Here is a 56,995-nt window from a genome sequence, read left to right as displayed (position 1 = left end):
CCACGAAGGCGACGGCTCCGGCGACGGCACTCGCCACACGGGGCCTTCGGCGGATGGCCTCACCCGCGCTGCGGCGGCGCGTGACCGCCGATCTGGCGGCCCGGGGCGCAGGAGTCGCCCGTCTGCGCCCGGTGGGCTGCGGCAGCCGGTACGTCGACATGCCCCCGGTGTCCGGAGTGGCGGCACCCGGAGGCGGAGCGGCAGGGGCGACGGGCCGCGGGGCGGCGGCATGCTGCGGCAGCGGCTCGGGGCGCCCGCGCCAGGCGCCGCTGCGGAACCATTCCGAGGCCTGCTGCGCGCTCGGCCGGTCCTCGGGCTGCTTCGCCAGCAGGCCCAGCAGATACGAATCGAAGGCGGGGGAGATGCCGACCCCCCGCTGTCTCACCGGCACCGGAGGCGTGTCCACGTGCTGGTAGAGCGTCGCGGTCGCGGTGTCCGAGCGGAACGGCGGCTGACCGACCAGGAGTTGGTAGATGACACAGCCGAGGGAGTACATGTCCGACGCGGAGTCGGCAGTGCGGCCCAGCGCCCGCTCCGGAGCCAGATACAGGCTCGTGCCCACGATGTGGCCGGCGGTGGTCAGAGCCGTCGAGGGATCGTCGACGAACTGGGCGATGCCGAAGTCGCCGATCTTCACCGTACCGTCGGCGTCCAGCATCAGGTTGCCGGGTTTGATGTCGCGGTGCACGATGCCCTGCCGGTGCGCGGCCGCCAGGCCCGCAGCCGCCTGGCCCGCGATGTCGGCCACCTGCTCGGGGTGAACCGATTCCTGAGCCTCCAGCAGATCGCCGAGACTCCTGCCCTCGACCAGCTCCATCACCAGATAGAAGCGGTCCTCCCACGAGCCGAAGTCGAACACCGCCACCAGGTGAGGATGGCTCAGACGCGCCGCGGTCTGCGCCTCCAGGCGGAACCGGGCGGTCGAGGAGGCGTCGGCATGGTCCCCGAGCAGCAGCTTCACCGCCACGGCCCGGCCCAGCACTTCGTCCGTGGCGCGCCACACCTCACCCATGCCGCCACGACCGATGGGGGATATCAACCGGTACCGACCAGCTACCAGCACCTGTGCACACCAATCTCGAACTGTGGCCCGCTCCGACTGCCGCAGCGGCGACCTCATCGGGCTCAACGGCTCGGCATGGTACGTGGGGTGTGCGGCATGATCAGGATATCCGTCCGCCGGGCCTCCGGTTGCCGGGGCCGTCGCCACCCCGCTGAATCCGGCCTGATCCGAACTAGCGGCCCTGCCGGAGACGGTCGAGCACGGCCTGTGCGGTGAACTCGTCCTGGCCGCCGGGGAAGAGCAGTTCCGCAGTCGCGAACGCGGCCTCGCCGGAGATCTCTTGGGTGAAGGGAACCGCGATGCAGCGCATTCCCGCCGCGTACGCCGCCTCGACGCCCGGCACGGCGTCCTCCAGCACCACGCAGTCCGCCGGTTCGGCGCCGAGCCGCCGTGCGGCCTCCAGGAACACGTCGGGCTGCGGCTTTCCGTGCGCCACCTCCTCGGCGGACACGTACAGCCGGATGCAGGCGTCGAGCCCGGTGACGGCGAGGGTGGCTCCGATCGCCGCCCGGGACGAACCCGAGGCCACCGCCATCACGACCCCGTCCTCGTGCAGCCGCTCCACCAGGAGCTGCATCTGCGGGAAGACCTTGGTCGAAGCGCCGGCGAGCTCCATGTACAGGGCGTTCTTCTCCGCCAGCAGTTCCTCGAGGGGCGCCTCGATCCCGTACTCCGCGCGCAGGACGGTCAGCGTCTCCAGGGTGCCGATCCCGATGAAGCGGGCGTGCTTCTCCCAGTCGTAGTCGTGCACGCCGTACCGGGAGAGGAGGCGGCGCCCCGCCTCGTAGTAGTTCGGCTCGCTGTCGACGAGTGTGCCGTCGAGATCGAAGATGACCCAAGGGGCCGGGGTGCGCCTGGAACTCATGGCTTCCAGCATGCCGGCCGGTGATCAGCCCGGACTGCCCGCCGCCCGCCCCACCGCTTCGACGAGCGGCAGGACCCGGTGCGCCACCCTCTCGCGCAGGGCCACCTCGGTCCGTGTCCTGACCACGCCGGGGAGCTGGATCAGCTGCTGGATCACGTCCTCGAGATGACCGTTGTCGCGGGCCACGACGCGCGTCAGGAGGTCCCCGCCGCCGGTCGTCGAGAACACCTCGATGATCTCCGGGACCGCTGCGAGCGCGTCCCCCACCTCGTCCAGGTGGCCTTGGGTGACCTCCAGGTGGACGAAGGCGAGCACCGGGTGACCGAGTGCCGCGGGGGAGAGCGACGGTCCCATGCCGGTGATCACGCCGTCCCGCTCCAGACGGTCCAGCCTGGCCTGAAGGGTGCCACGCGCCACTCCCAGGATGCGCGCGTACTCACGGACGCTGGTGCGCGGCTGCTCGATGAGCAGCCGCAGGATTCGGGTGTCGAGGGCGTCCACCGCCATGATCGGCCGTTCTCCTCCTGGCTCGGTGATCCTTCGCCCGACTGTAGCCGTGGTGCGGCCCACGACCGGCGCCTTCTGCGGCCGACCGGGTCCGTTGGCCTACCCATGGCACGCTGTAACAGTCTGAGTCTGTACCAATGGCTCAGCGAATTCGCTTCGATTTGAGCCATGAGGTGCCGGGATGCTCTGATGTACCTGTCGATGGCGCTGCGGATCCCCGTGGCGCCTTTTTCATGCCGGTGCACGGGGCCGGGTTCACAGGGGAGAGGCTTCGTTGCTGAAGAGGATGTTCGCTGCCGCGGATCCGGGACGGCTGCGCCTGCGCAGCGGGGCACGGGCCGTCCTCGGCATCGGGCTGGCGGTCGTGGTGTGCGGGCTGGCCGGCCACTCGCTCGTCGGGGCGATCACCGGCGGTCTCGCCGCACTGCTGGCCCTGTTCACGGTGACCGACCCCACCGTGCGCGGGCAGGCCCTCACAACGGCTCTGCTGCCCGCCGCGGGGCTGCCCGTGCTGGCCCTGGCGGCCCTGCTGCACGACCAGCCTGTGGCGCGCGACGTGGCCTTCCTCGCAGTGATGGGCGCCGGCGTGTACGCCCGGCGGTGGGGGCCGCGGGGGCACGCCCTCGGTGTGTTCGCCTTCATGTCCTTCTTCGTCACCCAGTTCCTGCACACACTGCCCGCGCAGCTGCCCGAGCTGTACTCCGCGGTCGTCCTCTCCCTGCTGGCCTCGTCCGCCGTACGCTTCGGCTTCTGGTGCTACGAGCGGCGGCTGCCCGCGCCTTCGGTACTCGCCCCGGTGGCCGGGCGGGGGCTGGCCCGCGCGACCACACGCCAGGCGATCCAGGCGACCGCGGGCGGCGCCTTCGCGCTCCTGGTGGGCCAGCTCCTCTCCGAGCAGCGCTGGTACTGGGCCGTCGGCGCCACCTGGTGGGTCTTCGTGAACACCGCGTCCCGTGGCGAGACCCTGGTGCGGGGGTTCCGCCGGGTCCTGGGCACGCTGATCGGTATCCCCGTCGGTCTGATCGTCGTCGTTCCGCTGCACGGTGCCGCCGTGCCCACCGCCGTCGTGGTGGCTGCCGGTGTCTTCGGGATCTTCTACTCGGCGGCGGTCTCGTACACCTGGATGATGTTCTCGGTGACCGTCATGGCGGGTGCGCTCTACGGGGCTCTCGGCGTGCTGGACCCCTCACTGCTCGCGCTGCGGCTCGTGGAGACGGGTGTGGGGGCGCTCGGTGCGATGGCGGCGGTGCTCCTCCTGCTGCCGGTCACCACGCACGCCACGACCGATGCCTGGATCCAGCGGGCCCTGCGCTGCGTGCACGCCTGCACCGCGGAGGCAGCCGCGCGACTCGCGGGTTCGGCGACGGCGGACCCGGCGCCCCGGGTCGCCGAACTGGAAGCCCTCCTGGGGCGCGTACGTCTCTCGCTCGGCCCGCTGGTCCACCCCCTGAGCCCGCTGCGCGCCCGTAAGGCGCGTGCCGGGCAGGTGCTCGCACTGCTCGACGTGTGTGCCCGTGAGGTGCGCGGCCTCGCGTCCGTAGCTGCGGACCCCGAGGCGTCGCACGACGCCCGTCTCGCCGCCGCCTGCTGGCGTGTCGAAGCCTCCGTGGAAGCGCTGACGGCCCCTGGGCGCGGGCGCCGCGAGACGGCTTCCGTCGCCGGCGCCGTGCCGGCTGCCGGGGTCGCCGAACCCGCGCTCGCCCATCTGCACAGCCTGGAGCGGGCGCTCGCCGAACTGGCCGCGCCCCTGCACAGCTCCCCCCGGGCCCCGCTGATCGGTGCTTGAGGCACTGCCGGCCGCCCGCTGATGGGGCCGCTCGGTCGGCACGCGGTACGCACGCGCGGTAGGTGTCCGAGAGGGCTTTCGAGATTGGTCTGGACCACGAAGGGCTGCCTGCTACCGTCGCCCGGGAAGATCGCGACAGACGGCACAGACGGCAAAGGCGGGGTAGCACGATGGGCAGCAGTAGCGCCGGGCGGGCATTCATAGGGTCGTTCACCTCGGCCGGCGGACGCGGTGTCACCGCGCTCGCCGTCGACCCGGACACCGGGGCGCTGACCGTGCTCGCGGCCACGGACGCCGTTCCCGACCCCTCCTTCCTCACGGTCGGCACCGCCTCCGATACGGGTGTCAGGCTTCTGTACGCGGTCAGCGAGACCTCCGACGGGGCCGCCGCCGCATGGGAGATCGGCGACGACGGCCTGCGGCCCGCCGGCCCGGTGCGGTCCGTCGACGGGAGCAGCCCCACACACCTGGCACTCGCCGCCGGCCATCTGGTCACCGCCAACTACGGCTCCGGGAGCGTGACCGCGCTGCCGGTACGGGCCGACGGCTCCCTCGGCCCGGCGGCCTCCGTGCTCCGGCACGAGGGCAGCGGGCCCGACACCGGTCGGCAGGCGGGCCCGCACGCACACCAGGTGCTCGCCGACCCCTCGGGCAACTGGGTGCTGAGCGTGGACCTCGGTACGGACTCCGTGCGCGTCTGCGCCCTCGACCCCCGCACCGGGTCGCTGCGGCTGCACGGCGAGACGGCGATGCGCCCCGGCACCGGGCCGCGGCACATGGCCTTCCATCCGTCGGGGGGACACGCCTACGTGCTGAACGAACTGGAGCCGACGGTCACCGTCTGCCGCTGGGACGCGGACACGGGCCGGCTCGAGCCGCTCGGTGAGACACCTGTGCTGCCCCACGACGTGGATTCCGAACGCGTCACGGCGGGGGACGCGCGCACGTACCCGTCCGAGGTCGTCGTCTCGCACGACGGGCGGTTCCTGTGGACCGCGAACCGCGGCCACGACAGCATCTCCGTACTCACGCTCGACGGGGCCGGCGAGAAGCCGCTCCTGGCCGCGGCCGTGGGCTGCGGCGGGCAATGGCCCCGCGACCTCACACTCGACCCCACCGGGCAGTGGCTGTACGTGGCGAACGAGCACTCCGGGAACGTCAGCTGGTTCGCCGTCGACGCGGAGACGGGCATCCCGGCCCACGCGGGCTCCATCGAGGCTCCCGCCGCGTCCTGCGTCGTCTTCGCCTGAGGCGTGCCGCCGCCCCCGGAGACTCCCCGTGAGTCCCGGGGAAGCGCTCGGGGAACGACAGGCGGCACGGACCGGGGCCATCCGGTCCGTGCCGCCCGATCAGCCCGACGCGCGGGCGCCGATCAGTGCGCCTGGGCGCCCTGCGGCGTCGCAGGCGTGATGCCGAGCGTCGCCGCGTACGTCGAGAGCACGAGCTTGCCGATGGCCGGGTACGCGCCGAGCGGCTCGGCGGTCGCGCAGCCGGCTTCCCTTGCGGCGGCCTCCAGAAGGCCGGGGTCGACCTCCGGGCCCACCAGGTACGGCGCGAGCGCGAGCTGGGCGGAGCCGGAGTTCTGGAGCTGCGCGGCGATCGAGGCGACCGAACCCTCCACATCCAGTGCGGCGGCCATCACCGGAACCGCGAGGCGTGCGGCCAGCAGCATGCCGGTGATCCCGGCTGCCTGCACGGCCTCGTCGCCGCCCACCGTGGCCAGCACGATGCCATCGGCCGCGGTCGCCACGGTGAACAGCCTGGCACGGTCGGCGCGCGCCAGCCCGGCCTCCGAAAGGCGCACGTGGAGTGCCTCGGCGAGGAGCGGGTGCGGGCCCAGCACATCGGTCAGCTCGGTCTGGGTGCCGCTCTCCATGACCGCCTGCCGTATCCGCCGGATCAGGGCGCTGTCCGGCCCCGCGAGCAGCGGCACCACGACGGCGGACGGACCCTGCGGCTCGGAGACCTCACGACCCGCGGCAATGGCCTGCTCGTAGCGCGCGGTGCGCTCGGTGGCGGCATGCGCGAGTACGGAGACGAGCGTGGGGTACTCGGCGTCGTCACCGTCGAGATAGCCGATCTGTGCGTTCAGACCGGGAAGCTCGGAACGGGCGATGCTGATCAATTCTTCGGCGAGGCTGCGCGTGGCCGAGGAAGGGGTACCGGGAACGGCGAGAACGAGCGCGGCAGCGCCCTCAGGTGCGACCACGGGCTCCGGGCGGCGGTGCCGTCCGGACTGGCGAGGTCGCGGCATTCGTACAGGCAGGCCGGAAGCGGGCCCAGTGGGGGTGCTCATGGCGCCGCATGCTACTGGTTTTGGGTGCCCCTCTGTTCGGGGAGGGGGTGGTCGGGCGTTATCTGTCCGGTTATGTCTGTTGAGTGGCATACCGGTCAACTGCCCTGCTCTGTCCGGGCGGTCAGATGCTCGGAATGCTCACGTTACCTCCGGTACGAACAGCAGCGCCGGGTGAACGGGCAGGCGCAGTTCCGACAGGGCGAGGGCCCGCGCGACGGCCAGTGAACCGTGGAGCGGATCGCCTGCGGGGGGCACCACGCGAGCCTGCGGAACCTGTCGCGCCAGCTCCTCGTGCAGCGGACCGGTGAGCGGATCGCCCATCTTGAACAGGCCTCCGGTCAGGGCGACTTCGCAACCGCCGTCCCCGGCGTCCGTGGCCGGCGGACAGACCGCCGCCGCCGCTTCCGCGATATGGACGGCAGCCTGCCGCAGGATGCCGGCCGCGACCTCGTCCTCGGCGGCGCAGGCCGCGACTTCGGGGGCGAAGGACGCGAGCAGCGCCGGACGGTCGCCCCGCGGATAGAGAAGCCCCGGAAGATCGGGAGCAGGGCCGAAAATCTTTCGGAGCCGCGCGAGCAGATTTGGGGAACCCCCGGCCCGCCCGTCGTGGGCCCGCATCGCCGCGTCGAGTCCGGCGCGGCCGATCCAGGCACCGCCGCCGCTGTCACCCAGCAGATGGCCCCAGCCGTCGGCCCTCCGCCACGTCGTGAGATCGGTACCGAGCGCGATCATGCCCGTGCCGCCCGCGACGACAGCGCCCGGTCGCTGCCCGAGCGCGCCCGCGTACGCGGTCACCGCGTCGGCGGCCAGCGCCACCCGCCGCACGCCCAGCGTCTGCGCCAGCGCTGCCGGCAACTCGGCGCGCAACTGCCCGCCGAGCGTCGCCATCCCGGCGGCCCCGACGGTCACAGCGGCGATCGCCGCCCCCGGCCCGGCCTCATCGAGCAGCCTCCGGACAGCCGGCAGAAGCTGCTCCAGCATGTGCCCGGCATCGATACCGGCCGCTCCCGTCCGCACCGGTTCGGCGCAGACCGTGGTGGACACGGGGTGCTCCGCGCCGACGGTCCCCAGCGCCACACGCAGTCCTGACCCGCCGGAGTCCACACCGATGACGAACGGGCCGGGCGGTGCCGCCGTCACGGCAGCTGCCAGTCGACCGGCTGCGCCCCCTGGCGCTGCAGCAGTTCATTGGTCCGGCTGAAGGGACGTGAGCCGAAGAAGCCGCGGTCGGCCGACATGGGGGAGGGGTGCGAGGACTCGATCGCCGGGAAGTCGCCCAGCAGCGGCCGCAGATTGCGGGCGTCACGGCCCCACAACACCGACACGAGCGGTGTACCACGGGCGACCAGTGCCCGGATGGCCTGCTCGGTGACCTCCTCCCAGCCCTTGCCCCGGTGCGCCGCAGGCCGCCTGGGCGCCGTCGTGAGCGCCCTGTTGAGCAGGAGCACCCCCTGCTGCGCCCAGGGCGTCAGATCGCCGTTGGAGGGCCGTGGAAGGCCAAGATCCGAGTGCAGCTCCCGGAAGATGTTCTCCAGACTCCCGGGCACCGGACTCACCTCGGGTGCCACCGCGAAACTCAGGCCGATCGCATGCCCCGGTGTCGGGTACGGATCCTGGCCGACGATCAGGACGCGTACCTCGTCGAAGGGTTGCTGGAACGCTCTCAGCACGTTCGGCCCCGCGGGCAGGTAGGTGCGCCCCGCGGCGATCTCCGCGCGGAGGAAGTCGCCCATAGTGGCGATGCGTTCGGCCACGGGCTCGAGGGCCTGCGCCCACCCCGGCTCAACGATTTCTTTCAACGGTCGTGCTGCCACGGGCCGCACTCTACTGGTGCCCCACCGGTGTGACGACCACACCGGCCGGCTGCGGGTCAGCCGAGCACCACCGCCCGCACGCACAGCACGTCGGGCAGATGCGAGGCGAGCTGCTGCCAGCTGTCCCCGTCGTCCTCGCTCGCGTACACCTCGCCGTTGCGGTTGCCGAAGTAGACGCCCGCAGGGTCCGCGTCGTCCGTACAGAGCGCATCGCGCAGCACCGTGCCGTAGTGGGCGCCGTCCGGAAGGCCCTGCGTCAGCGGCTCCCAGGTCGCTCCCGCGTCGCGCGTACGGAACACCCGGCAGCGGCGGTCGGCGGGGACGCGGTCGGCGTCGGCGTTGATCGGGAAGACGTAGACCGTGTCCGCGCGGTGCGGATGTGCGACAGCGGCGAAGCCGAAGTCCGAAGGCAGACCCGCGCCGATGTCCGTCCAGTTGTCCCCGGAGTCGTCGCTGCGGAAGACCCCCCAGTGGTTCTGCAGGTAGAGCCTGTCTGGGTCGGCCGCGTCACGGGTGACCTTGTGCACGCACTGGCCGAACTCGGGGTCGGGGTCCGGCAGGAAGACCGCGGAGACCCCCTTGTTGGACGGAGCCCACCGCTCGCCGCCGTCCTTCGTCCGGAACACGCCCGCGGTGGAGACGGCGACGGTCACCGCACCGGCGTCCCTCGGGTCGGTCAGGATGGTGTGGAGACCCTCACCGCCCCCGCCGGGCACCCACTTCGACCTCGTAGGGTGCTCCCACAGCGGGCGGACCAGCTCGAAGGACTCGCCGCCGTCCTCGGACCGGAACAGCGCCGCGGGTTCCGTCCCCGCGTACACCACGCCGGGTGCCTCGGGTCCGGCCGGATGCAGCTGCCAGACCCGCTCCAGCGACGCCTCGGTGAACTGGGGGAACTTCACCGCCGGCTGCTTCGGCTCGACCCAGGTGGCGCCCAGGTCGTCGGAGTGGAAGACGGAGGGGCCCCAGTGTGCGCTGTCGCCGCCGACCAGCAGGCGGGGCGCCGGACCACGGGTGTCGATCGCGATCGAGTAGACGGCCTGGGCGTTGAAGTGCGGATCACCGAACTCCCATTCGCCGCCGCGCCGACGGCCGATGAAGAGTCCTTTGCGGGTGCCTACGGTGAGCAGTACATCGGTCATGACAGAGACCTCCCGAAACGCCGTTGTGCCGGATACGGGACAGTCTGCACCGAGCCACTGACAGTGGCCCGGACATACGGCCGCCGCCCCGCCCGGCGAGGTTGCGGCAGGCGCCCTTGACCCCCGGTCGTACGCCGGGTTGGCTGGTGCGGAAAGCGCTTGCCGGACGGGCGCGACACACCGAGGACGGACGTGGGGACGGGGGCGTCGGACCCGGCAGACGACGGCGACACCCGACCGAGGAGCACCTGTGACGACCTTCGAAGGACTGCCGGGCGCTGTGGCGGTGTCCCACCTCAGGGTCTACGACTGGTCCACGGAGGACGGCCTGCGCGGCGGCACCCCGCATCTGCATCTGACCTGTTCCGAGGGCTATGTGGTCGTCGGCGGCAGCGGGTCCGTACAGACCCTCACGGCGTCGGGCTTCCAGGAGACCCCGCTCGCTCCAGGAGCCCTCGTGTGGTTCACCCCGGGCACCATCCACCGGCTGGTCAACGAGGACGGGCTGCGCATCGTGGTCCTCATGCAGAACAGCGGGCTGCCGGAAGCGGGTGATGCCGTGCTCACGTTTCCGCCCCGGGTCCTCGCCGATGCCGGGCTCTACCGTGCGGCAGCCACCCTTCCCGGCGGCAGCGAGGAAGCGCAGGCGTTCGCCGCACGCACCCGCCGCGACCTCGCCGTCCAGGGATTCCTCGCACTGCGCGGCGCCACCGAGGCGGGCGACCCGGGGCCGCTGGCCGCGTTCCACCGCGCCGCCGCGGAGCTCGTGCGCCCTCGGACCGAGGACTGGCGCGCACGCTGGCAGAAGGGAGCGGCGGCCGCGTCCCGGGTGACCGGCCGGCACCTCGACGCCCTGGCACGAGGCGAGGACACGCACCTCCGCGACGCCCGGGTGCACGCAGAACTTCCCTCCGCGCTCGCAAGGTTCGGTATGTGCGGCCGCCTCGACGTCTACCCGGGCTGACCGGGTCCGGCAGTGGCGAGCCCGCGTGCGCGGGTCGGCAGCCGGGTGGTTCTGCCCTCGTCCTCCGTGATGTCCCGGACATGCTGGAAGCCCGATGCGGCTCAGCAGTGCAAGGGGCGCGGTGTTCTCCGCGGCCACCGTGGCGTGCACCTCCGGCAGGCCGAGGGGGCCGAGGCCGCATCCGACGAGGGCGGTGGCCGGCTCGATGCCGATGCCGCGGCCCCGGGCGTCGGGGGTCATCGCGTGGACGATCTCGTTGCCGCCCGACAACGGGGTGGGTTCGATCTCCGCGTGACCCACCCTCCTGCCGTCCTCGTGGACCGCCCACACGTCGAACAGGCCGCGCGCGTACACGTCGGAGAAGATCCTCCCGAACAGGGCCCGGTCCTCGGCCTCGGTGGCGGGCCCGTCACCCCGTCCACCGGGACACCCGCACGTCCCGGAATTGCGCCACGAACCCGTCCTCGTCGGCAGGCGTGTACGCGATCAGCGGCAGGCGCCCGCTGCGCAGCGTGGGAGTCACGAGGCGCGACGGTACGCACGCGCTCCCCGCCCCGCCGACAGGGTTTCGCCCGTTCGTCAGCCGGCCGGTGGGGCCGTGCTGCTGCGGACCACCAGGCTCGTCGCCAGATCGACCCGCGTGGTGGCGGGCTGACGGCCCCGGCCTAGGTCGAGCACCAGCCGGGCGGCGGTCTCGGCCATCTCTATCAGCGGCTGGCGCACGGTGGTGAGCGGCGGCCCGATCCACCGGGTGAGCGGCAGGTCGTCGAATCCGACCACGCTGAGGTCCTCCGGAATCCGCAGCCCCAGCTCGCGCGCGGCCTCGTACACGCCGAGTGCCTGCAGGTCGTTGCCGGCGAAGATCGCGGTGGGAGGGTTCGGCAGCCGCAGCAGCTCCAGGGCAGCCGTGTAGCCGTCCTCGTGGTGGAACTCGCCCTCGCGCACGAGCTCGGGATCCATCGGCAGGCCCGAGGTCTCCAGCGCGGCTCGGTAGCCGTCGATGCGGGCGCGGCTGCACATCATGCGCGTCGGACCGCCGATGACGCCGATCCGGCGGTGTCCCAGACCCGTCAGATGGCGTGTGGCGGCCAGACCGCCCTGCCAGTTGGCCGCGCCGACCGAAGGGATGTCGTCGCCGGGATCGCCCGCCGGGTCGACGACGACGAACGGGATGCTGCGGCTGTTCAGCTGGGCGCGCTGAGCGGCGTCGAGGTCCGAGAGCACCAGGATGACGCCGGCCGGTCGGCGTGCCAGGACGCCGTCCACCCAGGTCTGGCCCGGAGTCAGCCGGCCGGCGCTCTCCGAGAGCACCAGGCTCAGGCCTTCCTCACGGGCGACGTTCTCGACTCCCCGGACGACTTCCATCGCCCAGGCGCTGTCCAGTTCGTGGAAGACCAGGTCGATGAGCTGGGACTGTTGCGAGGCACCGCGCCTGCGGCGGTAGCCGTGGCGCAGCAGCAGTTCCTCCACCCTGGTGCGGGTGCTGGGGGCAACATCGGCTCGCCCGTTCAGCACTTTCGAAACTGTCGGAGCCGAAACTCCGGCCGCTCGGGCGATTTCTGCCAGCGTGGCGGTGCTCTCCGACGACTCGTCGACGGACACCTTCTCCTGTTGGGGCTGGACCTTTGCAGGGCTCATGAACGAATCGTAGCTCCCCGAAGCCCCGAACAGGTGGCCGGGCGGTGTTGGTAAATCCTTGGTCCTGCCCTCTTGACGAGCCCGAAACACGACCGTACGGTTCCGGCAACATTCGAAAGCCAAGCCGAAACATTCGACAGAGGGTGCGGTCATGCGGTCGGGTATTTTCACTCAGGGCACACGTACGACGAGATGGGTCGCAGTCGGTGCGGCGATGGCGATGGCCGGTCTCCTGGCCGGCTGTGGTTCGGGCGACAGCGGCAGCGACGGCGGCGGCACCATCACCGCCTACGTCTACGGCGATGACGCGGTCAAGGTACAGCAGGCCGCGGTCGACACGTTCAACAAGACCTCCGACGTCAAGGTCAAGCTGGTGTCGGTCCCCGGGACCGACTACGTGAACAAGCTCCGCAGCGCCATGGGCTCGCCCAGCGCCCCGGACGTCTTCTTCAACTGGGGCGGCGGTTCCATCAAGCCGTACGTCGACTCCAAGAACCTGGTCGACCTCACCTCGACCGTCAAGAACGACGCCACGCTCAAGGACGGCTTCCTTCCGTCGATCATGACCGCGGGCAGCCTCGACGGGAAGATATACGGGGTGCCGATGCGCGGCATGCAGCCCGTGATGGTCTTCTACAACAAGAGCCTCTTCGCCGAGCACAAGCTCGAGGTCCCCAAGACGTGGGAGGACCTCCAGAAGGCCATCGCCACCTTCAAGGCCGCGGGCATCACCCCCTTCGCCCTGGGCGGCTCCGACAAGTGGCCCGAGCTGATGTGGATGGAGTACCTGCTGGACCGGATCGGCGGACCCGAGGTCTTCCAGAAGATCCAGAACGGCGACACCGACGGCTGGGGCGACCCCGCGGTTCTCAAGACGGCGCAGACCGTCAAGCAGCTGATCGACGACGGCGCGTTCGGCAAGAACTTCAACTCGGTCGACTACGGCAACGGCGGAGCCCCGACCCTGCTCAACAAGGGCAAGGCCGCCATGCACCTCATGGGCTCGTGGGAGTACTCGACCCAGCTGGGCAAGGCACCCGAATTCGCCAAGAAGGACCTCGGCTGGGCCGCGTTCCCGACCGTGGCGGGCGGTGTGGGAGACCCGGCGAACGTGGTGGGCAACCCGACCAACTACTGGTCCGTCAACGCCCGTACCAAACACAAGGACGCCGCCATCGCGTTCCTGAAGACCATGGCGTCGAAGACCTACGCCAAGGCCCTGGTCGACAACGGTGACATCCCCACCACCTCCAACGCGGCCTCGATGCTGAGCACCTCGCCCAACCCCGAGTTCGCCAACGACCAGTACCAGATGGTCCAGAAGGCCCCGAGCTTCACCCTCTCGTGGGACCAGGCACTGGAAGCCCAGTACGCCACCCCGCTGCTCACCGAAATCAGCAAGCTGTTCGCCGGCAAGAGCACTCCGGAACAGTTCGTCGAAGCAATGAAGGCCGCACACTGACGATGTCCCACCACACTCCGCACGCGAAGAGGCGCGGAGACAGGAAGGCGGCCGTCGGCAACGTCGGCCGCCCCCCGGTCGCCTGGGCCCTGCCCGGCATCCTCTTCTTCGCCGTCTTCGCGATCGTCCCCCTGGCGATCGCCGTCTACCTCTCCTTCTGCGAATGGGACGGGCTCAACTCCCCGACCCTGACGGGGCTGGACAACTGGACCCGGTTGTTCAAGGACTCCGAGTTCGGCCAGGCAGCTTGGCTGAGCCTCCTGCTCACCACGATCAGCTGGGCCTTCCAGACCCCTGTGGCACTGCTGCTGGGCGTCTGGGCGGCGGGACGCCAGCGCAGCCGGGCCGTGCTGTCCGCGGTCTTCTTCATTCCGCTGCTGCTCTCCACCACCGCGATCGCCATGCTCTTCCACGCCCTGCTGGACCCCAACTTCGGCGTGATCAAGGAGATCGGCCCCTGGATCGGAATCGATCCCAACATCATGGGATCGTCCACGGGCGCGCTGCTCATGGTGGCGTTCGTCGGCGGCTGGCAGTTCATGCCCTTCCACACGCTGATCTACCAGGGCGGTGCCCGGCAGATCCCGGAGGTCCTCTACCAGGCGGCAGCCATCGACGGCGCCGGCATGGTGCGCCAGTTCTTCCACATCACCCTGCCGCAGCTGCGCCACACCATGACGACCTCGTCGGTGCTGATGATCGTCGGCTCGCTGACCTACTTCGACACCGTGCTCATCATGACCAAGGGCGGTCCCGGCACGGACACGACGATCCTGCCGTACCTGATGTACCGGACCGGCTTCCAGACCTATGACCTGGGCTACGCCGCGGCCATCGCCACCGCACTGGTCGTCGTGGCCACCAGTCTCTCGCTGATCCTGGTCCGCTTCAGCGGCTTCGGATCCATGCGGTCCACCCGGGAAGGTATGTGACGCGATGTCGATCGACACCCGCCCCGTTGCCCCGCAGCGGAACTCGCCGACCCTGAAGCGCCATCAGGCCTCCGCCCGCCGCCGGAAGCTGCTGGGCAACCCGCTGGCCGGACTGGGCTCGCTGGTCTGGCTCGTGATCGTCCTGGTGCCGCTCTACACGCTGGTCTCCGCGTCGCTCATGCGGCAGGACGAGGCGCTGAACGGCGACCCGCTGGCGTTCCCGACGGATCCGACGTTCGACAACTACAACACCGTGCTGAACAGCGGGTTCCTCACACTGCTCGGCAACACCGCGATCGTCGCGGTGTCCACGGTCGCCATCGTGCTGGTGCTGTCCGTCCCGGTGGCGTACGTGGCGGTGCGCACCCGCAGCCGCCTCTCCTCGCTGGCGTTCCGGACGTTCCTGCTCGGTGTGGCGATCCCGGCGCAGGCGGTGATCGTGCCCCTGTACCTGCTGATCGGCAAGATGGGTCTCTACGACACCCTGTACGCGATCATCCTGCCGACTGCCGCGTTCTCCATGCCGGTTGCCGTCCTGGTGCTCAGCGGCACCATGCGGGACGTCTCGGAGGAGATGTACGAGGCGATGTCCCTCGACGGCGCCTCGCCCGTGCGGATGCTGTGGCAGCTGGCGATTCCGCTCTCCAAGGCCGGCATCAGCACGGTGGCGATCTTCTCCGCACTCCAGGCGTGGAACGGCTTCCTGTTCCCCCTGATCCTGACGCAGTCGGAGGAGAACCGGGTGCTGACGCTGGGGCTGTTCAACTTCATGACCCAGTTCGGCGTGAACATCCCGGCCGTGCTGGCAGCGATCGTGCTCTCCGTCGTGCCCATCTTCGCCGTGTACCTCGTGGCCCGGCGTGCGCTGGTCAACGGACTGATGGGGGTGGGCGGCAAGTAGCGACACCTCTGCCGCCCCGCACCACCGCACTCTTGAGAGGAACCCCTGCCGCCATGGCAATCCACCCCCACCCCCAAGTCCGGACAGCCGACCCGGTACCCGAGGCCGACGGCCCCTGGCGCGACCCCTCGCTCACCCCAGAGGTGCGGGTGGCCGACCTCATCACCCGGATGACCCTCGAGGAGAAGGCCGCACAGCTCTACGGAATCTGGGTGGGCGCCGACGCCGAGGGCGACGGGGTCGCACCGCACCAGAACGACATGGTCGACCCGGTCGACTTCGAGGAGCTCACCACCCGCGGACTCGGCCAGCTCACCCGGCCGTTCGGCACCGCCCCGGTGGACCCGGGTGTCGGCGCCGTCGCACTGGCCCGGGCACAGGCCCGGATCACCGAGGCCGGCAGATTCGGCATCCCGGCGCTGGCCCACGAGGAGTGCCTCGCCGGCTTCACCGCATGGGGCGCCACCGCCTATCCCGTGCCGCTGGCCTGGGGCGCGGCCTGGGACCCCGAGCTCGTCGAGGAGATGGCCCGCCAGATCGGCGCCGACATGCGGTCGGTCGGTGTCCACCAGGGGCTCGCCCCCGTCCTGGACGTCGTGCGGGACCTTCGCTGGGGCCGCGTGGAGGAGACCATCGGCGAGGACCCGTACCTGGTCGCGACGATCGGTACGGCCTACGTCCGGGGCCTCGAGTCCGCCGGGATCGTCGCCACGCTGAAGCACTTCGCGGGCTACTCGGCGTCCGCCGGGGCGCGGAACCTCGCGCCGGTCCGCGCGGGCGCCAGGGAGATGGCGGATGTGATCCTTCCACCCTTCGAGATGGCGCTCCGCGAGGGCGGTGCCCGCTCGGTCATGCACTCGTACGCCGAGATCGACGGGGTGCCCGCCGCCGCCGACCCGGCCCTGCTCACCGAGCTGCTCAGGGACACCTGGGGGTTCGGCGGGACCGTCGTCGCCGACTACTTCGGCATCGGGTTCCTGGAGACCCTGCACAAGGTGGCCGCCGGTCGCGCCGATGCCGCCCGGCTCGCGCTCACCGCGGGCGTCGATGTGGAACTGCCCACCGTACGCAGTTACGGTGACGAGCTCATCGCCGCCGTGCGTGAGGGAGTGGTGGCCGAGGAACTGGTGGACCGGGCCCTTCGCCGCGTCCTTCTGCAGAAGTGCGAGCTCGGGCTGCTCGACCCGAAACGGCCGGTCCTGCCCGCCGCGCTCGACGGGGTGGACCCGGACCGGGCACGCGGCACCGTGGACCTCGACCCGCCGCGGAACCGGGCCCTGGCCAGGCTCCTGGCCGAGCGGTCCTGTGTGCTGCTCGCCAACCCCGGCGATGTGCTGCCGCTCGGCGGCACCGGTCGGATCGCGGTCGTGGGGCCGCGCGCCGACGACCCGCTGGCCATGCTCGGCTGCTACTCCTTCCCCAGCCATGTGGGCGTGCTGCATCCCGAGATGCCGATGGGTATCGCCGTTCCGACCGTGCTCGAGTCCTTGCGCGAGGAATTCCCGGGTGCGGGGATCGACTTCGCGGAAGGCTGCGACGTCGACGGGGCGGACGCCTCCGGAATCGCGCAGGCCGTCGAACTGGCCGGTGGCGCCGATGTCTGCGTGGCGGTGCTCGGCGACCGGGCCGGCCTGTTCGGCCGCGGCACCTCGGGCGAGGGCTGCGACGCGGCCGACCTGTCCCTGCCGGGTATCCAGGCCGAGCTGCTTGACGCGCTGCTGGACACGGGAACCCCGGTGGTCCTCGTGCTGCTGACGGGCCGCGCGTACGCGCTCGGCGGCCGGGCTGACCGGCTGGCCGGGTGTGTGCAGGCCTTCTTCCCGGGCGAGGAGGGCGGACCGGCACTGGCGGGCGTGCTTTCGGGGCGGGTCAACCCCTCCGGACGGCTGCCCATCGGTGTCCCCAACGGTCCCGGCGGCCAGCCGTGGACCTACCTGCAGCCGCCGCTCGGCCGGGTCAACGGGGTCAGCAACCTGGACCCGACCCCGCTCCACCCGTTCGGCCACGGACTCTCGTACACCTCCTTCGACTGGGAGGCCGGCGCTCCTGTCCCGGCCGAGCTGCCCACCGACGGCGCCGTCGACCTCGAGCTCACCGTCCGCAACAGCGGCGAACGCGACGGCGCCGAAGTCGTCCAGCTCTACGTCCACGACCCGGTCGCCCAGACCACCCGTCCCGAGTCGCGGCTGATCGGCTATGCCCGCGTGCCGCTCGCCGCGGGGGAGACCCGGCGGGTCCGCTTCCGCTTCCACGCGGACCTGGTGTCCTTCACCGGGACGGGCGGGCGCCGCATAGTCGAGCCCGGCGACATCGAGCTGCGCTTCGCCGCATCCAGCGACCAAGCCGACGTCCGGCACACGGTACGGCTGCGCCTCACCGGGCCCGAACGCACCGTCGATCACCGTCGCCGGCTCGTCTGCACCACGTCGCACGAGCCGGTTGTCCCGGAGAACTGACAGGCCGGTTGTCCCGGGGAACCGACAGGCAGGGGCAGCGGTTCCCTGCCCGCCCGCTCCGCACGCCCGGGGGCGGGCGGAGGTGATGTCGAAACTTTCGAAGGCCGACCCGGAGCCCTCGGCCCGAGTCGAGGGTTCCGGACGGGGCGCCACTACGGAAAGGCATCTGTCATGTCCAAGGCAAACCGCTCGGCGGCCGTCGGCGCCGCCGCTACCGTGCCCCTGACAGCGCCGAGAACATGCTGCGCTTCGACCGACTCGGCCCCGAGACCGCGATGACCGAGGCCGACGTACGGACGCCGCCGCCCGCCGACAGCACGAAGCGCGAGGCGCAGGCCGAGGGCCACGCCGTCCTGCTGCGCGGCTGCCTGCTCCCCCCGCGCTGCAGCGCCTTCACCATGTGGGGCTTCAGCGACACGTACTCCTGGGTTCCTCCCACGTTCCCGGGCGAGGGGGCGGCGAACGTCCTCGACGAGAACAGCACTGCCGAGCCCGCCTTCGGCACGCTGCGTCAGACCCTGACGCTCGCCGCCGGGCGGCACGGAACGCACACATGCTCATAGGTACGGAAGAGGCTACGGAATGACGGAAGACCTCCGGATCACCGGAGTGAGAATCACCCCTGTTGCCTTCCGGGACCCGGCTCTGCTGAACGCGGTCGGTGTGCACGAACCCTTCGCGCTGCGTGCGGTCGTCGAGGTCGACACGGCCGACGGCCTGGTCGGTCTCGGCGAGACCTACGCGGACGAGGGGCATCTGCACCGGCTGCGGGCAGCCGCGGAGGCCGTCACCGGCATGGACGTGTACGCGCTCGGTGCCATGCACCGCAGGGTGGCCGACGTGCTGGCCGGCGACAGCGGAACCGGGGGATCCGGACTCACCGGAATGATCACCACGAGCAGCGCCGTGGACCGGGTGTTCTCCCCGTTCGAGGTGGCCTGCCTGGACATCCAGGGCAAGGCGGCAGGCCGCCCGGTGAGTGACCTTCTCGGCGGTGCGGTACGGGACTCCGTCCCGTTCAGCGCCTACCTCTTCTACAAGTGGGCCGCGCACCCGGGGGCCGAGCCGGACAGCTGGGGCGAGGCACTGGACCCGGACGCGATCGTCTCCCAGGCCCGACGCATGATCACCGAGTACGGATTCTCGGCGGTCAAGCTGAAGGGCGGGGTGCGCCCGCCCGAGGAGGAGGTCCAGGCGATCCTGGCCCTGCGCGAGGCATTTCCCGCGCTGCCGCTGCGGCTCGACCCCAACGCGGCCTGGAGCGTGGCCACTTCGATCGAGGTGGCGCGCCGCCTCGAGGGTGTCCTGGAGTACCTGGAGGATCCGACACCCGATCTCGACGGTATGGCGCGGGTGGCTCGGGAGACATCGATCCCCCTCGCCACCAACATGTGCGTCGTCGCCTTCGAGCACCTTGCGCCCGCCGTCGAGCAGGGATCCGTCCAGGTGGTGCTCTCCGACCACCACTACTGGGGCGGTCTCAACCGTTCCCGCCTGCTGTCCGGGATCTGCGACACCTTCGGCCTGGGTCTGTCGATGCACTCCAACTCGCATCTCGGAATCAGCCTGGCGGCGATGACCCATCTGGCGGCCGCGACACCGAACCTCACCTACGCCTGTGACACCCACTGGCCGTGGAAGACCGAGGAGGTCGTGGTCCCCGGCGCGCTGGCCTTCGCCGACGGCGCCGTGAAGGTCCCCCGGGGGCCGGGACTCGGCATCGAACTCGACCGTGACGCGCTTGCCCGTCTGCACGAGCAGTACATCGCGTGCGGACTGCGCAACCGGGACGACACCGGCTACATGCAGCGGATCGACCCGTACTACGAGAAGAAGACGCCCCGTTGGTGATCCGCCGCGGCCGTCGGCTCCTGGCCGGCCGCGGTGCGATCCGATGCAGATCAAGGAGTTTTCATGGCCCCGCTCGACTGGGCCGCCCTGGGCGGCTATTTCCTGGTGATGCTGCTCATAGGCCTGTGGTCGCACCGCCGCGTAGGCAACGTGAGTGACTACTTCACCGGGGGCGGCCGGATGCCCTGGTGGCTCTCCGGTATCTCCCATCACATGTCCGGGTACAGCGCGGCCGTGTTCGTCGCCTACGCCGCCATCGCGTACAGCTACGGCATCACCGTCTACGTGTGGGCCTTCCTGCCGCTCGCGCTGGGAACAGCCGTGGGCGCCTGGCTGTTCGCACCGCGCTGGCAGCGGCTGAGGCAGCGTTACGCGGTCGCCTCGCCGCTGGAGTACCTGGCCAAGCGGTACAACGTGCCCACACAGCAGGCGCTCGCGTGGAGCGGCGCCCTGCTCAAGGTGTTCGACGTGGCCGCCAAGTGGGCGTCAGTGGCGGTACTGCTCAACGTGTTCACCGGCATGTCGATGACGGTGGGCATCCTGATCACCGGCATCGTCACCCTCCTCTACTGCACCGTGGGCGGACTGTGGGCCGACGCGCTCACCGACTTCGGGCAGTTCATCATCCAGGGGGCTGCCGCGCTCGCCATGCTCTGGGTCGTGCTGGACCGGCTGGGTGACGGCGTGGGGGGCCTCGGAACCATCTGGAACAGGCTGCCGGACGGGCACGGGCAGCCGCTCGTCGGCCCGTACACGGCGACCTTCCTCGGCGCCTACGTCGTCGTGAAGCTCTTCGAGTACAACGGCGGGATGTGGAACCTGGCCCAGCGGTACATGGCCACGGACTCCCCGAAGGCCGCACGCCGTTCCGCAGGGCTCTCGGCGCTCCTGTACGTGGTGTGGCCGGCGGTGCTGCTGTTCCCGCCCGTCGCCGCGGCCGTACTCCTGCCAGGCATCGCCGACCCGGAGAAGGTCTACGCGCTGATGGCGGAGTCGTACCTTCCCGCCGGGCTCGTCGGTCTGACCCTGGCGGGAATGTTCTCCCACACGATGGCGATGGCCTCGTCGGACGCCAACGCGGTCTCCGCGGTCGTCACCCGCGACATCATCCCCGCGGTGGTCCGCCGTGCCAGGGACCTGTCCCCGGCGACCGGACTCCTCGTCGCCCGGGTGTGCACCGTCGTGTTCATCACCATCAGCATGATCGTCGCCATCGAGGCGGACCACTTCGGTGGTGTGCTGGGCATCATCGTCGGACTCGTCGCGGCCGTGATGGGACCCATCTCCATCCCGATGCTGCTGGGGCTGCTGCCGGCCTTCCGCCGGTTCGGGCCCCGCGCGGCCCTGTCCTCCTGGGCGTTGGGGCTCCTGGGCTACGTCCTCGTGAAGTTCGTGCTCGAGAGCACGGACCAGACCCTGGTGATCGTCACCCCGCTGGTCACCTCGCTGGTGGTGTACGTCGCCGTCGGTCTGATCAGCCCGGAGCCCGACGACACCGCCGACGCGATCGTGGCAGCCCTGTCACCCGCTTCCGACGGTGACGGCGAAGCGGTGACAGCCACCGCTGCCCAGCCCGCCGCGGCGTCCGGCGCCATCGACTGACGGTTTCACCCCTCCACCCGAACACACGTCGAGGAACCACACCCGTTCAATTTGTCAAGAGTGTGAACAAAACTGGGAGAGCAGTATGGACCAGCACATCCCGCACCACAGCAGTCGCCGATCGATCCTGGGGGCCGGCCTGGGCCTGACGGCGCTCGCGGCCACACCGCTCGGGTCCCTTATGGGGATCACGGGCGAGGCCGCGGCGACGACACCGATGTCCGGCGGCCCCGCCACCCTCCGGCCCACGGACCCCGGTGCCTACATCTCCTTCACCCCGCGCTCCGGCGCCTTCCCGCTGGTGAGGGCCGGCAGGGCGGCCCCGATCGTGGTCAGCGACAGCGACCACGCGGGCGTCGTGCGGGTGGCCGGTGACCTCCGGGCGGACATCGAGCGCGTCACGGGGGTCCTCCCCGTGCTCGCGCACGACACCGTCCCCAAGGGCAGCCGCGAGATCGTACTCGTGGGAACCCTGGGCCGCAGCCCGCTGATCGACGGCCTCGTCGCCGCGCGCAAGCTCAAGGTCTCCTCCCTCGCGGGAAAGTGGGAGACCAGCCTGCAGGCCGTGGTGGAAAAGCCGCTGCCGGGCGTGGACCGGGCCTTCGTGATCGCGGGCAGCGACCAGCGCGGCACGATCTTCGGCGCGTACGACGTCTCCCGGGGCATCGGCGTCTCGCCCTGGTACTGGTGGGACGACGTCACGCCCGTACACCGTGACGCGCTGTACGCCCTGCCCGGTCTGCACAGCCAGGGCACCCCCGCAGTGAAGTACCGCGGATTCTTCATCAACGACGAGAACCCGGCGCTGGGGACCTGGGCTCCTGCCTTTTTCGGCCCCGGCAAGGCGCCCGGCTTCGAGGGTGGATTCAACGCCGACTTCTACGCCAAGATCTTCGAAGTGATGCTGCGGCTCAAGGCCAACTACCTGTGGCCCGCAGTCTGGGGCCGTGCCTTCGCCGAGGACGACCCGCAGAACCACGCCACAGCGAAGGCGTACGGCGTCGTCATGGGCACCTCGCACGAGGCCCCCATGATGCGGGGCATCGAGGAATGGAACCGGCACGCCGTCGCCGCGGTGCGCGACAGTGCCGGAAACATCACCAAGCCCGGCCACGACCCCTTCGGCGGCACCGGCGAATGGTCCTTCCGCCGCAACGCGGAGGCCATCAAGGCCTACTGGAGGCAGGGCATCCGCCGCATGGCGGACGAGGACTTCGAGGGCGTGGTCACCCTCGGGATGCGGGGCAACGGCGACGTCAGCCTGCCCGACGGCGACGGCATCGAACTGATGACGGAGATCATCGCCACCCAGCGCCGGATCCTCGCCGAGGAACTCGGCTCCGATTCGGACGTTCCGCAGGTGTGGACGCTCTACAAGGAGGTCCAGCGCTACTGGGACCGCGGGCTGCGGGTCCCCGACGACGTCACCGTCGTCCTCACCGACGACAACTGGGCCAACATCCGCAAGCTGCCCGACCTGAAGAACGACGACCGCAGCGGTGGCTACGGCCTCTACTACCACTTCGACTACGTCGGGGTGGGACGCAACTACAAGTGGGTCGACACCGCCTCGCTCCCCAACATGTGGGACCAGCTCCACCAGAGCGCGGCCTACGGCAACCACGGCCTCTGGATCACCAACGTTGGAGACCTCAAGGGCAACGAACTGCCCACCCAGTTCCTCCTGGAGTACGCCTGGAACCCCGACCGCTGGACCCTGGACCGGATCCCGGAGTGGGAAGAGCAGTACGCCCGGCAGAACTTCGGCGAGAAGCAGGCGGAGGACGTGGCCGCCGTCCTGCGGACCTACGCCCAGCTGCAGTCCCGCCGCAAGCCCGAACTGCTCAACCGGAGGATCACCCTCGACCCCGCCAAGGACCCGGCGAAGGACTCGTCCGCCATCGTCTACGACGACCGGGCCACCCCCTTCAGCCTGACCGACTACCGCGAGCTGGAGCGGGTCACGGAGGACTGGCAGCGTCTGGACACCGCGGCGGCACGCATCGGGCGCAAGCTCCCCGCCTCGGCCCAGGACGCCTGGTACCAGTTGGTCGGCTACGAGGTCAGGGCGACCGCCAACCTGTACGCCCTGCGGGAAGCCGAGTTCACCAACCTCCACTACGCGCCCCAGGGCCGGGCCCTCACCAACCAGCTCGCGGCCACCGCCGAGGCCAGGCTCGCCGACGACTTCGCGCTGGCGCGCCGCTTCAACACCGAGGTGGCCGACGGGAAGTGGGAGGGCTTCCAGACCCAGCCGCACATCGGTTACGGCGATGTGGACCGCTACGGCCCCAACGCTCCCTGGCAGCAGCCCGAGCTCGACAACGTGGCGATCGCCGATGAGATCTTCCCCGCCGTGCGCCGCATCGAACTCCCGCGCGCTGCCGACATGGGGGTGGCCATCGACGGCTCGGCAGCATGGTGGCCGGCCGCGGGGCAGGACGGCGCCGAGCCCGTGCTGCCGGTCTTCAGCCCGTACCAGAGCCAGCCGGCGCAGTACGTCGAGGTGTTCAACCGCGGCTCCGAACCCTTCGACTACCGCATCCGCACGGGGGCGCCCTGGCTGGTCGCCGACCGGACGCGGGGGCGGGTGGACGCCCAGACCCGCGTCACCTTCAGGGTCGACTGGTCACGGGCACCCGAGGGCGTCACCCGGGTTCCGGTCACCGTTTCCGGCCCCGGTGGCAGCGAGGTGGTCGTCCAGGCCCTGATCGACCGCCCCCGGGCGCAGCGCGCACAGCTCGCCGGTTTCGTCGAGGCGAACGGTTACGTCTCCATCGAGGCGGACCACTTCCACCGGGCGCTGGGCCGCGACGGCATCTCCTGGCAGCGCATCCCCGGCATCGGCCGCACCGGTTCGGGCATGGAGCCCTTCCCGGTCACGGCCGCACGCCGGACGCCGGGCGGGAAGGGGCCGAGGCTGGAATACCGGGTCAGTCTGTTCACCACCGGGCCGGTCACCGTCTGGGCGTATCTCTCGCCCCGGAACAACGCACGGGCGGCCGACGGGCTCACGTACGCCGTCTCCTTCGACGACGACGCCCCGCAGTCCGTCAACGTCACCGCGGTCACCGGCGCCGACGACGGCACCATGAACCCGCAGTGGGCCCGTAACACCTCGGACAACGTCAACCGCACCAGCACCGCACACCACATCGGCCGGGCCGGCGTACATGTGCTGAAATTCTGGATGGTCGACCCGACGGTGGTGCTGCAGAACCTGGTGGTGGACACCGGCGGCCTCAAGCCCAGCTATCTGGGCCCGCCGGAGAGTCTCCGGCTGAGCTGACCGGAGCGGGACGAGGAGGCGACAGGCATGAGCATCGAGATCGAGGACACCGAGGGACGCGGTGCGGCGCTGGAGGTGACCCCCGGCCCGGCCGAGGGCAACCCCAGGGTCGGGATCCTGATCGCGGGCCCGTCGGACGGCGCCTCCTGGTCCTGCTCCCCGGCCGCGGCCAGGGAACTGGCCGCGGCGCTCGTCGGGGCGGCCGAGGAGGTGGAGAACGCGCGTCTGTCGGATCCGGTCACCGTCAAGGCCGGCGAACTGCTCCGGGGCGACGTACGCGACGGCGACCGGGCCATGACGGTGGAGGGCGTCAGGGTGGACGGGGCGAACGTCCAGGTGACATGGACGTCGGGCGGCGGACGCAGCTGGAGCCAGACGTACGCGGCCGACACCGACATCAGGCTCAGGCGGCGGCTGCGGCCGCGGAAGTGACAGGGAGGACCCGAGTCGGTCGTACGAGAGGCTTCGTAATTCGACGATTCCCGTAGTACGGTGAATCTCGTAGTACGGTGAATCTCGTACAAGGCGTGCTCGGCATGTCCGCCCGCCTGTCCTGCCCGTCGCATCGTCGCATCCAGAGGAAGCGGAGTCTCCCGTGAGCGCACTCTTCGAGCCCTACGTCCTGCGGTCGCTGTCCATTCCCAACCGCATCTGGATGGCCCCGATGTGCCAGTACAGCGCGGAGACGACCGGGCCGGACACGGGCGCGGCGAACGACTGGCACTTCGCCCACTACGCCGCACGTGCGGCGGGCGGCACGGGCCTGATCCTGGTGGAGGCCACGGCCGTCAGCCCGGAGGGCCGGATCAGCCCCGCCGACCTCGGCATCTGGAACGACCGCCAGGCGGACGCCCTGCGCCGCATCACCGACTTCCTCACGCGGCACGGGACCGTTCCCGGCATCCAGCTCGCTCATGCCGGCCGCAAGGCATCGACGGACCGCCCCTGGCGCGGCGGCGGTCCGGTCGAGGCCGGCACCCCGGACGGCGCGGGCTGGCAGCCGGTCGCCCCGAGCCCGGTCGCGTACGACGAGGGCCACCCGGTTCCCGCCGAGCTGACCACCGAGGGCATCCAGCAGGTCGTGGCCCAGTTCGCGGATGCCGCCCGCCGGGCGCTCGCGGCCGGCTTCCGCGTCGCCGAGGTCCATGGCGCACACGGATATCTGATCGGTGAGTTCCTCTCCCCGCACAGCAACCACCGGACCGACGCCTACGGCGGTTCCTTCGAGAACCGCATCCGCTTCGCCCTGGAGGTCGTGGACGCGGTCCGGGCCGTGTGGCCCGAAGAACTCCCGGTGTTCTTCCGCATCTCCGCCACCGACTGGCTGACCGAGAACGCGGACGACGAGCGGGAGGGCTGGACGGCGGACGACACCGTCCGCTTCGCACGCGAACTGCGGGCGCACGGCGTCGACCTGCTGGACGTCTCCACAGGCGGGCTCGCGCCGCGGGCGCAGATCCCCGTGGGGCCGGGCTACCAGGTGCCGTTCGCCGAGCGGGTCCGCACCGAGGCCGGCCTTCCGGTGGCCGCCGTCGGCCTGATCACCGACCCAGTACAAGCCGAGAAGATCCTCTCGGAGGAGCGCGCGGACGCCGTTCTGCTCGGACGGGAACTGCTGCGCGACCCCTACTTCGCCCGCAACGCCTCGCGCGCGCTCGGCGGCGATGTTCCGACGCCCGAGCAGTACCAGCGGGCTGTCTGACACGAGGTGTGCCCGGGTCGGGGGGCCCGGGCCTTTCTCGGTACGCTGATCCGCGATGTTCACTCCACAGGGCCCGACCCTCCGCGAACTGGCCGTTCAGGCGCTTTCGTCGACGATGCGCGGATACGACCTGCTCGCCCCCAAGTTCGACCGGACGCCCTACCGGACCCCGGACCGGGTGCTCGACGCCGTCACCCGGGCGGTGCGCCCCCTCGGGCCCTTCGACAGAGGGCTCGACGTCTGCTGCGGCACCGGAGCGGGTGTCGGCGTACTGAGCGGGCTGTGCCGTGAGCGGGTCACCGGAGTCGACTTCAGCGCCGGAATGCTCGCCGTGGCGCAGGCGGCGCAAGCAGCACGGGCTGCACAGACAAGGGCTGCACGGACAGGGCCCGACGGCGGTCCGGTGGTGGACTGGGTACGTGCCGATGCGCTGGCTCTGCCCTTCGCGCCGGTCTTCGATGTCGCTCTCAGCCTCGGGGCGTTCGGCCACTTCCTGCCGAGGGAGCGCCCCGAACTGTTCAGGCAGGTGTACGCCTCGCTGCGACCGGGTGGCCGGTTCGTCTTCCCGGTCGGTGCGCCGCCCCCGGTGGGTTCGCGTGCCTACTGGTCGCTGCTCGGCTTCGACGCGGCCATGCGCGTGCGCAACGCGCTGTGGCGTCCGCCGTTCGTCATGTACTACCGGACGTTCCGGCTTCCGGATGTGGTGGAGGATCTCGGCCGCACCGGATTCTCCGTGCGGCTGATTCCGCTCACGGCCCTCGGCCGAGGGCCGGACGGCAGTCCCCGCGCCCGTCTGGTGGTCGCCACCCGCCGGTAAAACTACGACAGATCTCGTACAATGGACAGCCCGGACGAAGTGGAGCCACAGTGACGTCGAATGCCGCCCGTGCGCTCGCCCACCCCTCGCGGGACGAGATCCGCCTGGAGGGCGTGCTCCATGCGCTCTCCGACCCGATGCGACTGCGGATCGTGCGCCAACTGGCAGGCGCCGCAGACGAACTGGCCTGCTCCCGTTTCGAGCTTCCGGTCACCAAGTCCACCAGCACGCATCACTTCCGGGTGCTGCGCGAAAGCGGTGTGATCCGGCAGACCTACCGTGGCACCGCCAAGCTGAGCGGCCTGCGGACAGAGGACCTGGACGCCCTCTTCCCGGGCCTGCTCGACAGTGTCCTCGGTGCGGCGGACCGGCAGGCGAAACGTCTCGGAGAGGACTGACCCCACGGCGGGCCGGCTGAGAGAACGCTCGTTGCTGGCGGCGGACGTTCGTCGAGCAAGTCGAGGGCCTGACTGCTCGCTACAGTCGCCGCACGCCTCCCGCTCGGCGGTTTCCGTAGGCTGTCGCCGTCGCTCTCGCGGGTCGGGCCGAAAGCCGTCTTGCTGCTGCTCTGCACATACGTGTGAGCCGCACGACACTGCTGCGGGCGGTCATGGCGTTACCCGATCCCGCCTGGACCGTTCCGAAGGTGCTGAGGCGACCATGGATTCATGGTCGCCTCAGGCCGATAGGAGCGCTCGCCGAAGCCGCGCAGGGCGGTGAGCCCCGGCATAGCGCTCTCCGAGGGCGGGGTACAGTTTTAACGGAACGCGTTCCGCTTACCGTTTTAAACGGAACACATTCCGGAACGTGGGTTGGGTGATCGAAGGAGGAATCCGCATGTCCACCGCTCCCCGCAGGACCAGGAGCGACGCGCTGCAGAACCGCGACCGCCTGCTGGAGATCGCCGCGCGCGCCTTCGCCGAGCAGGGACCGCAGGCCACGCCGGCCGCCATCGCCAAGCAGGCGGGCGTCGGGGTCGGCACGCTCTACCGGCACTTCCCGACCCGAGAGGCCCTCCTCGTCGCCGCCCACAGCCAGCAGATCGCCCGCGTGTGCGAGAAAGCGACCGACCTCGCAGCCCGGTGCACAGCCGCCGAGGCCACCCGGGCATGGCTGGAGCACTTCTTGGATCACGCGATGGCCAACAGCAACATGTGCGCTGCCCTCAACGCTGCCCTCGCTCCCGACGTCGACCCCTACGCCCATACCCACACACTCCTGAACGGTGCCGTCACCACCCTGCTCGACGCTGGTGCCCGGGACGGCACCCTGCGCGCCGACATCACCCCGGGCGATGCCCTGCTCCTGGTGGGCAGTGTCGCCTCTTCGGCGCAGCACAGCACCAAGGAACGGGCCCACCGGCTCGTCGAGCTCCTCATGGACGCGCTGACCAAGAACACAACCGCGACCTGAACCTGCTCCGTCGCACCAGCGGGTCGGCGGATGTGCTCGGGTTCGCAGAACAGAAAGGTATCCACCGTGGCTACAGCCCTCATCATCGGCGCGTCCGGAAAAGTCGGATCGCAGCTGGTCAAGGAACTGGACAAGAATCACGAGGACCTTGAGATCCGCCTCGCGACAAGGCGCACCGACGTTGCCGACCAGTGGCGCGACCAGGGGCGCGAAGCCGTCGTGCTGGACCTGAGCCAGCCCGAGCACTTCGCCGAAGCGCTGGAAGGGGTCGACCGGGTCTTCCTCCTGACCGGCTACACCGCGGACATGCTCTACCAGAGCAAGATGCTCGTCGACGCCGCCGCACAGGCGGGGGTGGAGCACATCGTCCACCTCGGAGTGTTCGGCTCGGGCTGTGACAGGATTCCGCACTACAGCTGGCACGAACTCATCGAGACCTACATCCAGGCCAGCGGCATCGCGTGGACGCACCTGCACCCCAACGTCATCACCGACACGGTGCTGGCCACGGTCGCCGAGACGGGCTCGTTCAATGTTTCCTGGCAGGAGGCAGCGATCGGGTGGGTGTGCGCCGCTGACATTGCCGCGGTCGCCGCTGCGGTGCTACGTGAAGGACCGGACGCACACGGTGGCGAGAACTACTGGCTGAGCACACAAGTAGTCACAGGCCCGCAGGTCGCCGAGATCCTCAGCAAGGTGGTGGGAACCGAGATCACGTGCACTGTGTCGGGCCCTGACGACTTGGCGGCCTACGTGAACTCGATCCCCTCAGCCGCCGATCGCCTATACATGGAGAGCGCCGTCGCGACGATGCGTCAGACCGTGCTCGGCAACATGGGATTCCAAGCCGTTGTCCGCGACGACGTACGCACGGTTCTAGGGCGTCCCGGAACCACGGTGGAGGAATGGGCGCGAGAGAACCTCGGTTCCACGACCTGAGGCCAGGCGATCAGGCGTCAAGCGGGTAGAACACGGGCTGGCCGAGTGTGCCTCCAGCCCAGCGCAAAGCCCGCCGAGAGAACGAGAACCGCGCGTTGGACCGTGTCCTATGTAGGGCTCGCTCTGAACTGGATCCCGACACCACGGCTTCGTGGATCACGACTCTGATCGCATCGCTGTATACCGGCACCGCCACCGACCCCGCCTTCCGTCCCGCTGAGCAACTCCCCACTCTGCGGCTGATCCTGACCCGCTACCTCCGTGCCGACGCGGGCTGAAGAGGTCGCCTTCTTCGTGCCCCCGACCCTTGCTTTCCTCGCAGGGAAACGCCTGGTACTTTCCTGTGAGGAAAGTACGTGAGTCGGGCGAGGGCGGGAAGCCACATGACATTTCACGATGCGCAGGACGCACTGGACGACGTTCGGCGCCGACGCGAGCAGGCCCACGCCGAGCACGTGCGCTACGGACTGTCCTGGCCCTACCTTCTTGCCGGGGCGCTACTCGTGCTCGCGGCGTTCGCCTCCTACGACCTGCCGAATCCCTGGGGCGGGGCGGTGCTTTTCCCATCGCTGTTGCTGGCAGCGGGCACGATCGCGGCCTACCTGCGCAAGGCGCCCGTCCGCATGCCCCTCACCCATAGGGGCGCGCTCTACGGAGTAGCAGCCGGGCTGGGACTCGTGGGATTGTTCCGGTTGTTTTCGGACGTAGCAGGTGCCGTCGGCGTACCGGTCCCGCACGTGGTGGCGGCCGCCGCAGTGTGCGGGGCGGGCGTACTGATCGCGCATAAGTGGGGGGCCACGGTCGTGGCACGTCAGCAGCGTGGACGTGACGAGAGCGAGAGTCGCTGATGGACGATGGCTTCAACGAGTTCCTGCATGTTCCCGCGCGGCTTACGATCGTCGCGCTGCTGGCGCCGACGAGCTGGACGGAGTTCGGGTTCCTGCGAGACGCGATCCCCACCAGCGACTCCGCGCTCTCCAAACAGCTTTCCTCGCTTGCGGCCAAGGGCTACGTCGAGGTCCGCAAGGACAAGCACGTAGGCGGACGCCGCACCCTGATACGGCTCACACCTGAGGGCCGACAGGAGTTCCGGTGCCACGCCGCAGCCCTGGGACGGATCGTCGCAACGGCTCGTTCCCTGCAGGCCGGTGAGCTGGACGGGTGACCACTGAAAACGCGGGTGACGACCAAACGAGACGGAGACAGTGAATGATGCGCTTGAGCCGGGATTCGGGCCGGTTGTACAGCGTGATGCTCACGCTCGCGGCGGCAGTCCTACTTGTCGATCAACTCACCAAGTTCTGGGCGGTCTCCGCGCTCTCCGCCGGCGAGAGCATGACCGTGGTCCCAAGCCTTGTCCGCTTCCGGCTGCTGTACAACGCCGGCGCCGCGTTCTCCATCGGCTCCGGCGCCACATGGCTGTTCGCCCTGGCGGCGGCGGGCGCAGTGGGCGGCGTCCTCTACGCCGCACGCCGACTAGCCTCTCGCGGATGGGCCCTCGCGCTGGGCGCGCTGCTTGGCGGCGCGGTCTCCCACCTGGGTGACAGGCTCTTTCGCCAGCCTGCGTTCGCCCGCGGACATGTCGTGGACTTCATCGACTACGGCGCTTTCGTGGGTAACGTCGCAGACATCGCACTCGTCTGCGGATGCGCTGCACTGGTGCTTCTCTGTCTCCGTGGCGTGCCGCTCGCCAAGACACCAGACGAAGAGCCCACCATCAACGTGTCTGGGGCAAGGTCTGGCTTGACCGGACCTGCCGCCTAACTAGAGCACTTGTACCGACCGGATCATGATCGTTCTCAGCGCCAACGGCTGTACCGGTGTTCCGGTGCCGGTGGCGAGAGTAGCGGCCCGACGGATAAGTTCTACGACCTGGTGACGCCGCCCCTGCCCCCGGGGCATCTGGCGTGGAGGGGCCACAACCCGGACGACGGTGCGGTCTACAAGGTCCAGTGCGACAGCGGGCAGGGCGGCGTCGTGTTTGTTCACCCCCACCGGTAAGGACGGACCGGCCGCTCCGACCATTGACCCGGAGGTCGTGGCGCGGCGGGCGGCGGCCTCGATGCGTCTGGCGGGTCCGAAGGACCGCCACGGCGAAGGTGACGTCGGTGGGGTGGGCGATGGGCGACGGCACCACGGTCACCTGCCGGGGCCCGGGCACCCCGTACACGAAGTCGCGGGGAAAGGCGGTCTCGCCGGACTGCGGGCACCTGTACGAGCGGCCCTCAGCCGAGCAGGCGGGTGGCCGGTATCGGGGCGCCGCGACCGCGGCCTGGACGGTGGCGTGGACGGCCCCCGCGCTTTAACGACGGCGGGACGTTCACCGAGAGTCGGCAGATGGAATTCACCGCGGACGTCCGTGAGGTCCAGGTCGTCAACTCCGACTGACCGGCCCGGCGGCTGACCTGCAACGGTCCCAGGCGTCTTTCACCAGTGGGTGCGGGTGGGCGTTCAGTTGCTCGTGGCGTCGTGGTGCGGTGCTTTGGCTTCCGGGTTGCGTAGGCGGTGCGGCCCGTGGGCCCGGAAGCCAAAGCCTCTTGCTGTCGCTCTCCAGCCGCCAGGCGAGATGGAGGACAGCGGTGGATGCTGTGGCTTCCGGGAGCGAGGGTGGGGGGTGGCTCCCGGAAGCCGCAGTGGGTCGGCGCTCGCCTGCTGGCCGGCGAAAGCTGAGCGCGTAACCACTGTCACTTTGTCCCCTCTGCCGGGTGCCTGTGCGGCGACACGCGGGTGCAGTGGCTGGCTGGGCACACGCGCAGCCCTGCCCGGGCTCGGCGAAGTGGAACGCCACAGGCCTCTGACCTGCCGTGGTGAGTTCTCGTGGTGAGTGCGGCGCGGCGGTGGTGAGTGCGCCCGGCCCGGGCCAACCGGCTGGCCAAGGCGAGCGCGGAGCTGGACAAGCTCGTTGCTTCGGCGGGCGGGCGGCACTACAAGAACCGCGAGAAGATCGCTGCCCGGGTCGGTGTGATCGCCGCCAGGCGCCGCGTGGTCTCAAACCTGCACTGGCACATCACCGAGGACGAGGCCGACGGCCCCCGCCTGCACTGGCACTTCGACCAGGAGACGCTGAAGGCCGAGGCCGCGGTCGACGGTTGGTACGCGCTGCTGGCAGGCATCCCCCGCACCACGGCTGGTCCCACGCAGGTCCTGATCCACTACACAGGCCAGGACACGGTCGAACGGCGCTACCACGACTTCAAGGGCCCGCTCGCGGTCACCCCGGTGTTCGTTCAGCACAATTGCCGCGTCGCAGCCCTGATCCAGGTGATCTGCCTGGCCCTGCTCGTGTTCTGCCTGATCGAGCGTCAGGTCAGACGGGCACTCGGCCCCCAACGAACCATGGTCGGTCTCTATCCGGACAACCGCCGGGTCCGCCCCACCGGACGGATGATCCTCTACCACCTCGGCGAACTCACCTTGCGCATCGGCACCGTCACCGATCCGCCGATGGTGCAGATCACCCGGGGCGTGCAGCTCCATCTCCTTGAACTGCTCGGTATCGAAGCCACCCGCTAGCCATCTAATGTGCCCGCATGACCTCGACAGAGATGTCCTCGCTGGTGCTGCACGGCAGACGCCGTGCCTCCGCCCGGCTGCGGGACGGGGCGGTGGTGCTGGAGATGGACTGCGTGCGGCGCCGGATACCGGTGACGGCGATAGAACGAGTCGACGTTCACGGCACCAGGGGTCGGCGGCTAACCGTCGTACTGACGGGCGACGAGCCCGCGGCGTACCACCTCAGGTGCCGCAGTGCCACCGCCGTGCACGAGTTCGCGCAGGCCGTCCGCCGTGCACTGCCCGTACGGGACGCCGACGAGCCGCGGCCAAACGGGGTGGAGCTGGTGACCGAGAAGCCTCTGGAGCGGGTGGCACCGAACCGGGTCCGTCTGCTCTGGTGGGGCCTCGGGGGCCTGTACCTGCTGGTGCTCGTCCTGCTGCTGGTGAAGGGCGCTTTTAACGGGGTGGCCCCGGTGGTCCTCTGGACGGTGGCCCCCCTCCTGATCGCTGGCGGGGTGGGGGGGCATGCAAGCCGGGTGGCAGGTGTTCCGGGAGCCCTGGGCGTTGCGAACCAGGGGAATCACCGTTGAGGGAGAGCTACAGGGGACCCACTGGCACGAAGGTGGCAAGCTGTATTACTACGCGTACGTCGACAGTCACGGCGTACGGCGTGAGTGCAAGAGCTCGGACGGAGGTGCCGAGCGGGCCGAGATCACGTACGACCCCGTGAACCCCGATACCGCCATGGTTGGTCGCCGTACGACGGGATGGCTCGTGTTGGGTGCGGTACTCATCCTGCTGATGGGCTCTGTCCTGTTGGCCGGTGTCGCGTTCGCGGTGGTCGGGGTGGTGGCGCTGGCCATTTGATCCTGTGCTGGGAGCCCGCAGGAAATGCCCTCCGGACTCTCTCTGTTGTGGGGTGGCGGCCAGATCATCCGAATCAGCGACCTGCGAAGCACGGGACTAGGGCTGTCTTCAAAGGGTTATATCCACATCAGGAGAGACGCGATGGTGAGGGCTGCTTCGTAGGATTCGCGGGTTTTGTCGTAGCGGGTGGCGATGGCGCGGTACTGCTTTAGCGCGTTGAAGCACCGCTCAACGACGTTGCGCTGTTTGTAGCGTTCCTTGTCGAAACCAGGAGGCCTGCCGCCGTTGCGGCCGCGACGGCGGCGGTTCGCCTGCTGGTCCGAGCGCTCCGGAATGGTGTGGGGAATGCCGTGTTTTCGCAGGTAGTTGCGTATGCTCCGGCTGCTGTATCCCTTGTCGCCCAGAAGATGGTCTGGCCGGGTTCGCGGTCGACCTGGACCTGGGCGGCGAACCTTGATGCGCGCGAGGACCTGCTCGAACTGCGTGCAGTCGTTGATGTTGCCGCCTGTGACCACGAAGCCCAGCGGGCGGCCTCGGCCGTCGCAGGCAAGGTGGATCTTGGTGGTCAGTCCGCCACGGGATCGTCCGAGGGCGTGATGGTGTGCCGTTTCTGCGGGACCTGCCCCTTCTTACGGGCGCCGGCCGCGTGCTGATGAGCGCGGGTGATCGTGGAGTCCACCGACGCCAGCCAGTCGATATCCCCAGCCGCATCCTTCTGCGTCTGAACCGCCTCAAGCATTCGCGTGAACGTGCCGTCGAGCGCCCACCTGCGAAAACGCGTGTACAACGTCCGCCAGGACCCATACCTTTCCGGCACGTCACGCCAGGCTGAACCGGTCCGCAGCTTCCACACGATCCCGTTCAGCACCACCCGGTCGTCCCGCCGAGGCCGCCCCGTATCCGTCCGCGGGAGAAGCCCCGACAGCACATCCCACTCTTCGTCCGAGAGCTCATGTCGCCGCACCATGCACCATATGATGCCTCATCAAGAGCCTTTGAAGACAGGCCCTAGTACTCCAGCCGGACTCTGATGTTTTGCCTGGTCAACGGCTTGGGTGTGGGGATTGTAGCGGGGTGGTGGCGGGTGTGGGGCGGGTTTGCCGGGCCCGTCCCGCGAACGAGTGCCCGCGCCGTGTGTAGTGACATCGGCGGGCTCTGGCCTGGTGTCGGCGGCGCCATCGTGACCAGTTCATTGCGTGGTTGCCCTGTGCTGCAGGATGTCGGTGGGCAGCTGCCAGCAGATGGCGGATCTCGGCTGGTGTGAGGTCCACGAGGTCGGGCGTGTCCCGCTCGGCTCCCCCTTTTCCTTCGCGTGGGCGGCGGTGACGGCCAGGAACGCGTGGGCGAGCATGGCGAGGGTGATGTGCCGGTGCCAGCCGGTGTAGCGGCGGACTTCGTACTGATCCAGGCCGCACTCGTTCTTCGCGCTTTGGAAGCACTCCTCGATCTTCCAGCGGCAGCCGGCGGTCCGCACCAGGTCGGCAAGGGTTGCCTGCAGGGGTGCCGAGGCCAGGAAGTAGGTGAGCTCGTCCGGCTTGGTGATGCTGCGTCGGGCGAGCATCCATCGCTGGCGGGTGGGCTCGTCGCCGTCGAATTCCCAGACGGCCGGCAGTCGGGCGGCGGCCCAGTCGTAGATTCGGGGCCCTTTGGCGCCGTCGCCGCAGGAGAGCCGCTGCCATGCCTCGTCGGGGGCCTGGCCGATGAGGTGGTCGATGCGGGGGCCGTGGACCTGCTGGGACTTGGGCACGGCCATGACGTAGGACAGGCCGGCGTCTTCCAGGAACCGACGGAAGCGGGACTCCTGCCCGTAGGCGGCGTCCGCGGTGACCCAGGCGACGGGCAGCGGGGAGGCGAGTGCTCGCAGGACCATGATGCGGGCCAAGTCGTTCTTCGTCGCGAAGCCACGTTCGCTGGGGATCTTGGCAGCGCGGCAGCGCTCGAGGTCCTCGGTCCAGGACTTGGGCAGGTAGAGCTCGCGGTCGACGAGGGCGTGGCCCAGAGCGGTGGCGTAGGCGGCGAAGACCCCGATCTGGCAGTTCTCGGTGCGGCCGGCGGTGCCGGAGTACTGCCGTTGCACGCCGGCTGAAGTGACGCCCTTCTTGACGAAGCCGGTGTCGTCGATGATCAGGACACCGTCGTCGGCTCCGAGGTTCTCGGAAACGTAACTTTGCAGGTCATTGCGGATCTCGTCGGCCTCCCACCGGCTTTTCGCCAGGAGGTGCTGCAGTCCGTCCGGCGTGGAGTGCCCGGCGAACTCGGCCAGTTGCCAGGAGTTCTTGCGGCCCACCGGGCCGAGCAGACCACGGACGTAGTCCCGCATTCGGCGTCGCGGCTCAACACGTGAGAAGCGGTGCCCGACCTGCAGAAAGAGTTCTTCCAGTTCCTGTTCCCACTCGTTGGCGGGTACGTCATCAGTCACCCATGGTCGCTGTCCAACTCGATGTCACTACACACGGCGCGGGCACTCGTTCGCGGGACGGGCCCGGCAAACCCGCCCTACACCCGCCACCACCCCGCTACAATCCCCACACCCAAGCCGTTGACCAGGCAAAACATCAAAGTCCGGCTGGAGTACTAGGGGGCTATCCATCCCCACGGGGCATTCGTCGGCTCGCCCCGGTGCACCACAGAGTCCATGATCGGGCGAGTCCTCGTCGGTCCGGTGGGGCACGTGCGTGGTCATGGGCCGTGCGGGTGTTACGCGTCTTGCTGTGCCCGTGCGGCGGGCTGGGGCTTGGGGGTGGTGGGCTCGGGCAGGGCGCGGAAGAGCAGCCAGCTCAGCGCGGGCATGGCGATCAGGGGTGTCAGGGCCGTCTGCAGCGACGTGGTGTCGGCCAGACGCCCGATCAGAGGGCTGATAAGGCCGCCGATGCTGACGGTGAGGCCGAGGGTGACGCCGCTGGCGGTGCCGATGCGGGAGGGCAGGTAGTCCTGGCCGAGGGTGACCTGCAGAGAGAAGGGGACGTACAGGCCGGCGGAGGTGAGGGCCACGAAGAAGAACAGGGCCGGACCGGGCGTGTAGATGACTCCGGCGACGGCGATGATCGAGACCAGGTAGGACCAGCGGGAAACATGGACCCGGTCGTAGCGGTTGGCCAGGGAGCCGCCGAGGACCGAGCCGACGGCGCCGCCCAGGAACAGCAGGAACAGGGCCACGGTCCCCGCGGTGGTGCTGCCCATGCGCTGCTGGGAGTAGAGGGAGATGAAGGTGCTCAGTCCGGTGAAGACGACGGAGCGGAAGACCACGGCCAGGGACAGTTTCACGAACGAGGCCACGTCGTCGAGGCCGGTGACCGGCGCCGCCTTGGCGGCACCGGCCTGACGCCGGCCGAGCATCTGGATCACCGGCACGCACAGTGCGGCGCCGGCCAGGGCGGGCAGGACCAGTACCGGTGTCCAGCTCAGGGAGCCGTGACCGATCGCGACCGACACCATGATCGGGGCGAACGCGAAGCCGATGTTGCCGCCCAGGGAGAACCAGCTCATCGCGCTGTGGCTGCCCTGGCTGACCAGCCGGGCCACGCGGGCGGACTCGGGATGGTAGGCGGCGACACCGATTCCGGAGATCGCGACGAAGATCAGAGTGAGCCCGTAGGAGCCGCTCAGGCCGCTCAGCGCGATGCCTATGCCGCTGAGCAGGGTGCTGACCGGCAGCAGCCACGGCATCGCCCACCGGTCGGTGAGCGCGCCGAACACCGGCTGGGCCACCGAAGACAGCAAGGACGCCGCCAGCACGATGCCGGAGGCGACGGCGTAGCTGTAATGGCGGTCGGCCACAAAGAACGGGATCAGCGCCGCGACGGCGCCCTGGTAGACGTCGACGCAGGCATGCCCCACGGACAGCAGAGTGATCGTTGTATTCCTTCGCACCCGTCCATGCTGGAAGAGGCGACAGGTGTCCCGCTTTCGATAGATTGCCAGATGATGAAGGAAATACGCCACGAGTCCGTCGCGCCGACCCGGACCCAGCATCTCGTGTCCGGCGGCGAGATCGACACGCACCGCCACGACGACCACCAGATCGTCTACGCCAGCCAGGGCGCCATCGCCGTCACCACCAACGCCGGCTCATGGATCGCCCCCGCCACCCGCGCACTCTGGATCCCCGCTGGCACCGTCCACCAACACCAGGCCCACGGCGAACTCGACCTCCACCTCGTCGGCCTGCCCCTCACCGACAACCCCCTCGGCCTCGACACACCGGCCGTCCTGACCGTCAACCCCCTCCTCCGCGAACTGATCGTCGCCTACACCCGCGCCCCCGACGACACCAGCCCGCCCCACCAGCGCCTGCGCGCCGTCATGCTCGACCAGCTCAGAATCTCCCCCGAGCAGCCGCTCCACCTGCCGGCCCCCACGAGCCCCCTGCTCCGGAAACTGCACGACATCCTGCGCGCCGACCCGGCGGACAACCGCTCCCTCGACGAAATCGGCCGCCAGATCGGCGCCAGCGCCCGCACACTCTCCCGCCGCCTTCACGACGACCTCGGCCTCACCTACCCCCAATGGCGCACCCAGGTCAGACTCCACCACGCGTTGATCCTCCTCGCCGACAACACCCCCGTCACCACCGTCGCCCTCCGCTGCGGCTGGTCGTCAGCAAGCACCTTCATCGATGTATTCCGCCGCGCCTTCGGCCACACCCCAGGCTCCCGCCCCACGACCTGACGCAATTCCCAGCTGACTTACGGGCCGTCAAGATTCCTTTGTCAGACAGGACCTAGAAGAAATACCGGTGATTTAGGCGGTCTTCTGGCGTCTGCTAGTTGCCTTGGTGGGTGGGACGAGTGTGATTGCTCTGGTGGGTGGTTGGGGTGGGTTGCGGTGGTGGGTGTGTTTGAGGTGCCAGTTACTCATCTTGCGTTTGATGACGCGGGGGTTGGAGCGTTGTCTGCGGGGCGGGAGGAGTCGTTCCAGCAGCTCATGGGCGGTGTGTGTCAGGGCTCGGCTGAGTCGTGAGGGGGGAAAGTGCCGCTTGGTCGGTGACGTGGCGGCGGGCGATGCGAAGGGTGCGGGTGAAGGACAGCCGGTCGGGGTCGAGGCCGGCTTGCAGAGCTGTGTGGTGCATGACTTCGCGTAACGCGTGATGCACGAGGAGGAAACCGTAGATTTCCTGCTCGACGCCATCGGGGTATTGCGATCGCAGCACCAATTGGCGGCCACCTTGGTGGGTCTTGATCTCGTCCAGGGTGTTCTCGATCTCCCACCGCTGGTGGTAGAGATCTGCAAGGTCGTTGGCCGGCGCCTGGTCCGGGTCGCAGATGGTCGTGATCAGCCGGTAGACCGTCTCGTCGCCGGCCCGGCCGAGGGTGTATTCGATGACGCGGATCCGGGCCGGATCACGTCGGTGACCATCGCCGGTGGCCACGATCTCGGACAGGTAGGAGCCGTCTTCGAAGGCTTCGAGGAACGGGAGCACGATGTTCTTGCGGACGCGCCACAACAGGTCCGCACCTGTTCCTGAGGCGGCCTTCCACAGCTCGAAGCCGGTGATGCCGCGGTCGGCCATGAGAAGTGTTCCCGGCTCGAGCCGGCCCAGCAGGGCGGGAATGAGCTGTTGTTCGTGGAGCGACAGCGGACCGGTCGCCGCGGCGAACACCGCATGCGTCCCGCACTCCACCAGGGCGGCAACCCTCACCTGCGGATATGCACTGCGCTGCTGTCCCCGGCCGGCGCCGGGACGGCCGAAGAACGTGCTGTTCGCCTCGGTGTCCGGGACATCGAAGACAGTGCCGTCCACGGCCACCAACCGCCACCCGCGATACCAGGAGCCAGCCGTGTCCGGGGCGGCCACCGGTCGGCACACCCGCGCGAACAGGACTTTCAACGGCTCCGGCCCCAACCGTCTGCGGGCTCTGCCCATCGCCCCCGTCGTCGGAACCTGCCACGGCTTCTCCCACAGCCGCACACGTTCCAGCCCCTGCGTCAGCAGCCGGGCCACTTCCTCATAACCCTGACCCGAGAACAGGCACATCGCGAGCACGAAGTACACCACCACCCGGGCTGGCAGCAGCCGGGAACGCTGTTCCCGGCGCCCGCAATCCGCGATCACCTCATCCACCAGCTCGGGTGGATACACCCGCGTCAACACACCCAAAGCGATCCGGTCCGACAACCGCTCACCCGACGACTTCACCTGCCCAGGCCTTGGCACAACACATCCAACGATCAACACAACTCAAAGTCACCGGTATTGGGTCTAACTGATCGTTTCAGAATGAGGTCCGAAGGCGGCGGAGGCAGATGAGGCTGCAGGCCAGGTCGAGCAACCCCTGGTGGAGATCGGCGCGGCGTTCGTAGCGGGTGCGGAGCCGTTTGAACTGGTGCAGCCAGGCGAATGCGCGCTCGACCACCCAGCGGACCTTGCCCAGTCCGGAGCCGTGGGCGACGCCCCGTCGGGCGATCATGGGCTTGATGCCGCGTTTCCACAGCAAGCGGCGGTACTTGTCGAAGTCGTAGCCACGGTCGGCGTACAGACGCCTGGGTTTGAGGCGGGGACGTCCCCGAGCTCCCCGAATCGGCGGAACCGAGTCGAGCAGGGGCAGGAGCTGGGTGATGTCGTGCCGGTTGCCGCCGGTGAGCGTCACGGCGAGCGGGGTTCCGTGGCGGTCGACGATCAGGTGGTGCTTGGAGCCGGGACGGGCACGGTCGACCGGCGAGGGGCCAACGTGCTCCCCCCTTTGAGGGCCCGCACGTGCGATCCGTCCACGGAGCAGTCGTCCAGGTCCAGCAGGTCGGCGCGGCGAAGCTCGGCCAGCAGGGCAGCATGCAGGCGCGGCCAGACACCGGCTTCGGTCCAGTCCCGCAGCCGGCGCCAGGCCGTCACGCCGGAACAGCCCACGGTCTCCGCGGGGACATCCCGCCAGGCGACACCGGTCCGCAGCACGAACAGGACGCCAGCGAGTGCCGTTCGGTCAGGAACACGCAACCGCCCGGGATGTCGGTGGCGTCGTTCGGGAGCGGGTGGCAGCAAGGGGGCCACCCGCTCCCACAGGTCGTCCGGAACAAGATCAGCACGCACCCGGACACCTTCCCGACCAAGATCGTCGAGTGCAAGTCCCGCGGCATCTCATCGTGATTTGAGCGCAGGGTCTGGCGTGGTTCGCCGGATCGAGCGCTCAGCCTGCGACGCCCTCCAGCGGAAGGTGGTCTCGGTAGTACTGCGACTCCAACCACTCCTCCTTCACGAAGAGCGGACGTGTCAGGCGCGCTGCCCCGACCGGCTGCGAGCGCAGAAGAACCCCGAGGTCAGTCAGGGAAAGTGAGTCATCAGGCGTGTAGAGCACCCAGTTCCCATGCTCCGCAGCGTGGTCCAGCAGGAACTGCTGGCCCTGCTCCGGATCGCTTCCTGCCAGCGGGAAGCCAGACAGGAAGACCTGCGGACCGGTGACGGCATCCAGCGCAACGCAGGCGAGCTTACCCGCGTCGTAGAACGCTTTGACCCCATCCGGGAAGTCCTCCTGCGCATACGGACCGCCAACCCGTTCCTGCGGTCCAGGGACCAAGAGTGCTTGGGCGACCTCGGCTGGAGACATCCCGAACTGCAACGGACCCACGCCGGCTCCCGACCGCAGCTCCCAGCACTCCCGCTCCGCATCCGTGCCCATCCACCCACTCCTACGTCCGACCGGTCCGGATTTGCTTCTGTTGCTCAGGCCGCATGCGTACGGCCATGGGCCAAGATGCCAACTCAGCTGCCCAAGTGCCAACGGGAGTGCTGCTCTCGGCCGGAGTCATTCTGAAACGATCAATAAGGGCCGTCGCCCCGTGCCGCGTCGAGCAGTCCGGGCCAGTCGGGGATCTTCACCCGTCCGCGTCCGAGCGAGCGGCCCAGCGCGGCCTCCGCCCGCTCGATCGACAGCCAGCCGCTCCACTCCACCGGCCGCAGCCCCCAGTCCCGCAGGGCGCCCAGCGGATCGGCCGCCACCGCCCTTTCCGTGAGCAGCGGCGCGTCGTCGATCAGGGAGGCGACCGTCTCCTTGGCGCACGATCTGTTCGAACCGATCACTCCCGTCGGGCCTCGCTTGATCCACCCGGCGACGTACTCCCCGGGCGACGCGACCCCGTCCCGCAGCACCCGGCCCGCCAGATGAGGCACCGTGCTCCGCGCCGGGTCGAACGGCAGGCCGGGCAGCGGGGTTCCTCGGTAGCCCACGGCCCGCAGCACGAGCTGGGCCTCGATGTCCTCGTAGGCGCCGGTATCCCGCACACCGCCGGCACCGTCCGGGGCCGTCCGTGCGAACCGCACACCCGCCACCCGTCCGCCCCTCTCCAGCAGCTCGACCGGGCGCAGGAAGAAGCGCAGCCGGATGCGGCGCTCACGGTCGCTCGCCAGGGGCGGCGGATCCGCGGACCACCCGCGCAGCACCTCCAGGTTCCGCCGCACCACGGCGGGCAGCGGCGGCGTCCCGGGCGCGCCCGCCGGGGCGGCGTAAGCAGGGTCACGTGCCAGCTCCGCACCGTCCACGACCATCCGTGCGCGCGGCAGTGCACCGAGTTCGCGCAGTTCCTTCGTGGTGAACCTCGCCTGGGAGGGGCCCCGCCTGCCCGCGATGTGGACCTCGCGGACCCGGCTCGCCGCGAGTGCGTCCAGGGCTGCCGGGGGCACATCGGTGGAACGCAGCTCCGCCGCGCCGCGGGCCAGGATCCGGGCCACGTCGACCGCGACGTTGCCGACGCCGATCACCACGGCCGAGCGTGACCCGAGCGTGAAGCCGTCGGCGGCCGTGTCCGGGTGCGCGCTGTACCAGGAGACGAACTCGGTCGCGGAGAAGCTCCCCGGCAAGTCCTCGCCGGGAACGGCGAGCGGGCGGTCGGCCGCCGCTCCGACGCAGTAGACCACCGCGTGGTACAGCTCCTTGAGCCGGGCAGGTGACAGCCCGCCCCCGCCGCCCACCTCGACATGACCGACGAAGGTGATCCGGTCGTCCTCCAGGACCGCCCGGAGACTGTTCTGGAGCGACTTGATCTTCTCGTGGTCGGGGGCGACCCCGTAGCGGACCAGGCCGTACGGGGTGGGCAGCCGGTCCAGTACGTGGACCCGCACATCCGGCACCCGCGACTGTTGCAGCAGGGCCTGGGCCGTATAGACCCCGCTGGGGCCCGAACCGACGACGGCGACACGGAGCACGGTGCACCTCTTCCCGCAGGATGCCTCCAGCATCGCACCGCGGCGCGGAACGGGGGAGAGGCACGCGGGGTCCGGTTTGCCCGGGGCCGTCAGGTCATCAGCTTGCGCATCCGGTCGATCTCCACGGTCTGCTGGGCGACGACATCGGTGGCCATCTCCTCGACGACGACGTTGTTGCCGTCGGCGAGAGCCTCCGTCGCCATCGTGATCGCACCCTGGTGGTGGGTGATCATCAGGTCGAGGAACAGCGCGTCGAAGGCCTTGCCCCGTGCCGCGCGCAGCTTCTCCAGCTGGTCGTCGGTCGCCATGCCGGGCATGGCGGAGTGATCGTGTGACTCGGTGCGCTTGTCTCCGCCGTTGTTTTTCAGCCAGCCTTCCATCGCGCCGATCTCAGGTTTCTGACCTGCCGATATGCGTTCGGCGAGCCGTTCGACAGATGGCGAGGCACCCCGTCCGGAGACCAGAGCGGTGAGGACCAGGGCCTGCTCGTGGTGCGCGATCATCAGCTCGGCATAGCGGAAGTCTGCGGAGTTGGGGGTGTCGTCCCCGGCGGCCTTCACCGCTTCCTCGGCGGACAGCGTCCGTGCAGGCTCGCCCGGCTTTCCGGGAGCCACTACCGAAAGCCCCTTGTCCGACGCGGAGTTCGTCTCCTTGTCATTGCTTCCGGAATCGCAGGCCCCCAGGGCGAGTACGGCGACCGCGAGCGTCGCCGCGAGAGCCGTTGCGCGTACGCGCGGGGTCCGACAGCGGATCAACACGGCGACCTCCTGTGCCACATGGGTGTGTTTGCAGACCGTCTCACACCTTCCACAGGGCAAAGATCAAAAACTTTCATTACGTCTCTGTTGCCATCTGTTGGTGTGTACACGCAAGGGACGATACTGCCAGGGTTCACGAACCGTTCAACCATGAACGGCCACAAGGGAGGACGCAGTGACCTCGTTGCACACCACCAGAGTGCGGCGCAGACGTCTGGGTGTGGCGGCAGCCGCGGCCGGACTGATCGCCACGCTGTTCACGGCCGGACCCGCGGCCGCGACACCCGACCCCGGTGACAAGGCTGCCACCGGCAGCGGTGTCTCCGTGAGCCAGCAGGCCGAAGCCAGGGCCGCGATCAAGAGCGGCGAGATACCCGGCGTGGACGAGATCGTCCACAGCGACAACATCACTCACGTCGTGAACGTCCCGAAGGACGCTCTGAAGGGCACGAACACGGACCTGGTCTTCCAGGGGAAGTACGCCTTCGCCGGCAACTACGACGGCTTCCGCATCTTCGACATCAGCAACCCGAAGAGCCCGAGGACCGTCGCGCAGGTCCTGTGCCCCGGTTCGCAGAACGACATCTCGGTCTCCGGGGACCTGCTCTTCCTGTCCACCGACTCCTCGCGCAGTGACAACTCGTGCGCCAGCACCACCCAGCCCGCCACGGAGAAGTCCTCGTGGGAGGGCATGAAGGTCTTCGACATCAGCGACAAGCGCAACCCGGAGTACGTCGCCGCAGTCGAGACCGCATGTGGTTCGCACACCCACACGATCGTCCCCGAGCGCAGGAACGTCTACGTGTACGTCTCCTCGTACTCGCCCAACGAGACGTTCCCGGACTGTCAGCCGCCGCACGACGGGATCTCCGTCATCAAGGTGCCGCGCAACGCTCCTGAGAAGTCCCGGATCGTCAACTTCCCGATCCTCTTCCCGGATGGCGGGAACCCGGGCGCTCCGGACAACCCGGGTGTCTCCAAGACCACCGGCTGCCACGACATCACCGTCCTTCCGTCGAAGGACCTGGCGGCCGGCGCCTGCATGGGGGACGGTCTGCTGTTCTCCATCGAGGACCCCGAGAACCCGAAGATCATCGACCGTGTACAGGACAACGTGAACTTCGCGTTCTGGCACTCGGCGACCTTCAACCAGGGGGCCGACAAGGTCGTCTTCACCGATGAGCTCGGCGGAGGCGGCGCGGCCACCTGCAACGACGAGGTCGGTCCGAACCGCGGAGCCGACGGCATCTACGACATCATCGGCAGGGGCGACCACCGCAAGCTGGTCTTCCGCAGCTACTTCAAGATCGACCGCCCGCAGGCCGAGACCGAGGTCTGTGTCGCCCACAACGGGTCGATCATCCCGGTCAAGGGCCGCGACCTGATGGTCCAGGCGTGGTACCAGGGTGGCGTCTCCGTATGGGACTTCACCAACTCGTCGAAGCCGAAGGAGATCGCGTTCTTCGAGCGCGGTCCCGTCTCGACCGCGGCGGTCACCACCGCCGGTCCCTGGTCGGCCTACTACTACAACGGCTACATCTACTCCAACGACATCGCCAAGGGCTTCGACGTGCTGAGGCTCGACGACCGGCGGACGGACCCGGCGAAGAAGGTGCGGATGCACGAGCTCAACGTGCAGACGCAGCCGGACTACTTCGACCGCTGACCCGGCCGTATCTCCCGCACGAAACGCTGGTGCCCCGCCGGGTGGCTCACACCCGGCGGGGCACACCCAATTCCATTGACCGACGAGCCACGCGGAGACATGCTGTACCCCTGGATCCGGCGACGCGGGGGATCGCCGGAATCAGAGGACCCAGCCATACCGCGGGAGCCGGACGGGCGCGGCGCCACAGACCCGGGGTCCGTGTCACACCGGACGCTCTCAGGCAGCCGCCCGCACGCTCGTACCCGCCGCTGCGGCCCATTCCACCAGCAGGCTCTGGTACTCCGTCTCGTCGTCCGGGGACAGCAGTCCGCCCGAGCGCTGCCACAGGTCACGAATCTCTTCGTTGACCACGGAGGCGGAACGCACGGAACCGGACGTGTTCGGATACGGGGACATGCGTCCAGGCTAAGGCCCCTGTCCGGCAATCAGCCCCATCGGCGACAGGACATCCCTCACACCTCCTCCCGGAAGCCTTCACGAAGCGTGCGGATCCGGTCGCCCGTCCGTGAGTGCCACCAGCCCGAGCGCACGGAGCCCGTCCGGCCGCTCCCGCACGGGGAGGTGCTCCACGAAACGCACGTCACAGCCCAGTGCCGCCGCGCCCCCGTCCGCGCGCCGGTCGTCGCCGACCATGACCACGTCCGACGGATCACGTCCCAGCAGCGTGCATGCGGTCCGGAACAGACGGGGATCCGGCTTCTGGATGCCGTGCTCGTAGGACAGGACGTACACGTCGACCAGCCCGTCCAGGCCGTGCGCCCGGAAGACGGGCCGCAGATCCCAGCCGATGTTGCTGACCACGCCGACCGCGATGCCGTTGTGCCGCAGCTCCCGGAGCACCTCCACCGCATCGGGGTAAGGGCGCCATGCCTCGGGCGCCATATGACGGTCGTACAACGCGTCGCACAGGCTGGGATCCGGGAGCTCGGCCCGGCGGGCCAGACCGGTGTACGCCTGCCTGTGCAGTTCCGCGCTCCTGTCACGATCGGTCCAGGCCGCCGTGAGGTGCGGCGGGATCCGCTGCGGATGAGGGCCGCCCGGCAGTGCCCCGGCAGCTGTCAGACGCTGTACGTACCGCTCGAAGTCGGCCCGTCCCACCCTCGTGCCCCGTGCGTCGAGGACGGCGCGCAGCCACGAGGCGACCGACTCGATACGGAAAAGGGTCCCGGAGAAGTCGAAGAGCACACCCTTGACGGCCATGGTCCTGATCCTCGCCGTCTCAGGGGCGGCGGGACAAGGCCGCGTCCCGGTCGATGTGTCGCCGGAGCGCCGTGTAACCGGTTGACGAGAACGCGACCACGGCGGCGCCCAGCAGCAGGCCGCCCAGGACATCGGTCAACCAGTGCACCCCCAGATAGAGCCGTGTGACAGCCACTCCCACCACGGAGACCCCCGACACCGTCAGTGCTGTACGCCACAGCCCCGGTCCCGCGCCGTGGAGGCGCAGCAGCCACAGCAGCAGTCCGCAGGTCACGACCGCCGTCATCGCGTGGCCCGACGGAAAGGCCGCGTAGTTCGCCGAATCCACCGGGTCGGGCCACTGGGGGCGCTCGCGGCCCAGGGCGGCCTTCAGCCCCTGCTGAACCGCGGTGGCGAGCGCACTTGTCGCGGCTACCCACACGGCGAGCAACCTCGCCCCGCGCCACCACAGGGCGACCACGGCGACAGCGATCAGAGCGCGCATCGTCCAGGGGTCCCATACCCAGTCCGTCAGCACCCGGTTGACCTGGACGAGCCCGGGCTCGGTCACCGCTCTGCGGTGCAGGGCATCGGCGAGCGTTCGGTCCAGTGACATCAGGGGCGACCAGCGCACCGCGACCAAGGTCAGCAGCACAGCGGCCAGGGCCGCGCAGATGACTCCGGTCGTCGGAAGGCCGGCTTCGGTGTGCGGGGGCCGGGAAGAGGAGCGCATGGGGTCGATCCTCGCGGACGTGGGGTGAAACCCACTCATCCCAGTGCGCTGAGTCCCGGAACGAAGGCCACCAACAGCGGTACGACCGGCACCAGGGCGGCAGCCGCGGTCAGCCGCAGCCGACGGCCCGCGGTGAGCCGCTCCACCGGGGCGAGCAACCGATTCACCCGCAGCGGCACTTGCGCGTCCGGGGTCGGGCACGGGCCGAACACTCCGCGGTCCTCGTTGAGTTCGACCAGGGCCAGGGCGATCGTGAGCCGCCCGAAGCGCCGGGACGCCACGTCGTCCGCAGCCAGTTCGACCAGCCGGTGCATCTCGTCACGGAACGCCGCGAACACCGGCACCTGCGGGAATCCGGTCGCCAGCGCGACCGAGCAGTGCAGGAGCCAGTCGTGGCGGGCCTGCGCGTGGCCCTGCTCATGAGCCAGTACGGCATCGAGCTGACGGCCTTTCAGCCGACCGAGAGCAGCCGTGGTGATGACCAGTTGAGGCGCCGCACCAGGCAGCCACCAGGCATCCGGACGCTCGCCCTCCAGCACCACCAGAGGGCCGCTGCCGGGCTCCTCGCCGGGCATCAGCGGGGAACGGACGAGCAGTTCGCTCCGGCGCCGCCTGCGCCGCTGCCGCGCCCGGTGGATCTCCCGTACGAGCATGGCCACGGTCCAGAGGCCGCCGAGCGCCAGCAGCACCGCGATGACGGCCGACCAGGGCCCGTAGGCGGCGAGCGCATAGGCCTCCACCACCGCGCGGGGGGCAGGCGCGAAGACCTGTCCGCGTACCGCCTGCCAGGCGGCGGCCGCACTGAGCGTCATGGAGAGCCCGAAGGAGAGCAGAACCCCGGCAACCACGCACTGCCAGACCCACAGCGCCACGACCGGCTCGCGCTCCGGCCACTGTGCCCGGGCCATCAGGCGCGGAGTCACGACGGCAGTCAGTGCACCGAGGGCCAGCAGCACGAGGGAGACCAGCATGGGCGTCACCCTACGAGGGCCTCGGTACCCGCGGATATGGCAGCGCACGCCAAGTGACGCACGACACGGCGCAACGGGCCCGCTGTCTCACAGGGTGAGCAGCATCGCGAACATGCCTATCCCCATGGTCAGCCTGCAGGCCAGAGCGAGCTCGGGGCGCGACGCCCGGCCGGGGCCCGCCGGACCGCCCGCCCCGCCCGGGCCGGCGGCCGCGGTCACCGGGATCAGCCGTCCCGCAGAACTCAGGACGTACAGGGCGTAGTACGCCAGCAGCACCCCGGTCAGCAGGGGTATGCCTCCGGCCGACGCCGCGGATCCGGTGGCTCCGTGATCCATATGCCCTCCGCGCACGCCCTGGCCCGCGCCTGGTGCCATCGCCACCGCCATGTAGACCATGGCGAGCGAACCGACCAGGTGGTGCAGATGGTGAGCGCGGTACGGGGCCGAGACGAGCACGCGCAGAGCCGCCCCGCCGAACAGCACCGCATACACCGCCCAGGTCCAGCCGGGCAGGGTGAACACGGCCGCGGGCACGGCCATGGCGGCCATGCCGAAACCCATCAGTCCCTCCGCGCGCGCCGTCCGGCGCTCCTCCCTCGTTCCGCTGCGCGTACGCAGCAGGCAGTACGCCCCCGTGGCCCCGCACAGCACCATCAACAGCCAGCCGGCCAGCGCCGGTCCGTGCACGGTGGACCTCCCCCTACGGTGAACGCCGGTGTCACCTACTCGTTGCCCAGCGCCGGGTCGTCCTACCGGGGCGCATTGGGGTACTGAGGGAGCGCGCCAGGGCCTGCAGGGGGCGGCCAACGGCCGGGTTAGTCTCGGACGGCACCGTCGCCAGCAGACAAACGGAGAAACGCCACCATGGACATCGCACCGTCCCCTGACCGGGCACAGCTGACCTTCCGCGACGCGACCGAGGACGATGTGCCGGCCCTCGTACAGCTCATCCAGTCCGCCTACCGCGGCGACTCGAGCCGGACCGGATGGACCACGGAGGCGGACATCCTCCAAGGGCAGCGGACCGACGCGGACGGGGTGCGCGAGGTGGTCACGGCGACCTCGGGGCGACTCCTGGTGGCCGAGCGGGACGGCGACCTCGTCGCCTGCTGCCAGCTCGAGCACCGGGGCAAGGCCGCCTACTTCGGCATGTTCGCTGTGAGGCCCGGCCTCCAGGGCGCCGGCCTCGGCAAGGTCATCATCGCCGAGGCGGAGCGCATGGTCCGCGAGAGCTGGGGTGTGACCGAGATGCACATGACGGTGATCTCGGTACGCGAGGAGCTGATCGCCTGGTACGAGCGCCGGGGCTACCGCCGTACGGGAGAGCTGACCCCCTTCCCGTACGGCGACGAGCGCTTCGGCATCCCGCAGCGCGACGACCTCGCGTTCGAGTTGCTCGTCAAGGAGCTGTAGACCTCTCCAGGGCTCAGGCGGTGAAGCGGCCCGCCCGGCGGATCTCCGGATAGTCGGTCGTCGCTCCGTCCAGGCCCAGGCCGCGCACCAGACGCAGATGGTCCTGGGTGTTCACCACCCAGCCGATCACCTTCAGACCCTCCGCGTGCGCCTGCTCGACGACCTCCAGCGTGGTGCGGCGGATGTTCAGGGCCAGCGTGGACGCGCCCACCGCGCGGGCGCGTCCGATCACGTCTCCACCCCAGTGGCTCGCGATGAGCACCGTCCGCACCGCCGGTACCAGCTGCGCGATCTCGGCGACCGCCTCGTCGTGGAACGACGACACCTCGACCCGGCCGACGAGATCGCGCCGCAGCATCACCTCGGCGAGCGCCCGCGCCGCGGCCGCGTCCTTGATCTCCGCCTGCAGGGGTGAGCCGACCGCGTCGAGCACCTCCTCGAAGACGGGTACCCGCTCACCCTGTCCGGCGTCGAGCTCGCGGAGCTCTGCCAGCGTCTTCTCGGCGATCAGCCCCCTGCCGTCCGTCGTGCGGTCCACCGCGGCGTCGTGCATGACGGCGAGGGCGCCGTCCTTGCTCAGGTGGAGATCCAGTTCGATGGCGTCCATGCCGGCCTGCTCCGCGTGCACGAAGGAGCGCAGCGTGTTCTCCGGCTCGACACCCATGACTCCGCGGTGACCGATGGTGAGAAAAGTCAAGGCAATCCCGCTTCCGTCCGTCGTCGGCCCCCGCGTGCTGCTCATACCCCAGGGAACCAGGTCTCGCGCGCAGGAAGGCGAATGTCCTGCCTGCCCGGCGGAAGAAGTTGTCCAGCGGATGTGTGGCAGGAAAAATAACGGTGATGATGAGGGATCGCAGGATAATTTTCTGGATCCGACTTGTTCGAAGTGGCCGCGCGTGGTTACCGTTGCTCCACGCGAGGTTCTTCTGTGAAGGAAGTGTTATGACGGAAATTCTTGAGCACGCCACCGCCACCGGTGCGATAGCTGCTGCCCCGCGGGTTGTCGAGCACCCGGCCTGGCCCGTGCTCAAGAGTGCCGTGGAAGAGATCCGCCCCTGGCAGTCGAAGGACGGCTCCATCGACTTCGCGGCCGCGGGAGCCCCCTCCACGGACGCGGCCGCCGCCACGCTGGAGCGCGTGATCACCGCGGTCGAGGAGCTCTCCCCCCTGCTCCCGTACGACGCCGCCTACCACCGCGCCCTCGTGCAGGACCTGCGCCGCTGGGCCGCCGACGGCTTCGGCGTTCCGGACTTCCTCGACTCGCTCCTCGCCTTCCAGCCCGCCAAGAACCGCGCCGACGGACTCCAGCACCTGGTCGTCTTCGCGATGTACACGCAGAACGGCAACCCGGACCGCAACCTCGAAGCGGTCGTGCTGCGCATGGTCTGGCCCGAGTGGCTCGCCGACCTCGAGGCCACCCGCTACGACAACCCGCTGTTCTGCGGCATCGCCTTCGAGGACTTCACCTCGGGTTACGACACCAACTCCGCCGTGCTCTTCCCCGAGACCATCGCCGTGCGCGAGGCGCCCGAGCGGTTCAGCTGGGGAGGCATCTTCTGTGACCGGGAGGCGGCCCGCTTCCGTCGCGTCACCGAGGCCTCCGTCGAGCTCCTGGGTGTCGAGCTGCCCGACGACATCCGCGAGATGCTCGGCGACCAGAAGCGCTGCGAGCAGGCATTCGTGCTCTGGGACATGGTCCACGACCGCACCCACAGCCACGGCGACCTGCCGTTCGACCCCTTCATGATCAAGCAGCGCCAGCCGTTCTGGATGTACGGGCTGGAGGAGCTGCGGTGCGACCTCACCGCCTTCAGGGAGGCGGTGAACCTGGAGGCCGACGGCTTCGGCCAGGGCCGGGACGTGCAGTTCGCGGTGCTGTTCGACCGGATGTTCCGCTTCCCCGTCACGGGCGAGCGTGTGCGCAACTACGACGGCCTCGGCGGCCAGCTCCTCTTCGCGTACCTCCACAAGCACGACGTGGTCCGCTGGACCGACAACACTCTGAAGATCGACTGGGCCCGCGCCCCGCAGGTCACCAACCAGCTCTGCGGTGAGATCGAAAAGCTCTACCGCGACGGCATCGACCGCCCCAAGCTGGTGCACTGGTTCGCCGCATACGACCTTGTCTCCACCTATCTCGCCCCGCACCCCGGCTCCCGCTGGGCCAAGGGTCCGGACGCCCTGGACCTGACCCAGCCGCCTCGGAAGCTCGTCGACGACGTGCTTCCGGACGAGTTTCCCCTGAGCATGTTCTATGAGGCGCTTTCCAAGAAGCTGAAGCACGTGATCGCCTCCACCAAGGGGATCACGGCGACGGATGCCGAGCGGGCAGCTGCGTGAACGCGCGTTCTGAGGAGTCGGTGGCCATGAACGGAACAGGCAAGAACGAGGGCAGCGGTGTGCTCGACGGCGCGGTGATCGCGGTGGCCGGAGCGGCGGGGGCCGCCGGCCGGGCCACACTGCTGAGGCTCGCCGAAGCGGGCGCGACGGTGGTGGCGTCCGACTCCCACCCGGAGCGGCTCGCCGAGGCGGTCGACGCCGCGCGGTACGCGCACGGTGGCGCGACCGTCACGGGAGACATCGTCGATCTGCTCGACGTGGCTGCCGCGCGCGAGTGGGTGGACAAGACGGAGAAGGAGTTCGGCCGGATCGACGGCCTCGTCCATCTCGTCGGGGGCTGGCGTGGTGGTGCCACCTTCGCCGAGACGTCTCTCGCCGACTGGGACTTCCTCGAGAAGCTGCTGATCCGCACGGTTCAGTCGACCTCTCTCGCGTTCCAGGACGTCCTGCAGCGCAGTGACCGCGGCCGGTACGTACTGGTCAGCGCTGCGGGAGCCAGCAAGCCCACGGAGGGCAACGCGGCCTACGCCGCCGCGAAGGCCGCGGCGGAGGCCTGGACGCTCGCTCTGGGCGACGCCTTCCGTAAGGCGGGGGGCGACGCCGGCCCGACCTCGGCTGCTGCGATCCTGGTCGTCAAGGCACTGGTGCACGACGCGATGCGCGCCGAGCGCCCGAATGCGAAATTTGCGGGCTTCACCGACGTCGAGGAGCTGGCCGATGCCATCGCCGGCGTCTGGGACATGCCCGCCGGAGAAGTGAACGGAAAGCGTCTGTGGCTGACCCCGCAACCGTAAGGACCGATGCGCGACGTCACCACGATCCGCAGATACGCGGTTTCGCCAGTGACAACTACGCGGGCGCGCACCCGGAGATCCTCGCCGCCCTCGCCCTCGCCAACGGCGGCCATCAGGTCGCCTACGGTGAGGACGACTACACCGGGCACCTCCAGCGGGTCATTCACAGCCACTTCGGCCCGACCGCCGAGGCGTTCCCGGTGTTCAACGGCACCGGAGCCAACGTGGTCGCGCTCCAGGCCATGACCGACCGCTGGGGCGCGGTGATCTGCGCCGAGTCCGCCCACATCAACGTGGACGAGGGCGGAGCGCCGGAGCGGATGGGCGGACTGAAGCTGCTCACCGTCCCGACCCCGGACGGCAAACTGACGCCGGAGCTCATCGACCGCCAGGCTTACGGCTGGGACGACGAGCACCGGGCGATGCCGCAGGTCGTGTCGATCACCCAGAACACCGAACTCGGTACGGTCTACACACCGGCCGAGATCCGGGCCATCTGCGATCACGCCCACGAGCGGGGCATGAAGGTCCACCTCGACGGAGCCCGGATAGCCAACGCCGCCGCGTCGCTGGACGTGCCGATGCGCACGTTCACCAACACGGTCGGCGTCGACGTCCTCTCCTTCGGGGGCACCAAGAACGGCGCTCTCTTCGGCGAGGCGGTCATCGTTCTGGACCCGGACTCCGTCCGGGCGATGAAGCACCTTCGCAAGCTGTCGATGCAGCTGGCCTCCAAGATGCGCTTCGTCTCCGTCCAGCTCGAGGCGCTGCTCGCCCGAGACCTCTGGCTGCGCAACGCCCGGCACTCCAACGCCATGGCTCAGCGCCTCGCCGAGGGGGTCCGCTCGGTGGACGGCGTGGAGATCCTCTATCCCGTCCAGGCCAACGCCGTCTTCGCCCGGCTGCCGCACGAGGTGAGCGAACGGCTGCAGAAGCGCTTCCGGTTCTACTTCTGGGACGAGAAGGCCGGAGACGTCCGCTGGATGTGTGCCTTCGACACCAGGGAAGAGGACGTCGACGCGTTCGTCCTCGCGCTCAAGGACGAGATGTCCACGTAGTCGCAGGGGATGCGGCCGACCGGAGTGCCACGGGCGCCCGGTCGGCCGCGTCGCTGTGTCCGGCGGGCGCACGCGGAAGTTCAGTGCAATGGACTGTCCAGTACGCTGTTCCGTACCGCGTGCGGTGGTTCCGGAACGCCCGGACGTGTGCCCGCAACGCGCCGGAGCGAGGCGGACGATGGCCCAGACGATCACGGTTACCGACGAAGTGCGCAGCCTGGCCCCGGGCTTCACCCATGTCGCCGTCGAGGCGCACGGTCTGGTCAACGGGCCCAGCAACGAGGACAGTTCGGCGCTGCTGGACGACGCGACCCGCAGGCTGGTCGAGCGGCTCGGCGGCCGGGCGCCGCATGAGGACCCGCACATCGCTGCCTGGCGCGAGACCTACACGGCCTTCGGCGCCAAGCCCTCACGCACCCGCAACTCCGCCGAGGCGCTGGCCAGGCGCGCGCTCACCGAGGCCGGACTGCCCCGGATCAATCTGCTGGTCGACCTCTACAACGCGATCAGCGTCGCCCACCTGATCCCTGTCGGCGGCGAGGACCTGGACCGCATCGGCGGTGCCATGCGGCTCGTGCGCGCCACGGGGTCGGAGCCCTTCCCCACCGTCGCCGGCGGCGAGGACGCCGTGGAGCACCCCGAGCCCGGCGAGGTGGTCTGGTGCGACGACGAGGCCGTCACCTGCCGCCGCTGGAACTGGCGTCAGGGCGTGCGCACACGGCTGACCGAGGAATCGGTGAACGCCCTCTTCCTGCTGGAAGGGCTCGCCCCCGTGACGCCCGGCGAGCTCGGGGCCGCAGCCACCGAACTCGCCGAGTCCCTCGAGAAACTGAGCCCCGGGGTACGCCTCACCCTCCACGAACCGGCGTGACGATTCGGTGCCGGCCGGCCCGTCAGCCGAGCTCGCGGACCTCGGCGGGCGTCGGAGCCGTACCGCCGAGGTGCGCCGGAACCCACCAGGTGTCGCTCGCGTCCTTGGGGCGCACCGGATAGGCGCGCTGCGCCGCTTCCAGGAGCTCCTGCACGCGCTCCCGCAGCCGGCGGGAGATCGCGCCCGCGTACTGGTCGGCGGGCGCCTCCACGGGCTCGCCCACCCGGATGGTGACCGGGATGTGGCTGCGCCGGAAGTTGCGCGGGCGGCCCTTGGTCCACAGCCGCTGCGTGCCCCACAGTGCCATCGGGATCAGCGGCACGCCGGCCTCCTGGGCCAGCCGCGCGGCACCCGACTTGAAGCTCTTCAGGGTGAAGGACTGGGAGATCGTCGCCTCGGGGAACACACCGACGATCTCGCCGGACCGCAGGGAGGCGAGCGCGTGCGCGTAGGCGTCCTCGCCCTGTTTGCGGTCGACGGGGATGTGCTTCATGCCGCGCATCAGCGGGCCGGAGACCTTGTGCCGGAAGACCGACTCCTTCGCCATGAAGCGGACGAGCCGCTTTTGCGGGAGGGCGCCGAGTCCGGTGAAGATGAAGTCCAGATAGCTGATGTGGTTGCTGACCAGTACGGCGCCACCGGTCTTCGGGATGTGCTCCGAACCCTGGGTGTCGATCTTCAGGTCGAGCGCCTTGAACAGCGTACGAGCGGCGCCGATGACCGGCCGATAGACGAGTTCTGCCATCTGGATGAAGACCCTTCTTCAGTGCCTGGGGTGGGTTCTCCCGGCGGAAGTTACGCAGCCGTAGGTAATCGGCATTGTGGCGATCGTGCCCCATGTGCGACGCCGTGGCCAGCCCCAAAGGGCCCGGCGCGCGAGATTCTCGTCACGTGAAACCTCCGGGAATGTTAGGAGGCCGTACGGTGCTGACCCTTTGCGCAGAGCTCTGAGAAGGAGGACGCGGATGGACGGGCAGACGGCTGCCGAGACCTTGGACGCTGCCCAACTCGGCGCGGAACTGGGGGATCGGGCGACTCTCGTGCAGTTCTCCAGCGCGTTCTGTCAGCCCTGCCGGGCCACTCGGCGCACGCTGGCCGAGGTGGCGGGGATGGTCGACGGCGTGGCGCACATCGAGATCGACGCCGAGGCGCATCTCACGCTCGTACGCAGACTCGGCGTCGATCGCACGCCCACCGTCCTGGTGCTCGACGCGGCGGGCAGGATCGTCCGCAGGGCTGCGGGGCAGCCGCGGACCGCCGACGTCGTCGCGGCTCTGGGGCGGGCGTTGTGACGGACCGTGACGCATCTCCCACATGGCGGGACGCACTTGACTGCACACGCCACGCATCGTCAGTCTGACGCTATGCCGCCAGCACTCCTTCTCTACGGCCGGGTCCACGTGGACCTCGTACGCCATGCCAGTGCGCGCTGTCCGGGTGCCTGAGAACCCACGGCCCCCGTACATCCCCTCGCAGAAGGACATTCCCATGACGGCCTCGCCCGATCTCGGCACCCCCCGGACGGCAACGCCCGATCTTCTCCGCTCGGTCTTCCGGCAGCACGCCGCCGGTGTCGCCGTGATCACCGCGGCCGGCGAGCGCCCGGTCGGCTTCACGGCCACCTCGCTCAACTCCGTTGCCGCCGAGCCGCCCCTCATCTCCTTCGGTGTGGGTACCGGGTCCTCCAGCTGGCCCGTGGTGGCCGAGGCCGAGCACATCGGCGTGCACATACTCGGCGAGGAACAGCGGGAACTGGCCGCCACGTTCGCGCGCAGCGGCGCCGACCGGTTCGGCCCGTCCACCGGCTGGCGCAGCGGGCCGGAAGGCGTGCCCCTGCTCGACGGTGTGGTCGCCTGGCTCGTGTGCCGAGTGGTGGCCCGGATCCCGGCCGGGGATCATCGCATTGTCATCGCTCAGGCGGTGCTCGGAGATCCCTCCGGAGGTGGCCGCCCGCTGGTCTACCACCAGGGCCGATTCACCGCTCTGCGAGACTGAGAACCCGCATGCGGCACATGAGCGGACCGCGTTGGCAACGTCACAGTTCCAAGCGCTTGCTTATGGGTAAACCAATGGGTGTACTGGCGAGTAATATTTTCACCGGAGCATCGGTCGCCCCGACCGGAAACCGCCCGATAAGGCGCCTATGCTGCGTGCAACAAGGCAGCCCAGAAAAGACGATGCAGTAGGAGAGCCGGCGTGAGCTTGAGGATCGTTGTCTGTGTGAAGTACGTGCCCGACGCCACCGGCGACCGGCACTTCGCCGATGACCTGACCCTGG

Annotated in this window: 54 protein-coding genes and 3 pseudogenes (1 of these 57 cut by a window edge); 33 read left to right on the top strand and 24 right to left on the bottom strand. The window is 69.6% G+C overall.

Features of this window, described 5'->3' with window-relative positions; genetic code table 11:
* The 3 genes from ABZS61_RS31095 to ABZS61_RS31085 all read right to left on the bottom strand — a co-directional run.
* Positions 1-1,012 carry the 5' portion of a serine/threonine-protein kinase gene (locus ABZS61_RS31095; protein WP_356428602.1) on the bottom strand. Its footprint begins 179 nt before the window's first position, so 1,012 of the gene's 1,191 nt are visible here — the first part of the coding sequence; its start codon is at positions 1,010-1,012; its stop codon lies off the left edge, out of view.
* 223 nt (positions 1,013-1,235) lie between these two features.
* Positions 1,236-1,928, bottom strand: a complete 693-nt coding sequence (locus ABZS61_RS31090) for an HAD family phosphatase (protein WP_356428599.1) — start codon at positions 1,926-1,928, stop codon at positions 1,236-1,238.
* A gap of 24 nt (positions 1,929-1,952) precedes the next feature.
* On the bottom strand, positions 1,953-2,435 hold the full coding sequence (locus tag ABZS61_RS31085; RefSeq protein ID WP_356428596.1) for an Lrp/AsnC family transcriptional regulator: 483 nt from the start codon (positions 2,433-2,435) through the stop codon (positions 1,953-1,955).
* 274 nt (positions 2,436-2,709) lie between these two features.
* On the opposite strand from ABZS61_RS31085, the gene ABZS61_RS31080 reads away from it, so the two are divergent.
* A complete protein-coding gene (locus ABZS61_RS31080; RefSeq protein WP_356428593.1) occupies positions 2,710-4,221 on the top strand; it encodes an FUSC family protein in 1,512 nt (503 codons plus the stop codon).
* Positions 4,222-4,391: 170 nt separating this feature from the next.
* The gene (locus ABZS61_RS31075) at positions 4,392-5,471 is read left to right on the top strand and encodes a lactonase family protein (protein ID WP_356428590.1); all 1,080 of its coding nucleotides are present in this window, start codon (positions 4,392-4,394) and stop codon (positions 5,469-5,471) included.
* A 122-nt stretch (positions 5,472-5,593) separates the two neighbouring features.
* Here the strand turns inward: ABZS61_RS31075 and ABZS61_RS31070 are convergent, their stop codons facing one another.
* The 4 genes from ABZS61_RS31070 to ABZS61_RS31055 all read right to left on the bottom strand — a co-directional run bounded on the left by ABZS61_RS31070 (position 5,594) and on the right by ABZS61_RS31055 (position 9,473).
* Positions 5,594-6,517, bottom strand: coding sequence for a hypothetical protein (locus ABZS61_RS31070; RefSeq protein ID WP_356428587.1), 924 nt, complete (start codon positions 6,515-6,517; stop codon positions 5,594-5,596).
* A 138-nt stretch (positions 6,518-6,655) separates the two neighbouring features.
* Positions 6,656-7,657: a BadF/BadG/BcrA/BcrD ATPase family protein gene (locus ABZS61_RS31065; RefSeq protein WP_356428584.1), complete on the bottom strand. Its 1,002-nt coding sequence runs from the start codon at positions 7,655-7,657 to the stop codon at positions 6,656-6,658.
* On the bottom strand, positions 7,654-8,331 hold the full coding sequence (locus ABZS61_RS31060) for a uracil-DNA glycosylase (RefSeq protein ID WP_356428581.1): 678 nt from the start codon (positions 8,329-8,331) through the stop codon (positions 7,654-7,656). Before ABZS61_RS31060 ends, ABZS61_RS31065 begins: the two co-directional genes overlap by 4 nt.
* 56 nt (positions 8,332-8,387) lie before the next feature.
* The gene (locus ABZS61_RS31055; protein ID WP_356428578.1) at positions 8,388-9,473 is read right to left on the bottom strand and encodes an exo-alpha-sialidase; all 1,086 of its coding nucleotides are present in this window, start codon (positions 9,471-9,473) and stop codon (positions 8,388-8,390) included.
* A gap of 250 nt (positions 9,474-9,723) precedes the next feature.
* Between ABZS61_RS31055 and ABZS61_RS31050 the strand changes: the two genes are divergently transcribed.
* Entirely contained in the window at positions 9,724-10,437 is a 714-nt protein-coding gene (locus ABZS61_RS31050) for a cupin domain-containing protein (RefSeq protein ID WP_356428576.1), read from the top strand.
* On the opposite strand, the pseudogene ABZS61_RS31045 reads toward ABZS61_RS31050, so the two are convergent.
* Positions 10,425-10,960: pseudogene (locus ABZS61_RS31045) on the bottom strand (GNAT family N-acetyltransferase). The gene ABZS61_RS31050 and the pseudogene ABZS61_RS31045 sit on opposite strands and share 13 nt — an antisense overlap.
* 56 nt (positions 10,961-11,016) lie before the next feature.
* Positions 11,017-12,075: a LacI family DNA-binding transcriptional regulator gene (locus tag ABZS61_RS31040; protein ID WP_356428573.1), complete on the bottom strand. Its 1,059-nt coding sequence runs from the start codon at positions 12,073-12,075 to the stop codon at positions 11,017-11,019.
* 214 nt (positions 12,076-12,289) lie between these two features.
* Here ABZS61_RS31040 and ABZS61_RS31035 point away from each other — a divergent pair, with 214 nt between their 5' ends.
* From ABZS61_RS31035 to ABZS61_RS30940, 20 genes are all read left to right on the top strand, one after another.
* Positions 12,290-13,537, top strand: a complete 1,248-nt coding sequence (locus ABZS61_RS31035) for an extracellular solute-binding protein (RefSeq protein WP_356428671.1) — start codon at positions 12,290-12,292, stop codon at positions 13,535-13,537.
* Positions 13,538-13,539: 2 nt separating this feature from the next.
* Positions 13,540-14,469 (top strand): sugar ABC transporter permease, encoded by a 930-nt coding sequence (locus tag ABZS61_RS31030; RefSeq protein WP_356428570.1) that lies wholly within the window; start codon positions 13,540-13,542, stop codon positions 14,467-14,469.
* Positions 14,470-14,473: 4 nt separating this feature from the next.
* Positions 14,474-15,370 carry a carbohydrate ABC transporter permease gene (locus ABZS61_RS31025; protein ID WP_356428567.1) on the top strand — a complete coding sequence of 299 codons (897 nt, stop codon included), beginning with the start codon at positions 14,474-14,476 and terminating at the stop codon, positions 15,368-15,370.
* A 53-nt stretch (positions 15,371-15,423) separates the two neighbouring features.
* On the top strand, positions 15,424-17,826 hold the full coding sequence (locus tag ABZS61_RS31020) for a glycoside hydrolase family 3 N-terminal domain-containing protein (protein ID WP_356428563.1): 2,403 nt from the start codon (positions 15,424-15,426) through the stop codon (positions 17,824-17,826).
* Between the two features lie 239 nt (positions 17,827-18,065).
* A complete protein-coding gene (locus ABZS61_RS31015) occupies positions 18,066-18,389 on the top strand; it encodes an endo-1,4-beta-xylanase (protein WP_356428560.1) in 324 nt (107 codons plus the stop codon).
* 19 nt (positions 18,390-18,408) lie between these two features.
* Positions 18,409-19,677 (top strand): glucarate dehydratase family protein, encoded by a 1,269-nt coding sequence (locus tag ABZS61_RS31010; RefSeq protein WP_356428557.1) that lies wholly within the window; start codon positions 18,409-18,411, stop codon positions 19,675-19,677.
* Positions 19,678-19,740: 63 nt separating this feature from the next.
* On the top strand, positions 19,741-21,279 hold the full coding sequence (locus tag ABZS61_RS31005; RefSeq protein WP_356428554.1) for a sodium:solute symporter family protein: 1,539 nt from the start codon (positions 19,741-19,743) through the stop codon (positions 21,277-21,279).
* A gap of 85 nt (positions 21,280-21,364) precedes the next feature.
* Positions 21,365-24,568 (top strand): glycosyl hydrolase 115 family protein, encoded by a 3,204-nt coding sequence (locus ABZS61_RS31000; RefSeq protein WP_356428551.1) that lies wholly within the window; start codon positions 21,365-21,367, stop codon positions 24,566-24,568.
* Between the two features lie 27 nt (positions 24,569-24,595).
* Positions 24,596-25,000: a hypothetical protein gene (locus ABZS61_RS30995; protein WP_356428548.1), complete on the top strand. Its 405-nt coding sequence runs from the start codon at positions 24,596-24,598 to the stop codon at positions 24,998-25,000.
* Positions 25,001-25,163: 163 nt separating this feature from the next.
* Entirely contained in the window at positions 25,164-26,270 is a 1,107-nt protein-coding gene (locus ABZS61_RS30990) for an NADH:flavin oxidoreductase/NADH oxidase (protein WP_356428545.1), read from the top strand.
* 55 nt (positions 26,271-26,325) lie between these two features.
* Positions 26,326-27,087: a class I SAM-dependent methyltransferase gene (locus ABZS61_RS30985; protein WP_356428542.1), complete on the top strand. Its 762-nt coding sequence runs from the start codon at positions 26,326-26,328 to the stop codon at positions 27,085-27,087.
* 50 nt (positions 27,088-27,137) lie between these two features.
* Positions 27,138-27,485, top strand: coding sequence for a helix-turn-helix domain-containing protein (locus tag ABZS61_RS30980; protein ID WP_356428539.1), 348 nt, complete (start codon positions 27,138-27,140; stop codon positions 27,483-27,485).
* 439 nt (positions 27,486-27,924) lie between these two features.
* Positions 27,925-28,500 carry a helix-turn-helix domain-containing protein gene (locus tag ABZS61_RS30975; protein WP_356428536.1) on the top strand — a complete coding sequence of 192 codons (576 nt, stop codon included), beginning with the start codon at positions 27,925-27,927 and terminating at the stop codon, positions 28,498-28,500.
* 66 nt (positions 28,501-28,566) lie between these two features.
* Positions 28,567-29,439 carry an NAD(P)H-binding protein gene (locus ABZS61_RS30970; protein ID WP_356428532.1) on the top strand — a complete coding sequence of 291 codons (873 nt, stop codon included), beginning with the start codon at positions 28,567-28,569 and terminating at the stop codon, positions 29,437-29,439.
* Positions 29,440-29,822: 383 nt separating this feature from the next.
* Complete coding sequence (locus tag ABZS61_RS30965) at positions 29,823-30,287, top strand: hypothetical protein (RefSeq protein ID WP_356428529.1); 465 nt, start codon at positions 29,823-29,825, stop codon at positions 30,285-30,287.
* Positions 30,287-30,604: a transcriptional regulator gene (locus ABZS61_RS30960; protein WP_356428526.1), complete on the top strand. Its 318-nt coding sequence runs from the start codon at positions 30,287-30,289 to the stop codon at positions 30,602-30,604. The genes ABZS61_RS30965 and ABZS61_RS30960 overlap by 1 nt, the downstream gene beginning before the upstream one ends.
* A gap of 44 nt (positions 30,605-30,648) precedes the next feature.
* The gene (locus tag ABZS61_RS30955; protein ID WP_356428523.1) at positions 30,649-31,203 is read left to right on the top strand and encodes a signal peptidase II; all 555 of its coding nucleotides are present in this window, start codon (positions 30,649-30,651) and stop codon (positions 31,201-31,203) included.
* A 1,080-nt stretch (positions 31,204-32,283) separates the two neighbouring features.
* A complete protein-coding gene (locus ABZS61_RS30950; RefSeq protein ID WP_356428520.1) occupies positions 32,284-32,952 on the top strand; it encodes a hypothetical protein in 669 nt (222 codons plus the stop codon).
* A gap of 17 nt (positions 32,953-32,969) precedes the next feature.
* On the top strand, positions 32,970-33,524 hold the full coding sequence (locus ABZS61_RS30945; RefSeq protein WP_356428518.1) for a hypothetical protein: 555 nt from the start codon (positions 32,970-32,972) through the stop codon (positions 33,522-33,524).
* On the top strand, positions 33,499-33,801 hold the full coding sequence (locus ABZS61_RS30940) for a hypothetical protein (RefSeq protein ID WP_356428515.1): 303 nt from the start codon (positions 33,499-33,501) through the stop codon (positions 33,799-33,801). Before ABZS61_RS30945 ends, ABZS61_RS30940 begins: the two co-directional genes overlap by 26 nt.
* 116 nt (positions 33,802-33,917) lie before the next feature.
* Here ABZS61_RS30940 and ABZS61_RS30935 read toward each other — a convergent pair.
* From ABZS61_RS30935 to ABZS61_RS30925, 3 genes and pseudogenes are all read right to left on the bottom strand, one after another.
* Positions 33,918-34,768: pseudogene (locus tag ABZS61_RS30935) on the bottom strand (IS5 family transposase).
* A 222-nt stretch (positions 34,769-34,990) separates the two neighbouring features.
* A complete protein-coding gene (locus tag ABZS61_RS30930; protein ID WP_356428669.1) occupies positions 34,991-36,181 on the bottom strand; it encodes an IS701 family transposase in 1,191 nt (396 codons plus the stop codon).
* Between the two features lie 317 nt (positions 36,182-36,498).
* A complete protein-coding gene (locus ABZS61_RS30925; RefSeq protein WP_356428512.1) occupies positions 36,499-37,671 on the bottom strand; it encodes an MFS transporter in 1,173 nt (390 codons plus the stop codon).
* A gap of 54 nt (positions 37,672-37,725) precedes the next feature.
* Here ABZS61_RS30925 and ABZS61_RS30920 point away from each other — a divergent pair, with 54 nt between their 5' ends.
* Positions 37,726-38,469, top strand: a complete 744-nt coding sequence (locus ABZS61_RS30920; protein WP_356428509.1) for a helix-turn-helix transcriptional regulator — start codon at positions 37,726-37,728, stop codon at positions 38,467-38,469.
* A 253-nt stretch (positions 38,470-38,722) separates the two neighbouring features.
* Here the strand turns inward: ABZS61_RS30920 and ABZS61_RS30915 are convergent, their stop codons facing one another.
* The 5 genes from ABZS61_RS30915 to ABZS61_RS30895 form a co-directional block, all read right to left on the bottom strand.
* Complete coding sequence (locus tag ABZS61_RS30915; protein WP_356428666.1) at positions 38,723-39,955, bottom strand: IS4 family transposase; 1,233 nt, start codon at positions 39,953-39,955, stop codon at positions 38,723-38,725.
* A 58-nt stretch (positions 39,956-40,013) separates the two neighbouring features.
* Positions 40,014-40,822 (bottom strand): IS5 family transposase gene (locus tag ABZS61_RS30910; protein ID WP_356428506.1). Its coding sequence is split into 2 segments (ribosomal slippage): positions 40,014-40,483 and positions 40,483-40,822, totalling 810 coding nucleotides; the frame shifts between segments, so codons are not numbered across the junction.
* A gap of 97 nt (positions 40,823-40,919) precedes the next feature.
* Positions 40,920-41,408, bottom strand: coding sequence for a hypothetical protein (locus ABZS61_RS30905; RefSeq protein WP_356428503.1), 489 nt, complete (start codon positions 41,406-41,408; stop codon positions 40,920-40,922).
* A 140-nt stretch (positions 41,409-41,548) separates the two neighbouring features.
* Positions 41,549-42,931: an FAD-dependent oxidoreductase gene (locus ABZS61_RS30900; protein WP_356428500.1), complete on the bottom strand. Its 1,383-nt coding sequence runs from the start codon at positions 42,929-42,931 to the stop codon at positions 41,549-41,551.
* Between the two features lie 89 nt (positions 42,932-43,020).
* Positions 43,021-43,707, bottom strand: coding sequence for a DUF305 domain-containing protein (locus ABZS61_RS30895; protein ID WP_356428498.1), 687 nt, complete (start codon positions 43,705-43,707; stop codon positions 43,021-43,023).
* Between the two features lie 157 nt (positions 43,708-43,864).
* On the opposite strand from ABZS61_RS30895, the gene ABZS61_RS30890 reads away from it, so the two are divergent.
* Entirely contained in the window at positions 43,865-45,355 is a 1,491-nt protein-coding gene (locus tag ABZS61_RS30890) for a hypothetical protein (RefSeq protein WP_356428496.1), read from the top strand.
* Between the two features lie 219 nt (positions 45,356-45,574).
* Here the strand turns inward: ABZS61_RS30890 and ABZS61_RS30885 are convergent, their stop codons facing one another.
* The 5 genes from ABZS61_RS30885 to ABZS61_RS30865 form a co-directional block, all read right to left on the bottom strand.
* A complete protein-coding gene (locus ABZS61_RS30885) occupies positions 45,575-45,754 on the bottom strand; it encodes a hypothetical protein (protein ID WP_356428494.1) in 180 nt (59 codons plus the stop codon).
* Positions 45,755-45,832: 78 nt separating this feature from the next.
* Positions 45,833-46,558, bottom strand: a complete 726-nt coding sequence (locus tag ABZS61_RS30880; RefSeq protein ID WP_356428492.1) for an HAD-IA family hydrolase — start codon at positions 46,556-46,558, stop codon at positions 45,833-45,835.
* Positions 46,559-46,577: 19 nt separating this feature from the next.
* Entirely contained in the window at positions 46,578-47,270 is a 693-nt protein-coding gene (locus ABZS61_RS30875) for a phosphatase PAP2 family protein (RefSeq protein ID WP_356428490.1), read from the bottom strand.
* Between the two features lie 35 nt (positions 47,271-47,305).
* On the bottom strand, positions 47,306-48,241 hold the full coding sequence (locus ABZS61_RS30870) for a M48 family metalloprotease (protein ID WP_356428488.1): 936 nt from the start codon (positions 48,239-48,241) through the stop codon (positions 47,306-47,308).
* Between the two features lie 87 nt (positions 48,242-48,328).
* Entirely contained in the window at positions 48,329-48,928 is a 600-nt protein-coding gene (locus ABZS61_RS30865; RefSeq protein ID WP_356428486.1) for a DUF5134 domain-containing protein, read from the bottom strand.
* 177 nt (positions 48,929-49,105) lie between these two features.
* On the opposite strand from ABZS61_RS30865, the gene ABZS61_RS30860 reads away from it, so the two are divergent.
* Entirely contained in the window at positions 49,106-49,654 is a 549-nt protein-coding gene (locus ABZS61_RS30860; RefSeq protein ID WP_356428484.1) for a GNAT family N-acetyltransferase, read from the top strand.
* Positions 49,655-49,667: 13 nt separating this feature from the next.
* On the opposite strand, the gene ABZS61_RS30855 is transcribed toward ABZS61_RS30860, so the two are convergent.
* Positions 49,668-50,318: a glycerophosphodiester phosphodiesterase family protein gene (locus tag ABZS61_RS30855; protein WP_356428663.1), complete on the bottom strand. Its 651-nt coding sequence runs from the start codon at positions 50,316-50,318 to the stop codon at positions 49,668-49,670.
* 278 nt (positions 50,319-50,596) lie between these two features.
* Between ABZS61_RS30855 and ABZS61_RS30850 the strand changes: the two genes are divergently transcribed.
* From ABZS61_RS30850 to ABZS61_RS30835, 4 genes are all read left to right on the top strand, one after another.
* Complete coding sequence (locus ABZS61_RS30850; protein WP_356428481.1) at positions 50,597-51,994, top strand: DUF6421 family protein; 1,398 nt, start codon at positions 50,597-50,599, stop codon at positions 51,992-51,994.
* 26 nt (positions 51,995-52,020) lie between these two features.
* Positions 52,021-52,788 carry an SDR family oxidoreductase gene (locus ABZS61_RS30845; RefSeq protein ID WP_356428477.1) on the top strand — a complete coding sequence of 256 codons (768 nt, stop codon included), beginning with the start codon at positions 52,021-52,023 and terminating at the stop codon, positions 52,786-52,788.
* On the top strand, positions 52,767-53,846 hold the full coding sequence (locus ABZS61_RS30840; protein WP_356428474.1) for a low specificity L-threonine aldolase: 1,080 nt from the start codon (positions 52,767-52,769) through the stop codon (positions 53,844-53,846). The genes ABZS61_RS30845 and ABZS61_RS30840 overlap by 22 nt, the downstream gene beginning before the upstream one ends.
* 178 nt (positions 53,847-54,024) lie before the next feature.
* Positions 54,025-54,717 carry a phenylalanine--tRNA ligase beta subunit-related protein gene (locus ABZS61_RS30835; RefSeq protein ID WP_356428471.1) on the top strand — a complete coding sequence of 231 codons (693 nt, stop codon included), beginning with the start codon at positions 54,025-54,027 and terminating at the stop codon, positions 54,715-54,717.
* A 22-nt stretch (positions 54,718-54,739) separates the two neighbouring features.
* Here ABZS61_RS30835 and ABZS61_RS30830 read toward each other — a convergent pair whose 3' ends face one another.
* Positions 54,740-55,462, bottom strand: coding sequence for a lysophospholipid acyltransferase family protein (locus tag ABZS61_RS30830; protein WP_356428468.1), 723 nt, complete (start codon positions 55,460-55,462; stop codon positions 54,740-54,742).
* Between the two features lie 220 nt (positions 55,463-55,682).
* On the opposite strand from ABZS61_RS30830, the gene ABZS61_RS30825 reads away from it, so the two are divergent.
* The 3 genes and pseudogenes from ABZS61_RS30825 to ABZS61_RS30815 form a co-directional block, all read left to right on the top strand.
* On the top strand, positions 55,683-56,009 hold the full coding sequence (locus tag ABZS61_RS30825) for a thioredoxin family protein (RefSeq protein WP_356428465.1): 327 nt from the start codon (positions 55,683-55,685) through the stop codon (positions 56,007-56,009).
* Between the two features lie 196 nt (positions 56,010-56,205).
* Entirely contained in the window at positions 56,206-56,712 is a 507-nt protein-coding gene (locus ABZS61_RS30820) for a flavin reductase family protein (RefSeq protein ID WP_356428462.1), read from the top strand.
* Between the two features lie 201 nt (positions 56,713-56,913).
* A pseudogene (locus ABZS61_RS30815) lies at positions 56,914-56,995 on the top strand (electron transfer flavoprotein subunit beta); the annotation flags it as partial.

It is taken from the genome of Streptomyces sp. NPDC005566 (genome assembly GCF_040605575.1).
In the GTDB taxonomy this organism is placed as follows: Bacteria; Actinomycetota; Actinomycetes; order Streptomycetales; family Streptomycetaceae; genus Streptomyces.
Note: the sequence above shows the minus strand (reverse complement) of the source record. Positions and strands in the feature narration are given on the sequence as shown.

Bases quoted from the DNA above. Each gene is read 5' to 3' on its own strand.
- ABZS61_RS31090 (WP_356428599.1), bottom strand. From the start codon at position 1,928: ATGAGTTCCAGGCGCACCCCGGCCCCTTGGGTCATCTTCGATCTCGAC.
- ABZS61_RS31085 (WP_356428596.1), bottom strand. From the start codon at position 2,435: ATGGCGGTGGACGCCCTCGACACCCGAATCCTGCGGCTGCTCATCGAG.
- ABZS61_RS31075 (WP_356428590.1), top strand. From the start codon at position 4,392: ATGGGCAGCAGTAGCGCCGGGCGGGCATTCATAGGGTCGTTCACCTCG.
- ABZS61_RS31070 (WP_356428587.1), bottom strand. From the start codon at position 6,517: ATGAGCACCCCCACTGGGCCCGCTTCCGGCCTGCCTGTACGAATGCCG.
- ABZS61_RS31055 (WP_356428578.1), bottom strand. From the start codon at position 9,473: ATGACCGATGTACTGCTCACCGTAGGCACCCGCAAAGGACTCTTCATC.
- ABZS61_RS31040 (WP_356428573.1), bottom strand. From the start codon at position 12,075: ATGAGCCCTGCAAAGGTCCAGCCCCAACAGGAGAAGGTGTCCGTCGAC.
- ABZS61_RS31035 (WP_356428671.1), top strand. From the start codon at position 12,290: ATGGCGATGGCCGGTCTCCTGGCCGGCTGTGGTTCGGGCGACAGCGGC.
- ABZS61_RS31030 (WP_356428570.1), top strand. From the start codon at position 13,540: ATGTCCCACCACACTCCGCACGCGAAGAGGCGCGGAGACAGGAAGGCG.
- ABZS61_RS31025 (WP_356428567.1), top strand. From the start codon at position 14,474: ATGTCGATCGACACCCGCCCCGTTGCCCCGCAGCGGAACTCGCCGACC.
- ABZS61_RS31020 (WP_356428563.1), top strand. From the start codon at position 15,424: ATGGCAATCCACCCCCACCCCCAAGTCCGGACAGCCGACCCGGTACCC.
- ABZS61_RS31015 (WP_356428560.1), top strand. From the start codon at position 18,066: ATGCTGCGCTTCGACCGACTCGGCCCCGAGACCGCGATGACCGAGGCC.
- ABZS61_RS31010 (WP_356428557.1), top strand. From the start codon at position 18,409: ATGACGGAAGACCTCCGGATCACCGGAGTGAGAATCACCCCTGTTGCC.
- ABZS61_RS31005 (WP_356428554.1), top strand. From the start codon at position 19,741: ATGGCCCCGCTCGACTGGGCCGCCCTGGGCGGCTATTTCCTGGTGATG.
- ABZS61_RS31000 (WP_356428551.1), top strand. From the start codon at position 21,365: ATGGACCAGCACATCCCGCACCACAGCAGTCGCCGATCGATCCTGGGG.
- ABZS61_RS30995 (WP_356428548.1), top strand. From the start codon at position 24,596: ATGAGCATCGAGATCGAGGACACCGAGGGACGCGGTGCGGCGCTGGAG.
- ABZS61_RS30985 (WP_356428542.1), top strand. From the start codon at position 26,326: ATGTTCACTCCACAGGGCCCGACCCTCCGCGAACTGGCCGTTCAGGCG.
- ABZS61_RS30975 (WP_356428536.1), top strand. From the start codon at position 27,925: ATGTCCACCGCTCCCCGCAGGACCAGGAGCGACGCGCTGCAGAACCGC.
- ABZS61_RS30965 (WP_356428529.1), top strand. From the start codon at position 29,823: ATGACATTTCACGATGCGCAGGACGCACTGGACGACGTTCGGCGCCGA.
- ABZS61_RS30960 (WP_356428526.1), top strand. From the start codon at position 30,287: ATGGACGATGGCTTCAACGAGTTCCTGCATGTTCCCGCGCGGCTTACG.
- ABZS61_RS30955 (WP_356428523.1), top strand. From the start codon at position 30,649: ATGATGCGCTTGAGCCGGGATTCGGGCCGGTTGTACAGCGTGATGCTC.
- ABZS61_RS30945 (WP_356428518.1), top strand. From the start codon at position 32,970: ATGACCTCGACAGAGATGTCCTCGCTGGTGCTGCACGGCAGACGCCGT.
- ABZS61_RS30920 (WP_356428509.1), top strand. From the start codon at position 37,726: ATGAAGGAAATACGCCACGAGTCCGTCGCGCCGACCCGGACCCAGCAT.
- ABZS61_RS30905 (WP_356428503.1), bottom strand. From the start codon at position 41,408: ATGGGCACGGATGCGGAGCGGGAGTGCTGGGAGCTGCGGTCGGGAGCC.
- ABZS61_RS30885 (WP_356428494.1), bottom strand. From the start codon at position 45,754: ATGTCCCCGTATCCGAACACGTCCGGTTCCGTGCGTTCCGCCTCCGTG.
- ABZS61_RS30880 (WP_356428492.1), bottom strand. From the start codon at position 46,558: ATGGCCGTCAAGGGTGTGCTCTTCGACTTCTCCGGGACCCTTTTCCGT.
- ABZS61_RS30875 (WP_356428490.1), bottom strand. From the start codon at position 47,270: ATGCGCTCCTCTTCCCGGCCCCCGCACACCGAAGCCGGCCTTCCGACG.
- ABZS61_RS30870 (WP_356428488.1), bottom strand. From the start codon at position 48,241: ATGCTGGTCTCCCTCGTGCTGCTGGCCCTCGGTGCACTGACTGCCGTC.
- ABZS61_RS30860 (WP_356428484.1), top strand. From the start codon at position 49,106: ATGGACATCGCACCGTCCCCTGACCGGGCACAGCTGACCTTCCGCGAC.
- ABZS61_RS30855 (WP_356428663.1), bottom strand. From the start codon at position 50,318: ATGGGTGTCGAGCCGGAGAACACGCTGCGCTCCTTCGTGCACGCGGAG.
- ABZS61_RS30850 (WP_356428481.1), top strand. From the start codon at position 50,597: ATGACGGAAATTCTTGAGCACGCCACCGCCACCGGTGCGATAGCTGCT.
- ABZS61_RS30845 (WP_356428477.1), top strand. From the start codon at position 52,021: ATGAACGGAACAGGCAAGAACGAGGGCAGCGGTGTGCTCGACGGCGCG.
- ABZS61_RS30835 (WP_356428471.1), top strand. From the start codon at position 54,025: ATGGCCCAGACGATCACGGTTACCGACGAAGTGCGCAGCCTGGCCCCG.
- ABZS61_RS30830 (WP_356428468.1), bottom strand. From the start codon at position 55,462: ATGGCAGAACTCGTCTATCGGCCGGTCATCGGCGCCGCTCGTACGCTG.
- ABZS61_RS30825 (WP_356428465.1), top strand. From the start codon at position 55,683: ATGGACGGGCAGACGGCTGCCGAGACCTTGGACGCTGCCCAACTCGGC.
- ABZS61_RS30820 (WP_356428462.1), top strand. From the start codon at position 56,206: ATGACGGCCTCGCCCGATCTCGGCACCCCCCGGACGGCAACGCCCGAT.